The 57,671-nt window shown below is 52.9% G+C and carries 44 protein-coding genes (2 of these 44 running past the window's edge); 43 read left to right on the top strand and 1 reads right to left on the bottom strand.

The window, feature by feature from the left end:
* The 36 genes from ACFSX3_RS29385 to ACFSX3_RS29560 form a co-directional block, all read left to right on the top strand.
* Window positions 1-243 carry the 3' end of an ABC transporter substrate-binding protein gene (locus ACFSX3_RS29385; RefSeq protein WP_379313610.1) on the top strand. 1,080 nt of this gene lie to the left of the window's left edge, so the window shows 243 of its 1,323 coding nt (coding positions 1,081-1,323); its start codon lies off the left edge, out of view; the stop codon is at window positions 241-243.
* Between the two features lie 38 nt (window positions 244-281).
* Window positions 282-1,163: a carbohydrate ABC transporter permease gene (locus ACFSX3_RS29390; RefSeq protein WP_209990673.1), complete on the top strand. Its 882-nt coding sequence runs from the start codon at window positions 282-284 to the stop codon at window positions 1,161-1,163.
* Window positions 1,160-1,981 (top strand): carbohydrate ABC transporter permease, encoded by an 822-nt coding sequence (locus ACFSX3_RS29395; RefSeq protein ID WP_379256582.1) that lies wholly within the window; start codon window positions 1,160-1,162, stop codon window positions 1,979-1,981. The genes ACFSX3_RS29390 and ACFSX3_RS29395 overlap by 4 nt, the downstream gene beginning before the upstream one ends.
* A gap of 18 nt (window positions 1,982-1,999) precedes the next feature.
* Window positions 2,000-3,736 (top strand): beta-N-acetylhexosaminidase family protein, encoded by a 1,737-nt coding sequence (locus tag ACFSX3_RS29400; protein ID WP_209990676.1) that lies wholly within the window; start codon window positions 2,000-2,002, stop codon window positions 3,734-3,736.
* Entirely contained in the window at window positions 3,729-5,258 is a 1,530-nt protein-coding gene (locus ACFSX3_RS29405; protein ID WP_209990679.1) for a DUF4127 family protein, read from the top strand. The genes ACFSX3_RS29400 and ACFSX3_RS29405 overlap by 8 nt, the downstream gene beginning before the upstream one ends.
* Before the next feature lie 133 nt (window positions 5,259-5,391).
* Entirely contained in the window at window positions 5,392-6,099 is a 708-nt protein-coding gene (locus ACFSX3_RS29410) for an N-acetylmannosamine-6-phosphate 2-epimerase (RefSeq protein ID WP_209990841.1), read from the top strand.
* Entirely contained in the window at window positions 6,086-6,919 is an 834-nt protein-coding gene (locus tag ACFSX3_RS29415; RefSeq protein WP_209990682.1) for a MurR/RpiR family transcriptional regulator, read from the top strand. Before ACFSX3_RS29410 ends, ACFSX3_RS29415 begins: the two co-directional genes overlap by 14 nt.
* 787 nt (window positions 6,920-7,706) lie before the next feature.
* Window positions 7,707-8,624: an ROK family protein gene (locus ACFSX3_RS29420; RefSeq protein WP_209990685.1), complete on the top strand. Its 918-nt coding sequence runs from the start codon at window positions 7,707-7,709 to the stop codon at window positions 8,622-8,624.
* 27 nt (window positions 8,625-8,651) lie between these two features.
* Entirely contained in the window at window positions 8,652-10,238 is a 1,587-nt protein-coding gene (locus tag ACFSX3_RS29425; protein ID WP_209990687.1) for an FAD-dependent oxidoreductase, read from the top strand.
* A 427-nt stretch (window positions 10,239-10,665) separates the two neighbouring features.
* Window positions 10,666-12,213, top strand: coding sequence for a stalk domain-containing protein (locus ACFSX3_RS29430; protein ID WP_209990690.1), 1,548 nt, complete (start codon window positions 10,666-10,668; stop codon window positions 12,211-12,213).
* Between the two features lie 189 nt (window positions 12,214-12,402).
* Entirely contained in the window at window positions 12,403-13,935 is a 1,533-nt protein-coding gene (locus ACFSX3_RS29435) for a methyl-accepting chemotaxis protein (RefSeq protein WP_209990693.1), read from the top strand.
* 197 nt (window positions 13,936-14,132) lie between these two features.
* Window positions 14,133-15,917 carry an ABC transporter ATP-binding protein gene (locus ACFSX3_RS29440; protein ID WP_379313614.1) on the top strand — a complete coding sequence of 595 codons (1,785 nt, stop codon included), beginning with the start codon at window positions 14,133-14,135 and terminating at the stop codon, window positions 15,915-15,917.
* 23 nt (window positions 15,918-15,940) lie between these two features.
* A complete protein-coding gene (locus ACFSX3_RS29445; RefSeq protein WP_209990700.1) occupies window positions 15,941-17,716 on the top strand; it encodes an ABC transporter ATP-binding protein in 1,776 nt (591 codons plus the stop codon).
* Between the two features lie 73 nt (window positions 17,717-17,789).
* On the top strand, window positions 17,790-18,287 hold the full coding sequence (locus tag ACFSX3_RS29450; RefSeq protein WP_209990703.1) for a DinB family protein: 498 nt from the start codon (window positions 17,790-17,792) through the stop codon (window positions 18,285-18,287).
* A 160-nt stretch (window positions 18,288-18,447) separates the two neighbouring features.
* A complete protein-coding gene (locus tag ACFSX3_RS29455) occupies window positions 18,448-19,125 on the top strand; it encodes an MBL fold metallo-hydrolase (RefSeq protein WP_209990706.1) in 678 nt (225 codons plus the stop codon).
* Window positions 19,126-19,152: 27 nt separating this feature from the next.
* On the top strand, window positions 19,153-20,118 hold the full coding sequence (locus tag ACFSX3_RS29460) for an acyltransferase domain-containing protein (RefSeq protein ID WP_209990709.1): 966 nt from the start codon (window positions 19,153-19,155) through the stop codon (window positions 20,116-20,118).
* A 111-nt stretch (window positions 20,119-20,229) separates the two neighbouring features.
* On the top strand, window positions 20,230-22,083 hold the full coding sequence (locus tag ACFSX3_RS29465; RefSeq protein ID WP_379256572.1) for a cache domain-containing sensor histidine kinase: 1,854 nt from the start codon (window positions 20,230-20,232) through the stop codon (window positions 22,081-22,083).
* The gene (locus ACFSX3_RS29470) at window positions 22,080-22,925 is read left to right on the top strand and encodes a response regulator transcription factor (RefSeq protein WP_209990715.1); all 846 of its coding nucleotides are present in this window, start codon (window positions 22,080-22,082) and stop codon (window positions 22,923-22,925) included. Before ACFSX3_RS29465 ends, ACFSX3_RS29470 begins: the two co-directional genes overlap by 4 nt.
* 239 nt (window positions 22,926-23,164) lie before the next feature.
* Window positions 23,165-24,460, top strand: coding sequence for an ABC transporter substrate-binding protein (locus ACFSX3_RS29475; protein ID WP_209990719.1), 1,296 nt, complete (start codon window positions 23,165-23,167; stop codon window positions 24,458-24,460).
* Window positions 24,461-24,545: 85 nt separating this feature from the next.
* Complete coding sequence (locus ACFSX3_RS29480) at window positions 24,546-25,430, top strand: carbohydrate ABC transporter permease (RefSeq protein ID WP_209990722.1); 885 nt, start codon at window positions 24,546-24,548, stop codon at window positions 25,428-25,430.
* A gap of 12 nt (window positions 25,431-25,442) precedes the next feature.
* Window positions 25,443-26,270, top strand: a complete 828-nt coding sequence (locus tag ACFSX3_RS29485) for a carbohydrate ABC transporter permease (protein ID WP_209990724.1) — start codon at window positions 25,443-25,445, stop codon at window positions 26,268-26,270.
* A 24-nt stretch (window positions 26,271-26,294) separates the two neighbouring features.
* Window positions 26,295-27,905 carry a bifunctional metallophosphatase/5'-nucleotidase gene (locus tag ACFSX3_RS29490; protein WP_209990843.1) on the top strand — a complete coding sequence of 537 codons (1,611 nt, stop codon included), beginning with the start codon at window positions 26,295-26,297 and terminating at the stop codon, window positions 27,903-27,905.
* A gap of 162 nt (window positions 27,906-28,067) precedes the next feature.
* Complete coding sequence (locus ACFSX3_RS29495) at window positions 28,068-28,523, top strand: GntR family transcriptional regulator (protein WP_339225041.1); 456 nt, start codon at window positions 28,068-28,070, stop codon at window positions 28,521-28,523.
* Complete coding sequence (locus tag ACFSX3_RS29500; RefSeq protein ID WP_209990727.1) at window positions 28,516-29,205, top strand: ATP-binding cassette domain-containing protein; 690 nt, start codon at window positions 28,516-28,518, stop codon at window positions 29,203-29,205. The genes ACFSX3_RS29495 and ACFSX3_RS29500 overlap by 8 nt, the downstream gene beginning before the upstream one ends.
* On the top strand, window positions 29,202-30,011 hold the full coding sequence (locus ACFSX3_RS29505) for a hypothetical protein (protein WP_209990730.1): 810 nt from the start codon (window positions 29,202-29,204) through the stop codon (window positions 30,009-30,011). Before ACFSX3_RS29500 ends, ACFSX3_RS29505 begins: the two co-directional genes overlap by 4 nt.
* Window positions 30,012-30,025: 14 nt before the next feature.
* Window positions 30,026-31,288 (top strand): hypothetical protein, encoded by a 1,263-nt coding sequence (locus ACFSX3_RS29510; protein WP_209990733.1) that lies wholly within the window; start codon window positions 30,026-30,028, stop codon window positions 31,286-31,288.
* A gap of 118 nt (window positions 31,289-31,406) precedes the next feature.
* The gene (locus tag ACFSX3_RS29515) at window positions 31,407-32,396 is read left to right on the top strand and encodes an alpha/beta hydrolase (protein WP_209990736.1); all 990 of its coding nucleotides are present in this window, start codon (window positions 31,407-31,409) and stop codon (window positions 32,394-32,396) included.
* A gap of 183 nt (window positions 32,397-32,579) precedes the next feature.
* Complete coding sequence (locus ACFSX3_RS29520) at window positions 32,580-33,824, top strand: MFS transporter (RefSeq protein ID WP_209990738.1); 1,245 nt, start codon at window positions 32,580-32,582, stop codon at window positions 33,822-33,824.
* A 37-nt stretch (window positions 33,825-33,861) separates the two neighbouring features.
* Window positions 33,862-34,548 (top strand): response regulator transcription factor, encoded by a 687-nt coding sequence (locus ACFSX3_RS29525; protein ID WP_209990741.1) that lies wholly within the window; start codon window positions 33,862-33,864, stop codon window positions 34,546-34,548.
* The gene (locus ACFSX3_RS29530; protein WP_209990746.1) at window positions 34,535-35,524 is read left to right on the top strand and encodes a sensor histidine kinase; all 990 of its coding nucleotides are present in this window, start codon (window positions 34,535-34,537) and stop codon (window positions 35,522-35,524) included. Before ACFSX3_RS29525 ends, ACFSX3_RS29530 begins: the two co-directional genes overlap by 14 nt.
* Before the next feature lie 82 nt (window positions 35,525-35,606).
* Window positions 35,607-36,290, top strand: a complete 684-nt coding sequence (locus ACFSX3_RS29535; protein ID WP_209990748.1) for an ABC transporter ATP-binding protein — start codon at window positions 35,607-35,609, stop codon at window positions 36,288-36,290.
* Complete coding sequence (locus tag ACFSX3_RS29540) at window positions 36,287-38,929, top strand: ABC transporter permease (protein WP_209990750.1); 2,643 nt, start codon at window positions 36,287-36,289, stop codon at window positions 38,927-38,929. The genes ACFSX3_RS29535 and ACFSX3_RS29540 overlap by 4 nt, the downstream gene beginning before the upstream one ends.
* Window positions 38,930-39,118: 189 nt before the next feature.
* Complete coding sequence (locus ACFSX3_RS29545) at window positions 39,119-40,780, top strand: hypothetical protein (protein ID WP_209990753.1); 1,662 nt, start codon at window positions 39,119-39,121, stop codon at window positions 40,778-40,780.
* 72 nt (window positions 40,781-40,852) lie between these two features.
* Window positions 40,853-41,737 carry a CPBP family glutamic-type intramembrane protease gene (locus ACFSX3_RS29550; RefSeq protein ID WP_209990755.1) on the top strand — a complete coding sequence of 295 codons (885 nt, stop codon included), beginning with the start codon at window positions 40,853-40,855 and terminating at the stop codon, window positions 41,735-41,737.
* 339 nt (window positions 41,738-42,076) lie between these two features.
* A complete protein-coding gene (locus ACFSX3_RS29555; protein WP_209990756.1) occupies window positions 42,077-42,832 on the top strand; it encodes a MerR family transcriptional regulator in 756 nt (251 codons plus the stop codon).
* A gap of 84 nt (window positions 42,833-42,916) precedes the next feature.
* Entirely contained in the window at window positions 42,917-44,443 is a 1,527-nt protein-coding gene (locus tag ACFSX3_RS29560) for a right-handed parallel beta-helix repeat-containing protein (RefSeq protein ID WP_209990758.1), read from the top strand.
* A gap of 4 nt (window positions 44,444-44,447) precedes the next feature.
* Here the strand turns inward: ACFSX3_RS29560 and ACFSX3_RS29565 are convergent, their stop codons facing one another.
* Window positions 44,448-46,715 carry a helix-turn-helix transcriptional regulator gene (locus tag ACFSX3_RS29565; RefSeq protein ID WP_209990760.1) on the bottom strand — a complete coding sequence of 756 codons (2,268 nt, stop codon included), beginning with the start codon at window positions 46,713-46,715 and terminating at the stop codon, window positions 44,448-44,450.
* A gap of 257 nt (window positions 46,716-46,972) precedes the next feature.
* On the opposite strand from ACFSX3_RS29565, the gene ACFSX3_RS29570 reads away from it, so the two are divergent.
* The 7 genes from ACFSX3_RS29570 to ACFSX3_RS29600 all read left to right on the top strand — a co-directional run.
* A complete protein-coding gene (locus tag ACFSX3_RS29570) occupies window positions 46,973-47,941 on the top strand; it encodes an ABC transporter permease (RefSeq protein ID WP_209990762.1) in 969 nt (322 codons plus the stop codon).
* Between the two features lie 15 nt (window positions 47,942-47,956).
* On the top strand, window positions 47,957-48,826 hold the full coding sequence (locus ACFSX3_RS29575; RefSeq protein WP_173137343.1) for a carbohydrate ABC transporter permease: 870 nt from the start codon (window positions 47,957-47,959) through the stop codon (window positions 48,824-48,826).
* Window positions 48,827-48,866: 40 nt separating this feature from the next.
* A complete protein-coding gene (locus ACFSX3_RS29580; protein WP_209990764.1) occupies window positions 48,867-50,432 on the top strand; it encodes an extracellular solute-binding protein in 1,566 nt (521 codons plus the stop codon).
* A gap of 74 nt (window positions 50,433-50,506) precedes the next feature.
* A complete protein-coding gene (locus ACFSX3_RS29585) occupies window positions 50,507-53,560 on the top strand; it encodes a CBM96 family carbohydrate-binding protein (RefSeq protein WP_209990766.1) in 3,054 nt (1,017 codons plus the stop codon).
* A 49-nt stretch (window positions 53,561-53,609) separates the two neighbouring features.
* Window positions 53,610-54,386, top strand: coding sequence for a glucosamine-6-phosphate deaminase (locus ACFSX3_RS29590; protein ID WP_209990768.1), 777 nt, complete (start codon window positions 53,610-53,612; stop codon window positions 54,384-54,386).
* Entirely contained in the window at window positions 54,383-55,549 is a 1,167-nt protein-coding gene (locus tag ACFSX3_RS29595) for an N-acetylglucosamine-6-phosphate deacetylase (protein WP_209990770.1), read from the top strand. Before ACFSX3_RS29590 ends, ACFSX3_RS29595 begins: the two co-directional genes overlap by 4 nt.
* Before the next feature lie 410 nt (window positions 55,550-55,959).
* A protein-coding gene (locus ACFSX3_RS29600; protein ID WP_209990772.1) for a DUF4838 domain-containing protein crosses the window boundary here: on the top strand, window positions 55,960-57,671 show its 5' portion. Its footprint extends 178 nt past the window's final position; the window shows 1,712 of its 1,890 coding nt (coding positions 1-1,712); it begins with the start codon at window positions 55,960-55,962; the stop codon falls past the right edge of the window.

Raw genomic sequence — 57,671 nt, forward strand, 5'->3', positions numbered from 1 at the left:
GCTTCGATTCAGGACCCGTTCTTCACCGACTCTGACGGCTCACTCGAAGCCGAAGCCAAGGTAGCCTCCTCGCAAAGTCTCGATAAGGCTACCGATTATATGGTCGGCGTCCCAAGCGCCGCAGATATCAACTCTGCGCTGGCGCGGGGGCTGCAGGAGATTCTGATGAACGGCGCAGATATCAAGGAGACACTGAACAAGGTAGAGAAGGAAGTCAATAATATTATCAGTCAGGGTTCCTAAGCTGCAGAAGCATAGCTGATGAGGGGGAGGTGTAGCGGGTGTACAAGGGGTTTCGGTCTGAATCTTTTACCGCATGGGCGTTTATGGCGCCTGGGCTGCTGTTTTTGGCGGTATTTACCTTTTGGCCGATTATTTACGGCATACCGCTCTCGTTGACAGATTATTCTGTCATTACCGAGACGAAGTATGTAGGTCTGGACAACTTCACCCGGGCCTTCCAGGATCATAATTTCCTGATTTCACTGTGGAATTCACTGGTCTATGTGCTGATTGTGCCGGTGATCCAGATCATTTCAATCTTAATGGCTATTCTGGTCAACAGCCGGATTCCTGGAGTCAAAATGTTCCGGGCCGCCTACTATATACCGGTCGTGACCTCGATGGTTGCGGTGGCGCTGATCTGGAGCTGGCTGCTCGGCAATAACGGAGTTGTCAATTACCTGCTGCTGAAGGCAGGGATTATCAGCGAACAGGTCTCCTGGCTGTCCACGAGCAGCACGGCGCTGTATGTTCTAATGTTCATTACGATGTGGAAGGGCCTCGGCTATTACATGATGCTCTATCTGGCCGGGCTTCAGGGCATTCCGGCAGATCTCTACGAGGCTGCAAGGGTGGACGGGGCAGGGCCGCTACGGCTGATTGTACATGTGACGCTGCCGCTGCTGCGCCCGCATATTCTGTTCTGCACGCTGATCTCGGTGATGGGCGCGATCCGGGTGTTCGATGAGGTCTACATTCTGACCAAGGGCGGACCGGGGACGTCTACATTAACTTCAAGCGTCTATATTTTTCAAAAAGGGCTGGAGCAGTTCAACTTCGGCTATGCTTCGGCGCTCGGGCTGATCGTCAGTCTGATGGTGGGAGCGCTTAGTGTACTCGTATTCAGATTGAACCGGAAAGGCGGGGTGAATTCCTATTGATACCGCGTAGCTTGCGTGTTCTAATCACTTATCTGCTGCTGATCCTGCTTGCCCTGTTCATGATGGGGCCGTTCCTGTGGCTGCTCAGTGTCTCGCTGATGCCGGGGCGCAACGTGTTTGCGAACCCGCCGGCTATTCTGCCCACCTTCATTGCGTTCGATAACTATGTGCAGGTGTGGAACTTCATGAATTTTCCGCGTTACATTCTGAATACGGTCATCATTACGCTGCTGGGAGTCGTGTTCAACATTATTCTATCCTGTCTGACGGCTTATCCGCTGGCGGCCTTCCGGTTCAAGGGCCGGAACCTGGTCTTCACGCTGCTGATCTCGACCATGATTATTCCGTCGGCCACCGCTATGATTGTACATTATCTGACGATTCAGGCTTTTCAGCTGGGCAATACGTTCTTCGGTGTTGTTCTTCCGGCAGCGGTGTCCGTGTTCAATATTTTCCTGATGCGGCAGACGTTCCTGGGTATTCCGGCAGATATCCGGGATTCGGGTAAAATGGACGGAGCCTCCGAGCTGCGCATCTTCATTCAACTGGTCATGCCGCTCGTCAAGCCGGGGATTGCGGTGATTGGATTGCTGGAGGTCATGGCGTTCTGGAATAACTTCCTGTGGCCGATTGTCGTCCTGGATGACCCGGAGAAGTATCCGCTCGCCGCAGCTCTGACGTATCTGAACGGGCAATTCTCCTATAACTTCGGCTGGATTGCCGCCGGAACCATGATCTCGGTGCTGCCGATCATCCTCGTGTTCCTGTTCACGCAGAAGTATTATATGGAAGGGATTGCCGGCGCGATAAAAGGCTAACGAAGGAGGCATAACTCAATGGGGATTTCGTTACGGGACTGCCAATATCTGTTCCGCGACTATTATACGCAAGGGAAAGAGCTGGTGGTTGAGGGTTCGCAGCTTTGCTGTGAGCTGGCTTCACGTTATGCGATGAATCAGGATGTAAACGGGCTACTTGCTGAAGGCGGAGACATCGTAATTCTGGAACCGGCCGGACCGGGCGTAGCCACCTCCGATAAGGGGAATGCGCAGCTGATGCTGGAGTATGACGCCGGGCTTGCTGCGGACGGATACCGGCTGGTAATTGGAGAGGATGCTAAGCTTGTTGTCGCTGCGTCTAACCGGCGGGGGCTGAAGTACGGGCTGGATGCGCTGAAGCAACTGCTTACTGTGGAGGAGGATTGCTGCCGCCTGCCGGTGGTTACGGTGGAGGATGAGCCTTCTTTTCCGGTACGGGGCATTATTGAAGGGTTCTATGGCGTGCCATGGAGCTTCGCGGACCGGATGGATTCGGTCAGTTATATGAGCGGGCACCGGATGAACGCCTTCATGTACGCGCCGAAGGATGATCTCTATCACCGGAAGCTATGGCGTGAGCCGTACCCGGACGATGTGTTCACCAGGATTCATGATCTTAAGCTGGAATGCGACAAGCATCTGGTGGATTTCTACTATTGTATTAGCCCGGGCAATGATCTGGAATTCCGCAGCCAAGGCGACTTCGCGAAGCTGGAGGAGAAGCTTGCGGCAATGATCGCGATTGGAGTGCGGCATTTCGCACTGCTGATGGATGACATAGATTATGTGCTCCAAGGCGACAACAAGCAGTTCCTGGAGCGCTCCGGGACCGCCCATGCCTATGTGACGAACCGGGTCTATGATTACTTAGCCGGATGTCTGCCGCACTTCACCCTGGCGATGTGTCCATCGGAATACTGGTCGTATTGGAACACGGAGTACAAGAAGGATATCCGCGAGCAGCTTCATCCCGCTGTAAAAGTGTTTTGGACCGGCTATTTCGTCTTCGCCCCGGAGATTGGCCGGGGGCATGCGGAGGATAATTACAGTTTTTACGGGCATGAGCTGTGGCTGTGGGACAATATTCCGGTGAATGACTGCGATAAGGACCGGCTGTTCCTTGATCCGGTGCGCGGGCGCAGCTCCCGGCTCGGCAATTACGGGCATACAGCAGTCGTTGCCAATCCGATGAATCAGTGGGAATGCTCCAAGATCACGCTTAACACGATGGCCCATTATATGTGGAACAGCGAGCGTTACATGCCGGAGCTGTCCTGGGAGCTGTCCGTGCGTGAATTCGCCGGGGAGCTGGCGGAGGACATGATGTTCTTCTGCCGCCAAAATCTGAATAGCCGCCTGTATTCCGGCGGCTACCCGGAGCTGGACGATGCGCTGGCGGAACGCGATCTGGAGCGGCTGGACGCTTATTTCAGCCGGCTGGAGCAGGCTGCCGTACGGCTTGGCGGGTTAGACAATGCCAAATTTATCGAAGAAGCAGGGCCGTGGCTGCGCCGGGCCATCGGAGATGCTGTGCTGTGGCGGGCTGTGCGCAGACAGCTGGAGAATACGCCTGGGCCGCTGGCTGGGAAAGATGTGCTTAAGTGCCTGGAGCGCTGCCGCAGTTATGGTGTACGGCTCGGCAGTGATCCGGCCGTGCGTGCGGCTGAGGCGCTGGGGATCGAGCTGCCGGAGATGGAGGCGGAGATCAAGGCAGAGAAGAAGGCGGAGACAAAGGAGGAGGACCAGCATGTCTAAGCACCATAAGCTGATTCTGGTTCCGCTCGATGAGCGGCCCTGCAATTATGAATTCCCTTATCTGCTGGCTCAGGGAACAGATTATACGGTAGAACGTCCGCCCGCCGGGATTATGGGCCTGAAGAAGCGCCCGGGTGATGTTGAACAGCTATGGTCCTGGTTCGAGGCTGCCTGCGAAGGGGCGGACGGTGCAGTGGTTGCGTTAGATACACTGCTCTACGGCGGCATCATTCCCTCGCGGCTGCACCAGCTGGAGCTTGAAGTGCTGGCTGCGCGCCTGGAGCGGCTGCGGAAGATCCGGCAGCGTTACCCGCAGCTGAAGCTTTATGCGTTCCAGCTGATAATGCGCTGTCCGCAGTACTCACTATCTGACGAGGAGCCGGATTATTATGCGGACTGGGGCCGGGAGATCTTCCGTAAGGGCTTCATCGGCCACCGGCTGGAGCTGGGCATTGCTACGGATGAGGAGATCCGTGAGCTGGCCGATATTGATCTCCGGCTCCCGGCAGAGGTGCTGCAGGATTATCTTGGCCGTAGAGCAATTAATATTGAAGCGAATAAGCAGGCGCTGGAGCTGGTCCGTGACGGGGTGATTGACTTCATGATTGTTCCGCAGGATGATTCGGCGCCGTATGGGCATACCGCCAAGGACCAGGAGAAGGTGCGGGCGCGGATCACTGCGCTTGATCTGGAGCTTAAGGTCTATATGTATCCGGGAGCCGATGAAGTGGGCTGCACATTGCTTGCCCGGATGATGAACAAATCCGAAGGACGTATCCCTTTGATATACCCGCGTTTGTCCGCTGTGCAGGGGGCGTTTGTGACGCCGCTGTTCGAGGACCGCTTTTTCTACGAGACGCTGAAGTATCAGATCCTGGCCGCCGGGGGTCTGATCGCATCCAGCGCTGCCGAAGCGGACCTGGTCCTGCTGGTCAGCACACCGGGGGAGACGATGGAGGAGGCGGTGTCGCAGAAGCATGCTTTTCACAGTTATGACGTATACCGGAACCTGATGGAGCTGGTGGAGTACGGGGACTACCTGCTTCGTGACCGTAAGGTACCTGTGGCTGTAGCAGATGTCGGCTATGCCAATGGTGGAGACCAGAAGCTGGTTAAGATGCTGCGGCAGAAGAACCTCCTGTTCGATCTGGCCGGATATGCCGCCTGGAATACCAGCTCCAATTCGCTTGGAACGGTAATCTCGCAGGCGATGATCTATCCGATCTACGGACGTACACAAGGGCATCTGGATTTCCTGGCGCTCCGCTATGCCGAGGATGTATGCTATTGTTCAGTAGTGCGCGGAGAGCTTAGTGAGGGACCCGTGCAGGAGATGGGCTATGGCAAATACGAACTTGACGGACCGCGCGGCCGCGTAGCTGCCCGTGTACAGGAACGGCTGAGTGAGGAGCTGACTGTACGGATTGACAGTCCATCGGGGAGCGTTAAGATTACCGATTGCTATATGCCATGGAACCGGATGTTCGAGGTGGGCTTAACAGTAGAGTATGTGCCCTCGTGAGGGCGGGCGGATGATATAAATTGAACTTGAAACAGACAGGGAAGAGTGACGGAGGGGATTTTGGAGCTGTAGAAGCGATAGAAGCGGTAGCAAGTTCAATTTATATATAATATAAGGAGAGAGGGTGGGGACCCTGAGCAAAAATATACTGGAAAGCCTGCATCTGGGGCTGATTGTCTCCTGCCAGGCTTTGCCGGATGAACCGCTGCACGGGCCGGAGATCATGGCCCGGATGGCCGTGGCGGCAGCGGAAGGCGGAGCCATCGCCATCCGGGCCAACGGGGCGGCAGATGTGCGGGCGATCAAGCAGGCAGTTGCGCTCCCGGTGATCGGCATCGTAAAGCGCAATTACCCGGATTCGGACGTCTATATTACCCCTACGCTTAGAGAGATTGAGGAGCTGCTGGGCGCGGGGGCGGATATTATCGCTTTTGACGGGACCCGGCAGACCCGGCCGGAGAATTGTACGCTGGAGCAGATCATAGACCTGCTGAAGGCAAGCCCGGCTGCTTCCATGGCCGATATCTCCACACTGGAGGAAGCGTTATACGCCGAGTCGCTTGGGGTCAGCTGTGTCTCGACCACCTTGTCGGGATATACACCGTATTCCCGCCAGCAGGAAGGGCCGAATCTGGAGTTGCTGGAGCAGGCTGCACAGCGGCTGAAGATTCCGGTCATTGCCGAAGGCCGGATCAGCCAGCCTGCCCAAGTGGAGGCAGCGCTCGACCTGGGGGCCTTCGCGGTGGTGGTAGGCTCCGCAATTACCCGGCCGCAGCTGATCACCCGGCCGTTCGCAGCAGCGGCGAGAAAAGTGAGGATGAACCGTAATGGAAATGAATGACCGGATCAACACTTATTACCCGTCCATGACTAAGTCAGAGCAAAAGGTAGCCCGGTGTGTGCTTGAGCATCCGGACAATCTGATCTATTTGTCTGTGACCGAGCTGGCCGATTTTGCCGGAACGGGCGAGACCACGGTGATGCGCTTCTGCCGCAAAATCGGCTTCAAGGGCTATCAGGATTTCAAGCTGATGCTGGCCCAGGGCCTGCCGAAGCGGCAGACTCTGGCGGACGGCGAGCAGGGGGCAGGTGGAGGGGATTACGCCGACCACCTGTATGCCTTAATGGTTGGTGTATTGCAATCCAGCCTAGGCATGCTGGACCGGGCGCAGCTGCAGCAGGCGGTAGACGCTCTGGATCAGGCCCGGTATGTCCAGTTCTTCGGGGTAGGCTCTTCCGGGATCACGGCACTGGACGCCAAGAACCGCTTCCTGCGGATCGGGCGGCGTGTCGAAGCCAATTCCGACAGCCATATTCAGTCGATGATGGCGGTGACGATGGGGGCGGGCGATGTGGCATTTGGCATCAGTGTATCAGGCAGCACACTGGATACGAATGACATGCTGATGAAGGCCAAGCAGAACGGGGCCAAAGTCATTGCCATGACTAACTATGCCAAGTCCCCGATTGCTTCCATTGCCGACATTGTGCTGCTGACAGCCGGGAAGGAATCCCCGCTGGAAGGCGGCTCCGTAGGGGCTAAGGTCTCCCAGCTGTTCATTATCGACCTGCTCTGCCAGGGGCTGGAGCAGCTCCATGCCGAAGAGACCAAGCGGATGAAGGAGCTCACCGCGCGGGCGGTCATTGACCGGATTTATTAGGATTCGGGGAATGAAGCGGTAGGGAGAAATGAAACGACTGGGAGAAATGAAGGGATAGTGAATTATGCATTACATTCCGGTTAAGGGAACAGCGTGGGTGATATAGGGGGCGTTGAGTTCGTCTGTCGAGGTAGGGGTATGAGAAAGAGGCGTGCAGGCGGAAAACCGAACACATTGGAGCCTGGGGCGGCGTGTTGGTCGAATGTAATCGAAAAACCGATTACAATGCGCTCGCGAGAGGGCAGATGGCCAGATGTAATCGAAAAACCGATTACAATCGCTGGTTAGAGGGCGGACGGCCAAATGTGGGCGGAAAACCGATTACAATGCGCTCGCGAGAGGGCAGATAGCCAGATGTAATCGAAAAACCGATTACAATGCGCTCGCGAGAGGGCAGATGGCTGGATGTAATCGGAAAACCGATTACAATGCGCTGGTTAGAGGACAGATGGCCAGATGTAATCGAAAAACCGATTACAATGCGCTTGCGAGAGGACAGATGGCCAGATGTAATCGAAAAACCGATTACATTGCGCTCGCGAGAGGGCAGATGGCCAGATGTAATCGGAAAACCGATTACAATGCGCTGGTTAGAGGGCGGACGGCCAAATGTGGGCGGAAAACCGATTACAAGTGTATTGTTACTCAGGGATCATGCTCTATGCCGCCAGAAAGCAGGCGAATGGAGATATATGAGCTGAAACTTAAGCCCTAAAACGGTACCTTTCCTACAAGGATGGCAGCGCCGTTTCCGTGTGGTACAGACGCAGTAGTGGAGGTGGTGCGAATGCGGCAAGTCATAGGTGTGGATATCGGAGGGACAGGCATCAAGGGGCTTGTGACCGATGAAGCGGGAACGATTCTGGCGGAAGCCCGGCGCGACACGGAGGCCCGGCTGGGCCGGGAGGTTATTCTCGGCCAGCTCCACAGCCTGGTGGAGGAACTGCTGGCTGGCCATCCTGCGGTGGAAGCGCTGGGGATTGGCTCGGCGGGCAGGGTGAATGCGGATACGGGCGAGGTGGTCTACGCCACCGATAATCTGCCCGGCTGGCAGGGGATGCAGCTTACGAAGTGGGCAGAGACTGCCTTCGGGCTGCCTGCGGCGGCCGATAACGATGCCAACGCTGCGCTGTTGGGCGAGGCCTGGCTGGGCGCGGGACGCGGCAGGGTGAGCCTGGTCATGCTGACCCTGGGCACCGGGGTCGGCGGGGCTAATCTGGCGGAAGGCCGGCTGCTGCGCGGAGCCGCCTGGAGCGGTGGCGACTGGGGGCACAGCGTGCTGGTGCCGGGAGGTCGCCCTTGTAATTGCGGCAAGCGCGGCTGCGCGGAGCAATATGTGTCCGGCCAGGCGCTGCTGCGGCTGGCACTGGAGGAGACCGGCCGGGCGTTTACGCACGGGCGTGAGATTATGGCGGCGGCGGAGCAGGGCGACGCGGCAGCGCTGGCGGTGCTGGAGCGCTTCACAGCGGATCTTGCGCTGGTGACAGCTAACATCGGGGCGGCGGTAGACCCCGAGCTGATTATTATCGGCGGCGGGGTCATTCAGAGCCGCGCGGTCTGGTGGCCGCTGCTGGCCGGGCAGGCGGGTGGCAGTTTGGCCGCCCGAATCGTGCCAGCGGAGCTGGGCAACCGGGCAGGCTGCTTCGGCGCGGCCCGACTGGCTCTGGAACGGCTGTGCCGGGACGAAGGCGAAAGACAGATCTAACTGCTGCGGCAGGGAGGAGATGGAGAAATGGCTGGCGAACAGGTGAAGCGTTCGGATGTAGTAATTATCGGCGGCGGCCTTGGAGGAACGGCGGCGGCACTGGCCGCAGCCAAGGCAGGGCTGCGGGTGCTTGTAACAGAGGAGACGGACTGGCTGGGAGGGCAATTGACTTCCCAGGCCGTGCCGCCGGATGAGCACCGCTGGATTGAGCAATCGGGCAGTACCGCGTCTTACCGGGAGTTCCGCAGCAGAGTCAGGGAATATTACAGGCGGAATTATCCGCTTACGGAAGCTGCCAGGAGCAATCCTATACTGAATCCCGGCAACGGATGGGTCAGCCGATTGGCACATGAGCCCAAGGTGGCACTGGCTGTTCTGCAGGAGATGCTGGCCCCGTATGTGAACACCGGACGGATTGAGGTACTCTATCATACAGTGCCGGTCGCGGCCGATACTGAAGGGGATTATGTTACCGGAGTGACGGTCCGGCAAGGACCGGATGGTGACCTGATCAGGCTGCGGGGAGCCTACTATCTGGATGCCACAGAGTGCGGCGATCTGCTTCCGCTGGCCGGAGTGGAGCATGTCAGCGGCGCTGAAGCCCGCAGCGAGACGGGGGAGCCGCACGCCCTGGAGGCCCAGGACCCGCTCGACATGCAGTCGATTACCCACGTGGCGGCGGTGGACTATGTGTCGGGTGGAGACTATACGATTCCGCGTCCAAGAGATTATGATTACTGGCGCGAATATGTCCCCTCGTTCTCGCAGTATCCGATCTTAAGCTGGTTCGCTTCAGATGCAGACGATACGACCAAGCTGAAGCAGTTCACAATGTTCCCGAATGAGCAGGGGATTGTATCCCTGTGGGATTACCGGCGGATCGTAGACCCGGCCATCTGGACGGAGCCGCTGAATGACGGCGAAGTCACTCTGCTGAACTGGGCACTGAACGATTACTATGCCGGGTCAATCATCGGCGTATCGCCGGAGGAACGGGAGCGGCATCTAGAGGGAGCACGGCAGCTCACCCTCTCGCTCGTGTATTGGCTCCAGACCGAAGCGCCCCGCCTGGACGGCGGGAAGGGCTACCCGGGTGTACGGCTGCGCGGAGATGTGCTCGGCACGGAGGACGGACTTGCCAAAGCCCCTTATATCCGTGAATCCCGGCGTATTCGCGGTCTATACACAATAGCCGAGCAGGATGTGAGCAAGGAGCTGTGCGGGGCGGCGGGACCGCGCCGTTATGAGGACAGCGTGGGGGTAGGCAGCTATCACCTGGATCTTCACCCTACAACGGTGAGCCAGAGAACCTTCTACATCCCGAACCATCCTTATGAGATTCCTCTCGGATCATTGATCCCGGTACGGGTCAAGAACCTGCTCCCGGCTTGCAAGAACATATCCATGACCCAGATTGCGAACGGCTGCTACCGCCTGCATCCCACAGAATGGAATATCGGCGAAGCGGCGGGCACCCTTGCGGCCTATGCCATCAGGCAGCAGGTCGAACCATCGGCAGTCAGAGAGTCGGCGGCGCATCTTGAGGCGTATCAGCAGCAATTGACTGCACTCGGAGTCCAGCTGCACTGGACCCCGGAGGAGCTGGAGGCTTAAGCGCACCTTCTCCGGCCATCAGTATAGCTCAAACGTCTATAATCTCATATCCAAGGTAAGGCACCCCTCAGCGTGGTGCCTTTTTTGGTATTTTCTTTTTAGTAGATGTTACCTGGCAGCAAGTAGGTGGATAAACGTATCTTGTTCAGTTGGTTTTGGCAGAAACGGAGGAAGCAAGTGGAAATTGTACAACTAAATTGCTTCAGTCTCGCTTCTCAGTAGAAAATATGAAAAATTAAGTGCCCTTTTTCCAACTGCTATCCTACTATGGCCTAATCGTCCATCAGCAAGTGTAGAAAATCCAACTGTTTCCTCTTGCAAAGAATACTTTGTAGAGTAATCCCGTAAGCTTCTTTAAAGGTAATAGTAGACAAATGTCGAATCAAGTCACAATGACATTTCAAGGAGTGAATTTATTTTGTGTAAGATGATCAAACTTGTATCCACCACTGTACTCGCTTTTCTGCTATGCTTCGTTTCTATTCCATCCGTATTCGCAGAAGCCGCTCTCATCTCAGACAAGAACCTGGAACAGGCGATTCGCGTCGAGCTGAAGAAGCCGGCCGCTCCCCTTACCAAAGAAGATCTGCAGACCCTAACATCCCTCTATCCTAGTGATCCTGAGCAGAAAATTAACAGTCTTAGCGGACTTGAGCACGCTGTTAATATAAAAAGCTTAATGCTCCCAGGGCTGGGCATCACCAACATTGAGCCCCTTCAAAATCTACACAAAATCACCTTCCTGGCTCTGAACGACAATCAGATCACTGGGCTGGAGCCGCTGCAAGCACTATCCCAACTGAAGCAGCTTAATCTTGATTCGAACAACATAGAGAAGCTTGATGCACTAGCAGGATTAACCCATCTAACAGATCTGTTAATCGGTAATAATCAGCTTAAGGATCTGACGCCCGTTCAATCATTGGTCAAGCTGAACTGGTTAATCATAAATGATAACCAAATCCAGTCCCTTGAACCGCTAAGAAATCACCCGGAGCTGGAGCATGTCTACCTTGAGAATAATCTGGTCGAGGATATTAGCGTCTTAACCACTCTTCCGAAGCTTAAGGAGGTTTCAATCAGCAATAATCCTCTGAATGCAGGTGCACAGAAAATTCTGACCGAGCTCGCTGCCAAAGGCGTCGAAGTGCTTGATGAAGAGACCAAAGAATCTGCACCACCTTCAAATCCTGACGAAATCATGGTGCAGTTAAATGGTGAGCGTATTACATTCCAAGCTCCACCCATCCGGCAAAATGGATCGGTAATGGTTCCGTTCCGCGCTATTTTTGAAGCATTGGGACTGAAGGTTGAATGGGATTCCAAAACGCAAACAATCAAAGGAAGCAAACCGGGTACGCTGATCAAGCTTAAGCTGGGTTCAACTACTGCTGAGATTAATGGCAATCAGAAAAAACTGACCGTGGCCCCTTCTAACATCAAGGGAAGCACCTACGTTCCATTGCGTTTCATCGGCGAAGCCGTGGATGCGAAGGTGAACTGGCTCGCGGAGATTCAAACCGCCACAATATCTACGAAGCAGCCTTTTACAACCAAGGATAAAAAAATCCAAGTCACAGGCTACAGTGATTGGAGTGACGTAACTTCTTCTGTAGAGAATGCAGTAGATCACCAGTTGTTCTTAATCTCACCCGAGAAGAGTATGCTGGTTATTAGCCATTATAGTAAGAGTGAGTTAGATATGAACTTTGAACAATATATTAGCTTTGTCAAAAAAGATATAACGGACAAGAATGCATCGAAAATCACGGAACAGTCCGTAAAGGCAGGCAAAATCAATGCGAAGCAGTTGACCTATACTTTGAGCGATACAGATGAAAAGCTCGTTTTTCAAATGATTCTATTCGAGAAAAACAATGAAATCTATACCCTGCTGTCAGCTTCGCCAGTGAAGATTAGCAAGCAAGCCAAAGCTGAATTCAATGAAATATTGAAAAGCATACAAGTGAACTAACTTGACGGGAAACCGGTAAACGTTAGTCAAATAACAGCGGCAGTCTGAGACTTTTGTCAAGTCTTATTCTGCCGCTGTTTTATATTAAATTTTAAATATAAATTTATATATAAAAGTTCAAGCCTGTTATATACTCAATCTAGCTTTCCAAAACAGCGCACACCATGAGATGAGGAGAACTGAGAGAACATGCTAATTCTGAACAGATTCAAAGGAATCACCCCCGCAGGTGCGCCGCCCCAAACAGACCATCAGCTGACCGACCTATTACGAAACTATGTAGAGCGGGCTGAACGTAAGGAAGAAGAGCAAACCGATACATATTCTGCCGCAGTCCCTGATGAACTGCAAGCATTGTTAACGCGACTAACATCCGTGATACATAAACGTGAGGATTACTATAAGGTCAGATTAAATATGATCACTGAAGCGATTGAGATTTCCCTGTGGGAAATGGATGTGTACGAGGGAGATCCGGTGAATCCGCTCAATGAGTTCAGGTGGACGGATGAGCTGCGCCGGATGATTGGCTATACGGATGAGCATGATTTCCCCAATGTGCTGGAGAGCTGGTCCAATTGCCTTCATCCCGAGGATAAAGAGGGCGTGCTGCAGCTGTTCGCAGATCATATGCTGGACCGGACGGGCACGATCAAATACGACATTGAATACCGGCTCAAGACGAAAGCGGGCGAGTACAAATGGTTCCAGGCGACGGGCACAACCGTACGTGCAGCTGACGGATCACCTATTATGGTAGCCGGGGCCTTGCTGGATATTCATGATAAAAAAATCAAGCAGGACCAGCTGGGCGCACTAGTTGTCCGCTATGATCTGGTGAACCGCGCCCTGGTGGAAGCACCTTGGGATATGGTGGTTATCGCAGGCGATCCGGTCAACCCGGATAATGAGTTCTGGTGGTCGGAGCAATTCCGCCGAACGATTGGTTTTGAAGGCGAACATGATTTCCCGAACCTGTTAAGCAGCTGGAGCAACCAGCTACACCCGGACGATCTTCAGCCCACGCTGGATGCCTTCGCCAATCATTTAAATGATTACACGGGGCAAACGGACTATAAAGTGAACTACCGGTTGCGCTCCAAAAATGGCGAGTATCGCTGGTACTATGCAGGCGGTGAAACGATCCGGGACGAGCAGGGCATCCCTCTGCGGGTAGCAGGAACGATTCGTGATATTACACAGGAAATCAATAAAGAGGATACAATCAGACGGGTAAACCTGCAGATGGAAGGCTTGCTGACTGCGATTAACGAGATTGTTCACGGGATTGTATCGGTAACAGAGCAGGCCCAGGATATCGCCGAAGTCCAGGAGCAATCCTACAAAGCGGCAGTCGATGTGAAAGAAAAAACGAATGAAACCAAAGAAATCACCAAATTCATCAGCGAGGTCTCGAATCAGACCAGTCTGCTCGGGCTGAATGCTTCCATTGAAGCTGCTCATGCGGGGGAGTATGGCCGGGGCTTCTCTATTGTGGCAAGTGAGGTGCGCAAGCTCGCAGACCACAGCAAGATGGCTTCGAACAATATTGAGAAAACCACGCAGGAGATGAATGACCGCATCGACCATATTATCAGCACCATTAACGGCATGTCTAGTTTGACCGAAGCACAGGCTGCACTGACGCAAGAGGTTAATGCTTCTGTAGAGGAAGTAAGCAGGATGTCGGAGGAGCTGTTAAATATTCTGCGTACTTTATAAGGGCTAACTGGAATGGAACACTATTGCTGAGATCAAAAAGCGGAACGGAGCTTCAAGCGTTTCGCTTTTTTGTGTTGCAAATTTCTGAACGTGCTAATCGAAAGCCTATAATCTGTAAGGTTGTTGAAAAAAACCAAAGGAATACAATAACAATATAAGATTACAGTTTAGTCTGAAGTGGAACCGGAGGGACTTCCTTGGAATTGCTTAAAAGCTATGTAGAGATGTTGAAGTTAACCTATAAATCTATACCACTTTGGTCGTCCTATACAATCTTCAATAATATATTTGGTGTACTCTGTAACTTTTTGAGTTCGGTTATTCTAATCCAGGTCGTATTGAACGGTATAGGCACGAATAAATCTTTTATGGAGATTATAATCCCTGTTGTCTTCATTCAAGTCGTTGTCACGCTTGGGGGAATAAGTACATCCTTGTATTACAGCAAAATAGATCCCGTTGCCCGGCAGATTCTTCACAAAAAAATTGTTGCACAGTTAATACATACGATAATGCACACAGATACTAAAAACTTGGACAACGCAGCTTATCTCAACGATTTCTCCTTTGCCATCAACCAGGTTGAGAAGAGAACGACGGGAAGCATATTGTTAATCTCCAATTTGTTATCCAATGTAGTGGGGATCATCGCAACCGTTTCAGTCATTGGAGTTATGCATGTTGAACTGGTAGCTATAGTAATTATAACGGTCTGTGCTGCCTTTATAATCAATACTACATTAATAAAGACGCAATACCAGTTCGACCAGGACATCCTCTCGCCCAATAGAAAGAAGAAATACGTTGAAAGAACCTTTTATATGAAAAGGTATGCGTTAGAGCTAAGGTTGTATCCCATACAGAAGATCTTATTGAATTTGTACGATAATGCTGTAAAGGATATCTTACACTCCACGAAAAAATATGGCTGGAAAACAGGCGCTCTGCAATTCTTGAGAGCTTTTAATCATGAGGTCATCTTATATTGGGGAACCATGGCAGTTCTTCTATTCTCATTAAGCCACAGTGAAAGCGGGACCCCGGCTGCTAATATAATTCCTATAACAATTGCAGTATATAGTTTTTCGGGCTATTTATTCGGCTTGACCGAAGTCATTACTTCACTGAAAGAATATCAGCTGTATTCAGACAAGTTATTTCTCTTTTTGCAACCGGATAAGTCTTTGGAGAGTCGAAAAGGATTACCTGTTCCATTAAACACCGGCAATACCATCGCTTTTGAAAATGTAAGCTTTGGATATGCAGCAAATGACAAACAGGTGTTAGAGAAGGTTAACCTTCGTTTTAATCCAGGGGAAAAGATAGCATTGGTCGGAGTCAACGGTTCAGGGAAAAGCACCATCATCAAGTTATTGCTCGGTCTGTATGACCATTACTCGGGTGAGATCACCATCAACGGGGAATCCATTTTGAAGCATGATATACAGCAGTATCGTAAGCAGTTCTCAGTAGTGCAGCAGGATTTCCAATATTATGCATGCACAGTAGCAGAAAATCTACTAATGGACAAAGCGAATATATCTGCAGAGGCTGTGTCCGAGCAAATCGGGAAAGCCCTTCAGGAGGTTGAGTTGAACCTGGATCGTACGCCAGAGGAACTATTGAATACCTACATCACCTCTGAATTTAGTACCGATGGACTCAGCTTATCCAAAGGGCAATATCAAAAAATGGCTATAGCCCGTATCTTTGTCAGTAAAAGAAATTTTATTATCCTTGATGAGCCGACCAGTTCGTTAGACCCTGTAGCCGAATATCAATTATTCAATCACATTTTAGAACATTTCCATGATAAGACGATTGTAATTATTTCCCATCGGTTAACAGCCGCAAAATCAGCGGATAAGATCTATTTGATTGATGGAGGGACTGTTAAGGAAAGTGGCACACATGAACAGCTCATGAGTCAGGAAGGGAAGTATTCAGAACTCTACAGACTTCAAGCAGAAAAGTACCTGTAATACAGGGCTGGAGGTGAAATAGAATGAGCAAGAAATTTTCTCTTAGCAATAGCATATTTTACCTGAAATCAATTTTCGTATATGACTGGATCAGAATACCGGGCCTAATTCTTACCGCATTATTTGTCGCTTTCGACACTTGGTTCATTAAGGTGTATGCCATCAAAGTAATCTTAGATGCTTTAATGAATAATTATGACTTCAGACGAATTATAATTATGATTTCTATTATAGTTGGCTTCAAAACCATTAAACTTGTTTACGATTCTGCTTGGGAATATTACATAAAACGTTCTGACCCTATCATCATTTCCGGTTTTCAACATGTTGCTTTTAAGAAGGCTAATGAGGTAGATATCAATTGCTATGATGATACGGATTACTACAATCAGTATATCTATTCTGTAGAAGAAACATCCACAAGGCCGATTCTATTCTTGAATAGTTTGTTTCAGCTATGCCAGACTCTTTTCTCCATTACGTTAGCCGGATTTTTCATACTGATTAGTGATCCGCTAATATTGATTTTTGTTGTTGTTCCTATTCTTGGGGATTCGTTAGTCAGAACAAGAATGATCAAGGCCCGAATGGAGCGAACCCATGCCATCATCCCCGAAAAAAGAAAAATGGATTATGTGGTCCGGACCAGTTATCTTCGTGAGAATGCCCTGGATATTCGTATCACCAATATTCATCTAGTACTTAAAGACCTGTTTCTAGATGGTGTTGAAAATATGATTGAACTCTATAAGAAATTCAGTAACCGGTTTACGAAATTGTACTTAGTTAGTGATGCCTTTACTCATATTAATAACTCTCTAATCTTGTTGTATCTCATTTATAAAATCGTAGTTACGCAGACACTAACCGCAGGGGATTTTATCGCGATTAAAGAAGCTGTGGCGCTTATGAGCAGCAACCTCGGCAAGATTATAGAGAGAATTCAGGCATTTCAGGAGCACAACACATACATTGAACGTTTTCGTACCTTTTGCAACTATAGAAACAAGTTAACAGATGGGGATTCTGGAATTCCGCAAACCAATTTATCACCTTATCTTCTCCAATTGACTAACGTGACGTTTAGCTATAATAATCAGTCCGATGTTCTGAAAAATATAAATTTTTCCATTAAAGCTGGGGAAAAAATTGCTATTGTCGGTAAGAATGGTGCAGGGAAAAGCACATTAATCAAGCTTATGATGCGCTTATACGACGCCACCAAAGGTTCAATAGAATTTAAAGGGGCGGATATTAGAACATTCAATAAACAAGAATACCTGTCTCAGTTCGATACCGTGTTTCAGGATCATAATAGCTATGCTTGTTCATTGATTGAGAATATTCTGGTTGAGTCTAACCCTACAGCAGAAGAGATTGACAAAGTGATGGATATATTGGACAACATAGATTTTTCTTTATTTCCAGAGGATAAGAGCAAGATAGAGATTGAGTTAACCAAAGAATTCTCAGAGGAGGGGGTCATTCTATCTGGCGGTCAAAATCAAAAGGTGGCGTTGGCCCGCGCACTGTACAGAGTTCATTCCATATTGATACTCGATGAACCCTCAAGCGCATTAGATTCCATATCAGAACATAAGTGGATGCGATTAATGGAAAAGGTGGAAATGAACCATACGGTCATTCTAATCTCGCACCGGCTGTCCTCCGTAAGAGATTCAGATTGTATCTATTATATGGAAGATGGCCGAATTATTGAATCTGGCCCTCACGATGAACTGATGGATCTTCAGGGATATTACTTCCAGATGTTCAAAGTACAGGCGGATGCTTATTGACAAATCATCAGAATCCGGCTATATTTGGTTTCGGTAAATTATATTTTGCGCAATTAATAGGAGGAGAATACAGATGTCCGAATCCAATCATGCTTTTGGTCAAGCGCTGGTGAAATCTCTGGTGGGAGAGCGCGGGCATATTCCGATAGCCCGGGCCTTGCCGGATCTGACGCTGGAGCTTGCAAGTTATACTATAGAGGGAATTCCCTACTCCATTTATCAGTTGGTGAAGCATATGGGCTACTGGCAGGACTTCATGCTGACCCACCTGGAGGGCGGCCAGCCTCAGCGGCCTACAAGCATACAGGAGAGCTGGCCTGCGGAGAAGGCCCCTGCAGAGGAGTCCCAGCTTCAGGAGGCCATCGCGCATCTGCTGCAAGGTGTCGATAAGGCGGTTGCTATCGCTCAGAGCGCCAAGCTTGACGAGCCATTGGCCCATTTTCCCGGGGAGACCAAGGGTGGGCTTCTGCGCAATATCGCCTCCCATAACTCCTACCATCTGGGAGAGATTGTTCTGCTCCGCCGTCTGCAAGGTGCGTGGCCTCCGCCAGGGGGCGGTTATCCTGCTTAAAGAGAATAATCCTGGAAAAGTCTGCAATGTTAGATTGCAGGCTTTTTGCTATAGAAGCAATAACATTCATTGACAGTTCGTGAAAAAGTAGATGATAATTTAGTAGATTCATCCTATAAATAATGGAAATTAGATCTATCAAATCTTCAAGGAGGCGGGCATGGAAGCAACCTATGATCTGTTTACGATTAAAACGCATTGCATGAATTTCCTGAACTACGCTTATCTCGGTATTGACAAGACTTCCCGCAAAGCTTTTGTAGTTGATCCATCCTGGGATGTATCGCAGATGATCCGTATTCTGGATTCGCATGAGGCCACAGTCACGGCTGTTCTGCTGACCCACTCTCATTTTGATCATACCAATATGGTGAAGAAGCTTGAACTGCTCTACCGTCCTACTGTCTACATCTCCAAAACCGAGGCAGATTACTATAAATACCGCTGCAACCGGCTCCGAACCGTCGAGGACATGGACCTCATTCGTATCGGTGATTCACGGATTACCTGTCTTGTGACGCCCGGCCATACGCAGGGAAGTGTCTGTTACTGGGGGCAAGACCATCTGTTCTCCGGGGATACGGTATTTATTGAAGGCTGCGGCTTATGTGACAGTAGCGGAGGTTCGGCAGAGGATATGTTCCACAGCATCCACCGGCTCATCCGGCTGATTCCTCCCAGCACCCGGGTATACCCGGGACATTCCTTCGGCGATCTGCCAGGCAAAGAGATGAGCTATCTCTACAAAAATAATCTGTATTTCCAGATTGATGATATCAATCATTTTGTGAAATTCAGGAACCGTAAGAATAATGCCAGACTGCTTGATTTCAAATAAGCCGCTCTACAATCAGGGGGTACGGAAATGCACAGCGAAATCGTATTTATGTTCTCCGGGCAAGGCTCGCAATATAATAAAATGGGGCTTGAATTGTTCGGGAAGCAGCCGGTATTCCGGCAATCGATGGAACGCCTGGACCGGATTGTTCATCAGCTGACCGGCAAGAGCGTGATCGAAGAGCTGTATCAGAACTCACGAGGTAAGGGCGCCAGCTTCGAAAATATTGTCTATTCCCATCCTGCAATCTTCATGGTGCAATACGCGCTGGCGGAGACTCTGGAAGCTGTGGGAATAACTCCACGTTACACGCTGGGAGTCAGTCTCGGGGAGTATGTTGCACTGGCGGTGGCTAAGGTGCTGACGCCTGAACAGGTGCTGGAGCTGATTGTGACGCAAGTACGGCTGCTAGAGGATACCTGCGACAACGGCGCGATGATTGCCGTTCTGGATCATGTTCAGCTCTATCACGCGAACGCCGAGCTGAACACCCGCTCCGAGCTGATCGCTGTGAATTTCGACAAGCACTTCACCATCGCCTGCAGAAGCGGGCATACCGGCGAGATCCAGCAGTTCCTCAGAGAACAGGGTGTGGCCAGTCTGAAGCTGCCTGTGAACTACGCCTTTCATTCCGCATTCATCGATGAACTGGAGAAGCCTTACCGTACATATATGCAAAAGATCGATTACAAGACGCCTGCTCCGGGAGTGACACTGGTATCGGCCATGACCGGGGGGAATGTGCAGACGGTGGATGAATCCTTCCTGTGGGATGTGGTGAGGAAGCCGATGAATTTCCGCACAGCCCTGGAGAGTATGACTGCCGGCGGGCCGCGGCGGCTGCTCGATCTGAGCCCGTCGGGTACCCTGGAGAACTTCAGCAAGTATATTCTCGGCAAGCCGCTGGCCCATAAGGTCGGCTCAGTGATTACGCCCATGGCCAGCGAGCTGAAGAAGCTGAATGAGATTGTGAATGATACCTTAGAAGTCTGATTACCCGCAATTTCCACAAGCAGCGGTTTCTCTAAGTTATAGAGCGCCGCTGCTTTTCTGTTGTTGTAATTTGTGTATAATACATGTACAACCATACATGTAACGGAGGGAATGATGAAGCGGTTCATGCCATATCCATCCCTCTTGAAGAGGTTACGGGCGCATCTGCCCTTTCTGTTCAGCGGAAGTATGCCGCTGCGGCGGAAGATTCTGCTAAGCAACCTCCTGATAGTCTTGCTGGCACTGGTGATTTTCATGGTCAGCATTCAGCGCATTGTCTTCAATCAGACCCTGGAACGGACCACAGCAAGCTCACAGCAGGAAGTGAGACTGGTCAAGCAGTCGATGGAGACGGTGTTCCAGTCGGTCCAGAATTTCACCAAGTTCGTGCTGATTAACCAGGACACGCAGAAGCTGCTCAGCAGAGATACTGGTGCCGGCAATGATGCTGCTGCACTGAAGTCGATCTACAATACACTGGCTGCAATGCTAGTGACTGAGCCGAATATTGATTCCGTTATTATTGAATCCTTGAGCGGCGACCTCTATTACACCTCCAACCTGACCGGCGTGACCCGGGAGAGTCTGGGGATCTATCCCAAAGCGGAGATCGATGCAGCCAGAGGCGGGGCGGTCTGGGCGGATTCGCTTACGCCTACTTTTCTGTCCGGGATGAAGCATAAGAATATGATCAGTGTGGGCAGGGTCATTAAGAGCATGGAGAAGGGGACCCCGCTTGGCTATATCTATGTCAACATTGACGAGCGGACGCTTGCCCGCCTCTATCATAATGAACAGAACCCGGAGAGCGCTACGCTGGTCATTAACCGGTATGGAAGAATCATCTCTGCGAATGAAACCACAAGGGTGAACCAGCCGGTCCCGGAGGAATCCCTCACGAATTGGGTCAAGTCAGTCTCTCAAGGGACCCGGACCCAGAGGATCGCCGGAGACCGTTATTTAGTATCCATGCAGAGTCTTGCTCCCTATGACTGGAAGGTAGTCCAGCTGGTGACGATATCGGAGCTAACCTACGGGTACTGGAAAATCGCCCTGCTGCTGGCCGGGTTTGGCCTGATCAGCATCCTGTCGGCCGTGCTTCTGTCTATTCTGTTCGCCCGCCGGCTGACCCGGCCGCTCAGCCAGCTTAGTGAGGTGATTGTCGAAGTGGGCAGCGGGAATCTGGAACGGCGCGCCGCCGCCGATTCTGAGGACGAGGTCGGGCGGCTCGGAGCTACCTTCAATGAAATGGTCGAGCGCATCCAGGGCTTGATGGTTCAGGTGGAAACGGAAGAGAAGACTAAGCGGATGCTGGAGCTGAGGCTGCTCTACTCACAGATCAAGCCGCATTTCCTGTACAATACACTGGACACGATCCGGGCGATGGCTGTGATGTCAGGGGCGAAGGACATCAGCAAGATGCTGAAGGCGCTGGGTGAGTTCTACAGGATATCGCTTAGCAACGGACAGGAGCTGATTACGGTGGCCCAGGAGCAGAAGCATCTGGAGAGCTACCTGTATATTCAGCAGATCCGCTTCCCTAAGCTGAACTACCGGATATCGTTCGGGCCGGGACTGGAAGCCTGCCTGGTGCCGACCATGCTGCTTCAGCCGCTGGTCGAGAATGCGATCCACCATGGCATTAGAGGGATGGCGGACGGCGGCTGGTGTGAAATTACCTGCGAAGCGGAAAGCACGGACGGACAGAGTCTGCTCTGCTTCACCGTCCGCGACAACGGCAAAGGCATGAGCGAAGAGCAGCAGCGGCTGATCTGGTCCGGGCATGATAACGCGGAGAGGTACAGCTTCGGACTCCGAAATATTCAGGACCGCATCCGCCTTCGGTTCGGAGGGGCTTATGGAATCCTACTAACCTCTGAGCCGGGACAGGGCGTAGAAGTGAAGCTGCGCTTGCCGCTGCTTAAGCAGACGAACGAACAGGAAGAGGGGACAGTCAGACTATGAACACAGCACCGGTAGCCCGCGTCCTGATTGTGGATGACGAATATTATTTCAGGCAGCTGCTGATCCGTCTGGTGGACTGGGAAGCCGCCGGGTTCGAGGTGGCCGCAGAAGCCGATGACGGCTCAGCCGCATTGCAGATCATCGGGGAGCAGCCAATCGATCTCATCATTACGGATATTGAGATGCCGAATATGAACGGGCTTGAATTCATTGGGGAAGTCCGTAAGCTGAATTCGGCGGCCAAGCTGATTTTCATCACCAGCTACGATAACTTCTCTTATGCCCAGCAGGCCATATCGCTTGGAGCGGACCATTATCTGCTGAAGCCCGTCGATGAGGATGCTGTCGAACAGGCCCTCCGAACGATCCGGACGCAGCTGACAGAGAAGTGGGAGGCAGAGCGCTACATCAACCGGCTCAGAATAAAGGCCGGAGATGTGCAGGAGCCGCAGGCAGGAGATGCCCCTGCGCAGAAGCGGCAGAGCAGCGGCACTGCCTTGATCGGCAAGACCATTGCCTATGTAACGGCGCATTATGCCGAGGATACGTTGTCACTCCAAAGTACGGCCAGCGCCCTGTTTGTGAACCCGAGCTATTTAAGCCATGCGTTCAAGAAGGAGACCGGCGAGTCTTTTGTGGAATATGTGACGAACGTCCGTCTTGGCGAGGCTATGAAGCTGCTCAGCCAAGGGGCTTCCGAGGAGGAAGCTCCGGCTCCCAAGATTGCGACGATTGCCCGGCAGGTGGGCTATAAGGACCCGTTTTATTTCAGCAAATGCTTCAAGAAACGTTACGGAATGACCCCGAATACCGTCTACAGCGGTACCTATTCGGATACATAAAGAGCAGCTATACGCAGAGTCCGGTGTTTTGCAGCCGGGCTTTTTCGCTGATTAAAGTTAACCCTGTGTAAAGCTGCCGTAAACATGAGAACGTTCCGTAAATTGAGTGTAAAGTAATCTAACATACCTAAAAATTTTACTGTTAGAACCAATATATCTCCATTCGTACACGGCGGTTCACTTGTTAAGATGATACCTGTAAGTCGAATCCGTAAATATTGAAAGGTGGTCCAACACAAATGTTCGGAAAAAAGCTTGGGGTAGTTGCAGCATCCATCGCGCTTAGCAGTGTAGTGCTTAGTGCTTGCGGAGGAGCCAATGGTAACGAAGGGGCAACTCAGAATCAGGATGCGAAAGCGGCGGAAGGCAAGGAATCTGTCTCCTTATGGATGTTCGATGCAGATCCGATGTATCAGGCTGCTGCCGAGGCTACCGCAGCGGAAGTCGGCGTGGATTTGAATTATGAGTACATACAAGACGAGACCTACAAGACCAAAATCAGTGTTGCGCTGGCTGCCAATGAGCTTCCGGATGTCTTCCAGCAGCATGCCGGGAAGTCCTACCGGACACCTGTGCTGCAATCAAAAACAGTTGCCCCGCTGAACGATACCCTGGATTCCACAGGACTTGGCGCGAAATTTCTGGACAACCAGCTGGTGAAGGAGGAAGACGGCAATATCTATTCCGTTCCTTCCAATATCAGTACAACCCTGGTCTTCTACTATAACAAAAAGCTGATGAACGATCTCGGCGCTACGCCTCCGGCAACCTGGGACGATCTTCAGGCGCTTGTAACTAAGGCCGATGATAAAGGGATCATCCCTATCGCTCTTGGCGGCAAAGAAAGATGGCAGGGCGATCTGCTGTACAACCTGTTAGTAGCGCGTCAGGACGTTAACGCCTTCGACCAAGCGATTAAAGGCGATGCCAAGTTTACCGATGCTCCATTTGTAGATGCAGCGAAGCAGGTAACCACCCTGGTAAGCAGCAATGCCTTCCAGAAGGGCTTCCTCGGCTCGGCTTACCTGGATGCCCAGGAGCTGTTCAAGAATGATAAGGCTCTGATCTGGATTGACGGCAGCTTCAACTTCGGCGCGTTGTCGAAGGCTATGGGCGATAATCTCGGATATATCGCATTCCCGAAGACAGGGGCAGAAGATGTACACAGTGCAACGATCGGCTTCCAGAACTCGGCGGCGCCTTACTCCCTATTCGTGAACAACAGCTCCAAGCACCTGGACAAAGCCAAGGAATTCGCCATTAAGCTGTCCCTTAAGCTCAATGATGATTTCGTACGCAAAGGCCTGCCGGGATATGCGGCTAGCGAAGTGAAGTCGGAGTCGCAGAATGAGCAGCTCTCCTCCTATGCTTCCGATATCAGCAAAACAACCAAAACCCAGGCGATGTGGTTCGGCCTGCTGTCGGCAGATACAGGTCAGGAATACCGCGATATGACGCAGCAGCTCTATGGCGGCAATCTGACGCCTGAGGAATACACGGCCCAGCTGGAAACGTTGCTCCGTTCGGCAGAGTAAGACAGGTTTTACAAATATAATAGGGGAAAGGCGATGCAGTCTCATGGACCGCATCGCTTTTCTGCACTCTGATAGGTGGATAGTGATGGAAAGAGCGCTCTCGGATAAGAAATTAATCGCTTTGTTTCTAGTGCCCGGTTTAACTATATTTCTGGTCTTCTATTTCGTACCGATCCTCATGACGGCGTATTACAGCTTCCAGAAGTGGGACGGAATTAACCCTATGGCCTTCGTGGGCCTGGACAATTACACCAAGATGTTCACCGCAGATAAAAGCTTTTGGAAGGCGGTATGGAACAGCGTGGCCTTCCTGCTGACAGGCGTGTTCGTACAGCTTCCGCTTTCGTTCGGCCTGGCGCTGCTGGTCTCCCGCAAAATGAAGGGACGCAAATGGTTCCGCAATATTTACTTTTTCCCGGTGGTCATGTCAACGACGATGGTCAGTCTGCTGTGGGTCAAAATCTACGATCCGAACATCGGGATGCTGAACACGCTGCTGGAAGCTGTTCACCTTGGCAGCTGGGCGCAAGCCTGGCTTGGAGATACCAAGACGGCACTCTTGTCAGTCCTGATCGTAACAACCTGGCATTATGTAGGCTATAACATGTTGATCCTGTTCGCCGGGATTCAAGGCATCTCGGAGCAGTATTATGAGGCCGCGAAGCTGGACGGAGCCGTCGGCTGGAAGGCTGTCCGTTATATCACGCTTCCGTTATTGTCTGATGTGCTGCGGATCTGTGTCGTACTGAACGTGATTTACGCGCTCAAGACCTTTGAAAGTGTGTATGTTATGACCAATGGCGGACCACTGCATTCCACGACCATGATTGCCCTGAAAATGTTCCAGGAAGCGTTCCTGAAGCAGAACTTCGGCTACGGCAGCGCGCTTGCGGTGTTCATGGTGCTGGAGTGCCTGATCATCGCCTGGGTGCTGAATAAAGTGCTGACCCGTGAAAAAATTGAATATTAAGGAGGACCGGACATGCTGAAGACTACCAAAAACACAGGCCTCTATCTACTGATGAGCCTCATTGCCGTCCTCCAGTTGTTCCCGCTCTACTGGCTTGTGGTAAGTGCATTCAAGGATAATTCGGAGATTATCGGCGGAGTGGTGTGGGCGCTTCCCACCGAATGGCGGTTTAGCAATTTTTCGGAGGCCTGGGTTAGCGCCAAGGTGAATCAATACTTTTTCAACAGTGTGTCTGTCACGCTGATTACCCTCTTTTTTGTGCTGCTGTTTGCTTCTATGATGGCTTACGCGCTGACACGGATGAGATTCAAATATAACGGACTGATTCTGTTTATTCTGCTCATGGGCGTTATGGTGCCCATTCATGCTACGTTGATCCCGCTGTTCATGATCCTGAAGAATCTCGGCATTCTCAGCTCACGGCTGTCGATTATCCTGCCATACATCGCCGTAAATCTGCCGATTGGCGTCTATATGCTGTCGGCGTTCCTGCGGAGCATGCCGAAGGAGCTGGAGGAGGCTGCGTTCATCGACGGCTGCGGGGTGGTGAAGTCCTTCTTCAAGGTCGTGCTGCCGCTGCTGAAGCCGCCGCTTGCCTCGGTTGCCATCTTCGTGTTCCTCGCGGTATGGAATGAGCTGCTGATGGCGGCAACCTTCATCCAGAAGGAATCGCTGCGGACGCTGCCGCTCGGGCTGATGAACTTCAGCGGCCAATATAGCATTAGCTGGGGACCGCTGGCTGCAGCAATGGTAATCTCTACGCTGCCGATTCTGCTCGCTTATGTGCTGTTCAGCGACCAGATGGAGAAGAGCTTCACCGCAGGCGCAATTCTGAAATGAAGAGACGGAAGAAGGGTGAACGAGATGTTGGAACCGGCAGCAAGCCGTAACCTGCGCAAGATCGTGATTATCGCTACCTCGGATGTTCACGGCAATCTGTGGGGCTACCGTTACGAAGACGGACTTGATACAGTAAATGACGGGCTCGCCAGAGTAGCCGCTTATGTCCGGGAGCTTAGAGAGAGCGGGACAGAGGTTCTGCTTATTGATAACGGTGACGTCTTCCAGGGGAATATGCTGACTGACGATGTCTACAATAAGCGGCCGGATGACAGGCATCCGGTCGCGGCAGCGCTTAATGCCATGGGCTATGCCGCGCTGACCTTGGGCAACCATGAGTTTAACTTCGGCCTTGCCCTGATTGAGCGAATCAAGCAGGAGCTGAGCTTTCCGGTGCTCGCTGCGAATGTCTGGGATACGGAAGGCAGACCGTTTGCACAGCCGTATGTGATCCATGAGCAGCACGGCATCCGGATTGCGGTCATCGGACTGACGAATCCCAACGTTCCGCGCTGGGATGGAAGCAAGGTTGAGGGCCTGAGGTTCGGCCATATGGCCGAAACCGCGCAGCCGATTGCCGCAGCCCTCCGCGCGGAAGGAAAGGCGGACCTGATTGTGATCAGCGCCCATGCGGGCATGGTCGCAGAATTCGATGAAGAGGGCGGCTCGGATGCCGCCGGACAGATTGCGGAGCTTGTTCCTGAAGCAGATGCACTGTTGGTTGGTCATATGCATATTACTGTGAACCAGCGAATTGGGAGTACTGTTATTGGAGGCCCACGGGACAGGGGGCGGGAAGTTGTACGCTTCGACCTGACGCTGGAGCTGGACGGCGGTCAGCCCAAGGTCGTGAACCGCGAGGTCACAGTGGTAGATATGAGCGGCTGGAAGCCGGACCCGGAAGTCCGCAGTCTGGTTGCAGAGGCACATGAAGAGACGCTCCGGTTCATCGCCGAAGGCGGCGGAGGCCCTTCCATAGAAGGGGAGGGCGGCATTCTAGGCTATGCAGCTGCCGACTTCCAGCCTCCTGAAGAGACTTCCGGCCTGCCGGCGGGACGAGTGCAGGATACAGCGGTCATTACCTTGATCCAGCGGGCCATGCTGGAGGCCAGCGGAGCGGATGTTGCCGCTACAAGCCTGTTCAACGACAAGGCGGATCTGAAGCAGGGACCGCTGACGTATGCTGACGTCTACCGCATTTATCCTTTTGACAATGTATTGTATGTCGTTACGGTCACCGGCAAAGAGCTGAAGGCTTATATGGAAGCTTCGGCTGCCCATTTCCGGCAGTGGCAGCCGGGAGACACGAATATTGCCGCTGATCCCGAGGTGCCGAGCTACCTCTACGATATGTTCGCCGGGGTCAATTATCAGATCGATATCTCGCAGCCGGTAGGCCAGCGGATCATCCACCTGGGATACCGGGGCAGACCGCTTGCCGACACGTACGAGTTGCAGCTTGCCGTCAACAACTACCGTTACAGTAGCCTGTTGAAGGCCTCGGGACTGATCAGAGCCGTCAAGCACTGGGAGTCGGACTGCAGCGTCCGCGATATGCTGGTCAGCTACATCCGGGAGCGCCAGACGATCATGCCTGAGGTCGATCATAACTGGTCTATTGTGGGAATGGATTGAAATAGAAGCAGGCCCCTCATTGATTCAATGAGGGGTCTATTTGTGTTTACCCCAGCTCAGTAATTAACCAACTATTGACAATCTGATGTATTAACTGCATAATACACCGTGTAGTGTATGAACCACTTAATACACACACTTGCAGTATAAGGGGTGTCAATATTGAACACAGTCAACGATTGGTCCGGCATCTCCTTCAATAGCCGTGATCCTGTTTATTCTCAAGTCGTTCGCCTTTTCAAAGAGAAGATCGTAACCGGCGTTATTCAGTCCGGGCAAACCATACCGTCCAGAAGAGAGCTGGCAGCACTGTTAAAGATCAACCCGAATACGGCTCAGCGGGCCTATAAAGAAATGGAGGATCAGCGATTGATTATAACTGAGGGGAACTCCCCAAGCCGCGTCACTCTGGAACTGGATGTATTAAGGCAAATCCGTGCGGAGCTGCTCGGTACAGCCGTTGAGGCCTTCGTGGCTTCCATTCGCAACATCGATGTTCCTCTTGACGAGCTGTTGAATGTAGTTCAACAGAAATATACCGAGGCACAAACAGAAATCAGCCAGAATCCCCCGGGAGACTCCGTTGATGATGGAAGAGGAGGAACGAATCTTGATTGAACTTATGCATGTTAGCCAACGATACAGAACCAGGGAGGTCCTTAAGGATGTCACATTCACTGCCGAGAAGGGACAGATCACTTGTCTGATCGGAGTTAATGGAGCAGGTAAATCCACTGTACTCAAAACGGTAATGGGACTTACACCGATTCAGGGGGGAAGCATTCAGATTGATGGCAAGCCGATTAGCCCGAATACTTATGAACAGATATCCTATATCCCGGACCATTTGGCTATTCCAGCTTCCATGAAGCTCTCTGATGCACTTCAGTTCATGGAAGACTTCTATAACAGCTGGAACAGGGGGAGGGCAGACGAACTTATGCGTTTCTTCGATCTTGATGGCAAGGAACGGGCGGGGCGCTTGTCGAAGGGGAATGCCGCGAAGTTCAATCTGGTGCTCGGCTTGGCTCAGAATTCCGATTATGTGATTATGGACGAGCCCTTTGCCGGGATTGACTTGTTCATCCGGGAGAGGATCGCAGAGGTGTTCTCCAGTGAGCTGGTCGGCAACCGCGGTGTACTCCTGACGACACACGAAGTAAGAGAGATCGAGCATCTGATCGACAAAGCCGTGTTACTGCGTGATGGAACTGTAGCCCGTAGTATTGAATGCGAACAAGTCCGAATGGAGGAGAACAAATCTGTCGTTGATATCATGAAGGAGGTGCTTCTCCCTTGAATCGATATCTTAAGCTTGTCCATCTGGAAGTTCACCGCTTCAGGTATGCTATCTTCAGCCTGATGTTCCTGACGGCTACTATTCAAATGATCGGACTGGTGCACACTACCCGGCTAAGAGTTGCGGGGCGGAGAGAGGCAGCCCTCCTGGGAGATCATCCGCGTAACTTTTCATTTGCCGATATCATCGGAGATTCGCAGTTCTTGTTCACGATACCTATTTTGATCAGCATAATCGTATTGGGGTTGTATGTCTTTGGGATTTGGTACCGTGACTGGACTGGCAGAGATAAGTTTGCCTACCGGTTATTCACCCTTCCGGCGGCAAGACGCCACGTATACATGGCCAAAGCCAGTGCAATCTTCATATTCGTCTTTGCTATGGTTTCATTCCAATTGTTGCTGCTGCTGCTCGAACGCCAGTTATTCGACTGGATGGTTCCGTCCGAATATCGGATGCCCTCGCTGCTGGCCGAAGCTGTCGCTTCTAATCTGGTGTTTGTGCGATACTTGTTGCCGCCAGACGGATTAATGTTTGCCGTCTATTACGGAACCGGGATTCTGGCTGTCTTTGTGATCTTTACGGCAATATTGCTTGAGCGAAGCTACCATCTGGCCGGTATAATCTATGCAATCTTGTATGCTGCTTCATGCGCGGCGGTAATCGGATTCGCTTTCTCCCTACATCCGTATGTGTATTTCTATCCCCGGGAGATAACAGTCATCCGTTTGTGCATTTATATTGTTGTCATGAGCCTTACACTCACGCTTGGCTTCAGGCTCGTCTCGAAGAAGATCACCGTTTAGGGAGTGAATGACTAGTGAAACGTTACACGATTACGGGCGCGCTTGTTCTGTTAATAGTGGCTTCGCTTGGAACTTATTATGCTTATGGGGCAGAGTTGCGCCTGCCGGAATATCAGTTGCAGACACTGGAGGGGGATTCGGCCGAAGCGGCCCCTGTGAATCTGCTTGGGAGCTATGTGGGCGGGAAAGGCTCTTATGTCATTGAAGTGTCCGCATCGGGCAGCAAGAGAATTGAGCAAACATTCAAGAATCAATGGATGACAAACAAAGGACCTTCAGATGCGCAGGCTTATTCCGAGTTCAATGCGCTGTATGAGGAGTATTCAGAATTTATGAGGGGGAAGAAGGGGACGAGCGGCTATTACCGAGATCAAGACGCGCTCATTTTTGCCAAGTCGGCTTCTATCGGTTCAACTAACTTGAAACAGGAGGGCAAGATTCGCTGGAGCATCGATGTGCTGGATCTGGCCACGCGAAAGCAAGTCCATTATACGGATGAGCAACCCTATTCCGCACAATACGCCAACGTGGTAGACGTACAGAAGGCAGGGTCAGAAATTCATGTACTTACTAACGTTAACAAGGTGAACCAAGATCATGAGATAATCGATAACGTGTATAATGCTCAGACGGGTTCACCGATCCGCAGTGTCAAACTGCCCTTAGGCAAATCTTCCGAAAAGGATCGTGAGCTGCAAATACAGATCATCACGGAAGAAAAGCCGACAGTTGCCAACAGCAGGGTGCTGTTTCTGGTGAAAGAGCGCAGCAAGATCTGGACTGATGGTACACCAGCGGCAACAGACAACACTTCTGTTGTGTTCTCTGAAAGACTTTTTGAATACCAATATGCTTCTGGAGAAGTGAACGAAATGCCGCTAGCTGCCAAGAGAGAAGAAGAACGAGCGCCGGGGCCTTGGACCCATTATATCCTAGAGGGAGATACGCTCACTACACTTCACATAGCAGAGGAGGCGGTGACACTCAACCGCTATGACCTGTCAACCAAGATCGCTCACCCCCAAGTGACTATACATGCGAGCCAACTCGGCAAGGGGAAAATCAGTCAAGCCCAGGCGGCGAACGGCCGGGTGTATCTGATGCTGCAAACCGGGAGCGATGTTATCAGGAACTACAGCATGCCAATTACAGCGGTAGCTGACATAACTGACGGCCATATTCTCTACAAAGGTACACCAGCGCTGGTCAAAGCCAATGGGAGACCCGTTAACCAGTTGGATGACGTGATCTTATTGAATATAAGCATTACGCGATAAGTATCCCCCTGTTCATACTCCGTTCATATTCCCGTCACAATGAGGACATCTTAAGCAGGTACACTCTAACTATATCGCTAAGGCGAACCTATAGATAGAAGGACAGGAGAAGATGGACATGGCAGGAACCGCTGAAATAACTAGACCTGAAAAGGGACGCAAGAAACGGAGATTATGGTTGAAAATATTAGGTGGCATTATCGGAGTGCTTGTGCTGTTCATAGGCATCACCTTTATCGTTAATGTAATCAGCACAGGGATAGAGAAGAAGAAGATCGAATCGTACGGGCAGTACGTTAATGTAGAAGGCAAAAAGATGAATGTGCTGATTCAAGGCAGCGGGGAACAGACCATGGTTCTTCTCCCAGGGCAAGGAACCGCTTCGCCTGTGCTTGATTTCAAGCCGCTGATAGATCAATTGACGCCTTCGTACAAAGTCGTAGCCATCGAGCCTTTCGGCTATGGCCTGAGCGATGGGACGGATAAAGAAAGAACGACAGAGAACATCATCAGTGAAATTCATGAAGCTGTGCAGCAGCTCGGTCTGAAGCGTTACATTCTGATGGGTCATTCCATTACAGGACTCTATGCTGTATCATATGTAAATGCTTATCCGGATGAAGTTCAAGCCTTCGTAGGGATAGACAGCAGTGTACCCAATCAGCCAGGCATGGATGTCAAATTGCCGCTGAAAGCGATGAAGTTTGCTAAAGATTCAGGTGTGATGCGGCTGCTAACGAAGTTGGGCGGAGATTCGTTTAAATCGCTTGACTATGATGAACAAACCAAAGAACAGATGAAATTCATCTCTGCTGTGCACGGCAATAATCCAACGCTGATGAATGAGCTAAGCCACCTTGGCTCCAATTTCAAAAATGCCGAAAAGCTGACATACCCGCATGATTTGCCGGTCCTGCTCTTCGCTGTATCAAATAACGAGCACAACAAGCAGTGGATTCCGCTGCATGAGGAGCAGGCGAAGCAGTCATCCCAGGGTAAATTGATCCCGATGGTAGGCTCCCATTACCTGCACCATACGAAGTACAAAGAAATCGCCGAGGAATTCAAGGAATACATGAAGACCGTTCAATTGAAGCAAGCGAAGTAAGTAGAACAAAATAGTCGAATTACAGCTGCGGTGCCGAACTTGGTGTCGCAGTTTTTCTGTAAGTTAAGCATGAATAATATAACCTTTATAGTTTTGGATCGGGTCCGTATAATAAGGAAGGGAAGGAGAACCTTTCCAACACATTAAACGCAGTATATTTAAGCTAAATAGGGGGTTAAACGATTGAATCAGCATGACCAAAGTGCAAATCCACCAAGCCTGTTCCGTAATCGCTTTCTGCAGACGATTTTATTATCCAGTGTGCTGCTGCAGATCGGGATCTGGGTGCGTAATTTCGCCATTCTGCTCTATGTTGCGGAGCGGACCAACAATGATCCCTACGCCATTTCGCTGATCAGCGTAGCGGAGTTCGCGCCTATATTTGTATTTTCCTTCATTGGAGGGACCTTTGCCGACCGGTGGCGGCCGAAGTTGACGATGATCTGGTGTGATTCCCTGTCTGCGGTATCGGTGTTCGCCGTTCTGCTCAGCATTCACTTCGGTTCGTGGGAATCCGTGTATCTGGTCGCATTCATCTCGGCCATTCTGTCGCAGTTCTCTCAGCCTTCTAGTATGCGGTTATTCAAGTTCCATGTACCGGAAGAACAATTACAGCAAGGGATGGCGCTCTTCCAATCGCTGATGGCCATCTTCATGGTTCTCGGACCGATGTTAGGCACTTTCGTATACAGCACCTTCGGCCTTGAGATCTCCATCGCTGTAATGGGCGTTGCTTTTCTGCTGTCGGCGCTCGTGCTTATTCGTCTGCCGGAGGATCATATGGAAGCCGGGACAGTTGCGGCGAAAGGGCAATTCCGTAAGGACTTCACCGAAGGCTTCCGGTATGTCTGGCAGAGCCAGGTGCTGCGGATGCTCGGACTTGCGTTTGTACTGGCGGGACTTGCCGTGGGCGCAGCCCAGGCACTGAATCTGTTCATCGTTACAGAGCGGCTTGGCCGAAACAAGGAGTTCCTGCAATACATGCTTATGGTCAACGGTGCAGCCATGTTGATTGGGGGAGGGCTCGTGGCCGCCTTCGCCAAAAAAGTTCCGCCCCAGCTGCTGCTCGCTATGGGGATGCTGGCAGGTGCCGTATGTACCACCATTGTCGGGTTCTCGACAAGTATTCCGCTCACGCTGACCATCCAGTTCCTGAACGGTCTAATGTTCCCTTGCATTCATATCGGGATCAGTACCATGATTCTGAGATGGTCTAATAGCTCGATTGTCGGCCGGGTTAACGGAGTGCTGAATCCGATGTTCGTCGGTATGATGGTGGTATCCATGTCGTTCGCCGGTGCGCTGAAGAGCGCCTTGCCGCTCAGTACCATCTACAGCGGCGCTGGACTCCTATTCCTCCTGGGTGCACTCATGATGTTGCCGATCATGAAGCATAAGGCGCCGGATCAAGCACAGGCTACGCAATAAATAAGAAACAGATCGAACAAAATGGAGGCCCTGAAGAATGCCACAAATATTACTGGTTGAGGATGATCAGGCCATTGCCAGAAACCTCATGCTGCTGCTCCGCTCGGAAGGCTTCACAGTCACTCACGCCGCTACGCGGAGTGAGGCTGTGGCTGTGCTTGGCGGAAATCCCTTTGACCTGGCGCTAATCGATATTGCTTTGCCTGACGGGAACGGCTTTACGGTGTACACGGAGATCAAGGCCACAAGGGAGGTGCCCGTCATCTTCCTGACGGCCTCCGGGGATGAGGCAAGTGTGGTTACCGGGCTGAACATGGGGGCGGACGACTATATTACCAAGCCGTTTCGCCCGCGTGAACTGATTGCGCGGATTGGAACGGCGTTGCGGAAGAGCGGACGGACCGGGTCTGCTTTTGACATCGGCGGGCTTCACGTGGATACGGCAAGCGGTGTTGTAACCCGGCATGGCAAGGAGGTCTACCTCTCAGCTCTGGAATACCGCCTGTTGCTGGTGTTTGTGAACAACCCCGGGAATATTATTACGCGAAGCAGGCTGCTCGACGAACTATGGGACGCAGCAGGCGAATTTGTTAATGACAACACGCTGACTGTGTATATCAAGCGCTTGCGTGAGAAGATCGAGCGTGATCCGGCAAGTCCGCAGATCATTCTGACGGTCCGGGGAACAGGATACCGGCTGGGGTGCAGCGATGCTGCGGAATAAAGAGATCCGGCAGTTCACCCTGCTCTACACCATCATGTCCGCTGCTGCGATTACCATCGGTTTCACCTTACATACGGCAGCGGGACTCCTTGCCACTGGTTGTGCTGTTGCCTTCGGCACAGCATTTTTGCTGTTCACCAAGGCACGGTACAAGAGCATTGCGCGCATCTCCAGCCAGATTGACCGGGTGCTGCATAATGCGGATCATCTATTCATCGCTGATGCGGAAGAAGGCGAGTTATCCATCTTACATAGCGAGATTACCAAAATGACGCAGCGCATCCGGGATCAGAACCGCGAGCTAATCAAGGAAAAGGGCCATCTTGCCGATTCTCTGGCTGACATCGCCCACCAGCTCCGCACCCCGCTTACCTCGGTGAACCTGATTATGACGCTGCTTGCGAATAGTCCTGCGGAAGGGGAGCGGAAAGCTTTTATACGGGAGACTGAGGAGCTGCTGATGCAGATGGATCGGCTGATTACCTCCCTGCTTAAGTTATCCCGTCTGGATGCGGGCATTGTTGTATTTCAAAGCGGGCCTATCGCCGTTAACGACCTGCTCCGCACCGCTGTTCGTCCGTTCCTGATCCAGATGGAGCTGCGCAATGTAGACTTGAGGATAAATTGCCCCTCAGGAGTAGTAATCCAAGGCGATTCGGCCTGGCTCCCGGAAGCGATCCAGAATATCCTCAAGAATTGCCTGGAAAGTGCAGGGGAGAACGGGAAGATAGAGCTGATCTGCACAGACAATCCGCTGTACACCGAGCTTACGGTGCATGACAACGGCCCGGGCTTCAGCAAGGAAGAAATCCCCCGGCTGTTCGACCGGTACTATCGCGGCAGCAACCCTAACCATGCCGGCTACGGAATCGGCCTCGCGCTCTGCAAGCTGATTATTACCCAGCAGGGAGGGAGCATCACCGCACACAATCACCCGCAGGGCGGTGCGCTTTTCAGGCTTCGTTTCCCTAAGTGACGGATCTCTCACCTGAAAGTCACAGAGATGTAAGCTTGCGGCTCTATGATAGGAACAGATCAGGTGAAGGGAGATTTGCAGCATGGAGTTTTTGAGAATTGACAAGCTGAGCAAGGTCTACGGGAAGGGAGATAATCGGGTCACGGCGCTGGACGAGGTGTCGCTGACGATTGAGAAGGGGGAGTTCACGGCAATCATCGGCTCCTCCGGCTCCGGCAAATCCACCTTGCTTCACATCATCGGCGGTGTCGATGTGCCGACAAGCGGCAACGTCTATTTGGACGGACAGGATGTATATGCGCAGAGCAATGACAAGCTGGCGATCTTCCGCAGGCGGCAGGTCGGGCTGATCTACCAGTTCCACAATCTGATTCCCACGCTGGATGTGGTGGAGAATATCACCTTGCCGATTCTGATGGACAAACGCAAGGTCAACGAGGAGCGGCTGAACGATTTGCTTGAGCTGCTGGGGCTGACGGACCGGAGAACGCATCTGCCGAATCAGCTCTCGGGCGGACAGCAGCAGCGGGTATCCATCGGACGCGCGCTGATGAATGCCCCGGCGGTCATGCTGGCGGATGAACCCACCGGCAGTCTGGATAGCCGGAATGGACATGAGATTATCAATCTGCTGAAATTAAGCAATCAGAAGTATAGACAGACCCTGCTCATCGTTACGCATGACGAGAATATTGCCCTCCAGGCAGACCGCATTATCGGCATCTCTGACGGCAAGGTTGTGCGGGACGAACGGGTACGGCCATGAATATTTTCAACAAGGTTACCCTCCAGAGCCTCAAAAAAAGCCAAACGCGGACCATTGTAACGATTATCGGAGTAATCCTATCCACCGCTATGATCACTGCTGTCTCCACCTTCGCTGTGTCCTTGCAGAGTTATATGATCCAGGGTTCCATCGCCAAATACGGCGGTTGGCACATCGGGTTCCCGGCTGTGGATGCTTCCTTCGTGCAGGAACGGGCCCACGATCAGGCCGTATCCCGTACGGCATCCTTTGAGAATATCGGCTACGCGGCACTTAGTGGCGGTAAGAACCCGGATAAACCTTATCTGTTCATTGCAGGCTTTAATGAAGACAAAGCTTCCCCGGACACCTTGCCTGTCACTCTGGTCTCCGGCAGAATGCCGGATAACAGCGGGGAAATTCTAGTCCCGTCACATCTGGCGGCGAACGGCGGGATCAAGCTCGCAGAGGGCGACACGCTCACACTGGTTGTCGGGGACCGGATGAACGGCAACCAGCGGCTGAACCAGCATGATGCTTTTTTTGCGGGGAATCAGCCTGAGAAGGGCGCAGAAGCTTTGGTGCCCCGGGCAGAGCGGACCTACAAGGTTACCGGAATCTACGCAAGACCTGCTTTTGAGGAATCCGCCGCTCCAGGCTATACCCTGATTACCAGAACCGATCCATCAGAGAGGGCGGACAGCTTCAGCTTGTATGTTACTCTGAAGCACCCGCGTGAAGCGAAGGCTTACGCAAGCAGCACCGCCGCAGGCCAATCTTACGTCTACAACGATAATGTGCTGCGCTTCATGGGCGTCTCAAGCGATGGGGTGCTCACCGCTCTGCTGTACACGGTCGGGGGGATTGTAGCTTTTATCATCGTAACCGGTTCGATCTTCATGATCTACAACGCCTTCACCATCTCCTTGAATGAGCGCACACGCCAATTCGGCATTCTCTCATCGGTGGGAGCCACAGCGAAGCAGCTGCGTAACTCTGTGCTGTTCGAAGGTCTGTGTATTGGTGCGGCGGGAATACCGGTTGGCATTATCTTGGGAATAGGCAGCATGGGACTCGTGTTAACGGTCGTATCCAGGAACTTCGGGAATATTCTCTATTCCGGCGTACCGCTAAGCTTGAAGGTGTCCGTTCCGGCCATTGCGTGTGCGGCAGCGCTAAGTATGGTTACGATTCTGATCTCGGCATACATTCCGGCCAGGAAGGCGGCAGGCACTCCCGTGATGGAGAGTATCCGCCAGACGAACGAGGTCAAGATTGAAGCCAAGGCCGTGAAGACGTCCGGGTGGGCGCAGCATATCTACGGTCTCGAAGGCACCCTTGCACTTAAGAATTTCAAAAGAAACAAGAAACGCTACCGCAGCATTGTGCTGTCGCTCATGTTAAGCGTCGTGCTGTTTATATCGGCCAGCGCTTTTGTCACAGATATGAAGCAAATGTCGGAGCAGGCAGTTGCGTTCACCACCTATGATATTGGCTTCGCCACACCATCTATGAAAGACAGTGATATGCTGGCGCTCTACGACAAGCTAAGAACCGCAGACGGGATCTACGACAGCTCTTACCAGACACTCATGAAAGTGACCGGGACAGTCCAGGCAAGCGAGCTCTCGGATGCAGGAAATGATGGAAAAGCAGGAAATGCAGGGAAAACAGGTGCTCCTTCGCCGGGCCGGTCGGATGAGCAGGTAACACTGCCCGTCGATCTGCAGTTTCTGGATGACAAGGCCTATCTGAAGATTCTTGAAGGGTTGGGCTTGTCCGCAGAGGAATATACAGGCTCCAATGCCAAGTTCATCGCCGTTGCCAAATCGGTGAGCCCTGCCGATGATAAACGGTTGAAGGAGGTTGACGAGTTCCGTAATTTGTTCAAGAGTTCATCCTCTACCCTGACCATCGGCCCCGAACCGGAGAGTGGGCAAAAGATAGGGCAGGGACATGACGTAAGGGTTACCTTCGTAGATACCGTGCCGCCGGATACCCTCCCGGTTATGGGAAGCTCCGGCTCCAGTGAACCGTTCTTCTTCCGGGTGATCGCACCTTATTCACTCATCGGCAAGTTTGAGACGGCGGACAGTCCGCCGGCAGTGAAGGGCCTGACCTTTCACTCCAAGCATCCGGCACAGTCGGTAGCGGAGATGGAGAAGACCATTCAGGCTGCACAAATTACGGATGAATATAAGCTGTACAATGTGTATGCGATGATGGATGAGAGCCGCAATACGATATTCATCATCAACGTGTTCGCTTATACCTTCATTATTATGATTTCACTAATTGCAATTGCTAATGTATTCAACACGATCTCGACGAACATCAAGCTGCGCCGCCGGGAGCTGGCGATGCTCCGCTCTGTCGGGATGTCCGACCGCAGTTTCCAGCGGATGATGAATTTCGAGTGTGCCTTTTATGGCATGCGCGCGCTCTTGTTCGGACTTCCCATCGGGCTGGCCTGCTCCTGGCTAATCTACCGGGGCATGCTCATCGGCGGCGCGGACCAGATTGCCTATATCTTCCCCTGGGCCAGCATCGGCATCAGCGTAATCAGCGTGCTCCTGATCGTATTCGTCACCATGCTGTATTCGGTCAGCACAATCAAGCGGGAGAATATCATTGATGCGCTGCGGGATGATATGACTTGATGGAGTGTCAAAGACACAAGCTCCTTACGATAACAGAAACATGAGTCCCTTAAAAGTCGCTATTTAGCGGCTTTTATTGTTATACAAGGCATTAAACCTGTAGTCCAAGCATCGGATAGACCACACTCATGTGCAACTTCATCCCATTTATGACGTCAAATAAGATAGGGTAAAAAAGGAGGGTGCAACTTGAGAAAGCAACATCTTCTGGTCCTTGCAACAGTCCTTTCAGCGATTCTGACGGGATGTACGGGCGGAGACAACAAGGACCAAGCTTTGAATGATCCGGACTCTGTTCATTCCATTGCCGGCCAGAAGGACGACGTCCGATCGCTGGCCATAACAGACCATAACTTCCAGGCGATCCAGCAAATCACGTTTACAAAAACAATCAACAAAAGCTCAGATAATCCTGAAATTCCGGTTGAATATGCAGAGCATGGAACCATAGAAATGATCGTCCGTGCTATCAGAAACGCTGTACAATTACCAGGGATTCTTAATACTGCTGCAGCTGACTATGATATGATTCTGGCTTCAGAACAGGAACAATATGCACTCCAGCTATGGATTAACGAGAGCAGCGAGCAAGCGATGATTATGGACAAGCGTGACACACATACCGGCTTTACGCTTACCAAGGAATCCACTGCCGAGCTGAAGAAGCTGATGTTCACCGAATCAGGCTTCAAAACGCTGAAATTCAATGCAGAGCGGAGCACTACTGGAGATCTTGTGGCTAAGCCGATAGGTCTACCGGAAAATAACTATTCGCTAAGCGGCGGCCCTACAGTTGAGATGAAGGGGGGTATGTATCATACCGTGCAGCTCTTTTACGGGGATCATAACGCTATCAACGCTTTGGTAGCCCATGATTCTTCTACGGATAAGGTGAATGTAGTATGGAGCGATGAACTGCACTCTTCAAATAATGGGTGGAACAATGCTTTTATGAGCAGTTATAATCTGCTGATTCCTTGGGATGAAGAGCATTTGTTATTCCTGGAATCGGAGCTGACCGAGGAAGCGGGGCAATATCACTTGTCTGCTTACAATATAGTTACGGGGGCCACCGAACGGCTCCGGGAAGACTTTTGGCCGCTTACACAAGAATACGATTACATCTACAAGTACCAGTGGAACGCCGATAAGCAGCAGTTGTTCCTGCAGAGTTACCTCGGAAATGTATGGATATTTGATCTGAAGACAGGAGAGGATGATATCCATCTGTTAAAATACCCTGTCATTCCTCATTCGACGACGGGAGCGCCCTCTCTCTTCCTTTCCCCAACCTTTGAGAGGTTTGTGCATGATGATGAGAGCGGACAATTGACATTCTTCAATAACAAAGGTGTTCCGCTCCATGCTGTAGCGCTGAGAGCAGATCAATATGTGCCGTCCGAGAAAATAAAGTGGAACCCGGCGGGAACCATTGCCTGGATGGATCAAGCCGCGAATGAGCATAACCGGGTCCTTGATATCGATATTGATTATTTGAAGATAGCTCCTCAGGAAATTCGATTTTTTGATCCGGACGGTCTCCCCATTGCATCCGTTCAGGCAGAGGAAGGAAGAGAGGCGGCGGTAGAGGTTGCAGGCTGGAAGGATGCTAATATTGCCGTGATGAAATCCTACACTCTAGAGCCTGCGTCCACGGACTATGCAGTGCCACAGGCGAAGGATGTTTATTATTTCCTTTATGATGTGAAGAACAACAAGAAAGGAAGCTTTTCTTCTGAGTCCTTGCCGCCTAATACAACTATTAGAGTGGACCGTCAAGAGGGCGATAACGGGAATAAGGAGAATATTATTGTAAGCCGCAAGGAGATAACCTATAAAGCGAGGAAGTAATCGTTTCTGCTAATCCAGGGTTGACCCTGACGTATACTGGAGGGTTTACAATGGAAGCAGGAGGGATCACAAATGAACAAAACAACATTGCCATCATCGAACATCATAAGCTGTACACCTGCCCGCAGCTGGCTGGCAATTACAGCGCTTGGGTGGCTCGCCATGACGCTGGGACTATTCACGGCTACGGTTGCCGGGAACACCGTCCGGGCCTCCGGCGCAACGGATAACGAAATTGCCGTTGTCCAGGCTTTGACTGCGGCGCTGCTTATTGTGCCCGCGGTCTGTCTCATCCAGCGCCGGTTCCGCCTGACCGCCAGGCTGCTGCCGTTGACACCAGCCGCATTCCTGCATATGCTGGGTGGTGCAGCATCGGCCTTGCTGATGGGGGGACTGGGCTTCATAATTACGGGTGCGCTGGGCTGGACCACCATTATAGCCTGGCATTTCTCTGCGGAGCTGCTGCTGGCTGTAGCCTTCAACACATGTATTGCCTTTCTGTACGAGGCGTTGCCGGAGGAATTGTCAATGAGAGGAATAGTATACAGCGGCCTGCGGCTGCGCCTGCCTGCCTTCGCAGCTTACGGCGCTCAGGTGCTGCTGTTTGTGCTGGTGCCGGTCACTGTGAACCAGCTGCAAGCCTGGAGCGGGCTCGACCGCGGAAGCAGCATTAACGCAGAGTATGTGATTATGCTGTTATGCTATGGCACCATGCTTCAGCTATGGCGCAGCTTGACCGGATCACTGTGGGCTTCCATCGGCTTTCATGTGGCTTATCTGGAAATTGCGCGGTTCGTTATCCTGCAGCAGGACCGGCGCTTGCTGACATACAGCGAGCTGGAGGCTGGGACCGGTCCCGTTGTGATCCAGTTTGGTGTAATCATTATCGGCAGCGCAGGGCTGCTGGCACTGCTTAATCTGTGGCGCCGCCGGCGCCTGCGGTCAGCATCTCAGTAATAAACCATTATCCGGCCATGCCAGTGCCGGATGATTTACTGTGTCCAACCTTCTATATAAGAGGCACTAAAGAAATTAAACAAAAAAGCAAAAGAAGCGGAGGGGAAATTTGGAACTGTAGGAGCGTCAGCGATCGCCCGAAAGCTTTCCGCAGGAAAGCTACCTCGTAAGCATAAGCTGTCACCGGATTTCCACCGCGATTAGCGGTTTAAAATCAAGAAATCTGGGGACAACAGCGGCCGGAAGTCCAAATGTTCACCGCAGTGACGATGGAGCTTCAAGTTCAACTCTTAATTGCATATTATATAGCCAATAATATATCTATTTGGAGGAAAGCCGATGTATACCGTAGGGCAGCTGTCCAAGCTAACCGGTGTGTCTGTCCGCACCCTGCATTATTATGAGAAGCTGGGCCTGCTGGAGCCGGACAGGAATACCGGGAACCAGTACCGCTCTTATAGCGAGAATGAGATTCTACGGCTGCAGAAGATTGCTGTGCTGAAGCAAATGCATTTCAAGCTGAGTGAAATTAAAGTGATTCTCGACAACGGTGAGGTTGCACACCATGATACTGCTGTCTGGAGCCGAGCACTTACGCAGCAGATGGTCTTCGTGAAGCAGGAGCAGGAGAAGCTGCAGGCGGTAGAGCATCTGCTGTTCTCTACCTTGTACGCTATGCGGGCAACCGAACAAGTGAATATTGAGGAGATGCTCGGATTTATCCGTGAGCTTGAACAGCCCCCGCAGGGTCCGCAGCTGCGGCAGCAGGCCTTCACCCCGGAAGAGCTGGAGGTGCTGCCGATTAACGATGTAAGCAATCCGCTCGCTATGGGGTGGTCCGATATTCTCAGGCGTGTCTCCGGACTGCTGGCAGAACCGCCCGATTCTGAAGCGTCGCAGCAACTTGCGGCCTCTATTATAGAATACGCCGATAAGATGTTTGACGGTAATGAGCAGCTGATTCAGAAATATTGGGAGTACATTACACCGCAGGAAGGACAAGCTGCACGGGTGTACGGGATGACAGACGAGGTCATGCAATATATAGATGCAATCATCCGCATTTATTTGGGTGAGGATGATCCCCGGGCTTAATCTGTCGCCCAATCAAGGCAGCAATGGAACGAAGCAGATAGTATAAGGTTCTATAAATAAGCTGAGAAGAGAGAGAGTGCATAAATGCTAAGAATTTTCCGGAGATCGGCTATTGTGCTTGGTTTGATCGTACTGTCGGGATGTTCCGGCGCCTCGGACACGCCATTGTCCGATCAGCCCCCGCCTGAAGCTAAGCGGGAACATACGCAATGTACAGCTCCGGCCCCGAAGTCCAGTGCACCGCCGCAGCCAAATAAGACCAACACGTACTATGTGGCTGTCGATGGAGCTGATAGTAATCAAGGGACCATAGATTCTCCCTGGAAGACGCTTCAGCATGCTGCGGACCTCGCAGAGCCGGGAACCCGTGTCTATATTCGCGGAGGCGTGTACCATCAGAAGCTGCAGATCTCCAAGGGAGGCTCGAAGGATGCCGGTCCTGTCATATTCGCCGGTTATCCGAATGAGAGGGCGGTTCTTGACGGCGAAGGCCTGCCGGTTGACGGGCTGGAGGGGATGGTCGAGATCCATCAGGCCAGCTATGTAACGATTCAGCAACTGGAAATCCGCAATTACAAGACAGCATCCCGTGGCGACATTCCCGCAGGTATCTATATTCACGGTTCAGGGATGGACCTCTCTGTGCTCAATAACCGCATTCATTCCATAGCCAATACGGCCACGCCTGAAGGGGACGGGCTTACCGGGAGGGATGCCCATGGGATTGCCGTGTACGGAACCGAAGCGAAGGAAGCGCTGCAAGGACTGATTATTGATGGCAATGAAGTGTACGATTTGGTGCTTGGCTCAAGTGAGGCGCTGGTTGTGAACGGCAATGTGGATACTTTTGAGATTACGAACAATATCGTTCATGACAGTGACAACATCGGGATCGACCTGATCGGATATGAGGGAACGGTGGGAGACGAGCGGGTCGATCAGGCGCGTAACGGAACGGTCACAGGAAATGTAGTCTACGGGATTTCGTCCAATCTTAATCCGTCTTACGGGAACCCAGTACCGAATGACAGCCATGCGGCAGGCGGAATCTACATCGACGGAGGAAGGTCCATCCGGGTGGAGCAGAACCGCTTATATGACAATGACATAGGCCTTGAGCTTGCTTCCGAACATGAGGGAAGGCTAACCAGTGATATTACGGTCAAAAACAATCTGATCTACCGCAACCGGCTGACCGGCATTGCCATGGGCGGTTATGACGAGGAGCGTGGAGGTACCAGCGATAGTATCATCGAGTCTAATACGCTCTACAAGAACGACCTGCTGGGCGACGGTAACGGCCAATTGTATCTGCAAGCTAACTTAAGGGGTAATGTCATTACCCGCAATATTATCGTAGCAGGTGATTCCGGCGTTATGATCAGCAACGAATATACAAGCAACAGCAATAATACGCTGGACGGCAACCTTTATTATGCAGCAGCAGGTGCAGATCAGGCCTTTTGGGTATGGAAAAAGAAGGAATACCCCGGCTTCGCCTTCTATCAGCGCGGCACGGGGAACGATTCCAGCTCGCAGTTTGCCGATCCGCAGTTCAGGGACACCGCCCGTGATGATTTCCGGCTGAAGCCGGGGTTCCCCGTCCGATAAACGCCTAACTGTGATTCTCCCAGGCATCCCGCTTGCGGTATTCACCCGGCGTTAAGCCGGAGCTGCGCTTGAACGTGCGGATGAACGAGTTCACATTCTGGTAGCCGACCTGAAGTGCGATATCCTGGATGCGCAGGTCGATGTTCGTCAGCAGCTCCTTGGCCCGTTCGATCCGCAGCGTGTTCAGATATTCGCTGAAGTTGATCCCGGTTTTCTCTTTGAAGATGCTCGACAAATACCCCGGAGTCAGATTCAGCTTGTCGGCTACAATGTTCAGATTAATATCCTCCCCGTAATGCTTGTCCAGATACTCTAGTACGAAGCTGATAACCGGATCACGAATCTCCGAGCCATTGCGGATGGCCGCAAGCACCGGAGTGAGCAGTTGGCTCAGCCATTCGCGGTATTGAACGGTGGAATAGAAGGCGGCGAACGGCTCACCGGAGAGCGCAGAGAGAAGCCCCGCTTCAAGCTCCGGCAGATTCTGCTTCATGACTGTTTTGCCTGTCTGCTCTACAACCCCGCGGGCAAATGTCCGGAAATCCTCAGCGGTGGCATCCTTATTCCGAAGCTGCTCCAGTTGACGCTCCACCCAGCCGAAGACTGCTTCTTCGCTGCCGGATTGCAGCAGGTTATGCAGCTCATCCCCGTACGTTACCTTCCTATGGAACGCTTTGGCTGACGAGGCCCGCGGCTCCACAATAATCTGGGTCTCCCGATTTAATCTGCGTTCCTTCAGCAGTACCGTCAGGTTATGGTAAGCATCTGTAAACGGGGTTTCCCCGGAGTATACCGGACTGACTGCAATGGTGAGGTAAAGGGAAGGCTCCTCCGCCAGCAGCTCCTGCAAGGTGCCCAGCACCTGAAGAATGCCGCTCTGCGGACCGGGATCGAAGAGCAGCAGCAAGAGCAGATCCTGCTCCGGCTGCAAAGCAACGTTCTCGGATTCCTCCCCGGTGAACAGGCGCTGAATCAGCTGCCATAATGCCAGTGTATGCTTCTCCGGCTCCTCCGGGAGGCGGGTGAAGCTGAGCTTGAACAGGATGGAGGCATACGGCCGTTCGGAATGCAGCGCATCCTCCAGCTCGCTCAGGCTTGCGTTCAGCGGAATGTTTTTCACCTTATGGGTATACGCATACTGGCGGACCAGCGAATTCTTGTGCGCAAGATCGTTCTGGATGAACCGGTTGTTCTCCATGATCGAGCTCAGGCGGTCGCCGATAATGGCGAACTCCTTGACGCTGCTCACCTTGCCGGGGGCGCTGCCCGATTTGCGGTCGAACGCGGCGATCAGGCGCTGGAGCGGCTGGTTCAGCCGGTAGCTGAACAGGAGGGAGAACAGAAGGCTGACCAGCACCGCAGCAGCGAGCAGAACGGCGAGCAGCAGTCGCATGCCGCGCAGCCCGCTCGCAATGGCGGCAACCTCGGTGACCCGGACGTAGGTGAAGCCGGTCTGCGCCCCTTTTTGATAGAAATAATAGTTGTCCCCGATCCGCTCATGTGAGCTTGTATTACCCGCATACTTCAGAGCCGGCAGTTTCGTCTCCGCTGTGGTGAAGAGCAGACGGTCCTGCGCATCCATTATATAGAAGGGATTCTTGCCGGCATCCCCATAAGCCTTCTCCAGCCGCTGCGGATTCAGCATCACCAGGCCGTATACCTCTTCGTAAGGAATCGCTTTGATCAGCACCGGCATCAGCCGTCCGAGCGGGCGCGTGGAGCTCATCGTTGTCTCTGTGAAGGAGGCGGCAGGCATGACCTTCAGATACTGGTTGTCCATGGTCTGGCCGCGCCAGAAGTCCGCCGTATATTCCTGACTGGAATAATATTTGCCGAACATGTCGCTGGTGCTGCTAAGCCCTTCTTTTTCGAGCACATAATCCTCCGTCTTGAAATACAGAATGAAATTCTCAATATGCAAAAAAGGATTGCCGTACAGCGTCATCAGATCCGACTTCACCTCGTTCACAACATCGTAACGCCGGTTCTCGTTCAGATGGCTGAGAATGCCCAGATTGGCGGTCCACGTATCCGACTGGGTGAGTGCCAGAATCATATTCTGGGTCAGCCGGAAGTGATTCTCATACCCCTCCACCGTCTGCTTGAGCGCCTGTTCATTCTGCCGGACGACCTCCTGATAGACCTTGCCGCTCAAATATAGATGTGAGAACAGATTGAAGGAAGCCAGCAGCAGGATGATGCTCAGGAAGCTGAGCATTAGCTTGACGAACAAGCCGCTAAGGGCAAATTGGCTGGTCAGCAGTCTCTTCATAGGTAGTCCCCCTTCTGGTGCAGCCGCTTTATACATAGTTTTATCCTATCATAGCGGCATAAAGCTGACACGCACAATATGCACTTTTAACGATTTATACGCAGGTATCGGGAAATATGCAGATAAGGCGAAAAGTTATATAACATGCTGATAGCGCTTACCAAACCATTGCGGCTATACTTCGGAGACAAACCCGGGAATCACCGGGGAAGTAAGCTGACATCCAAGCCATCATTAAGAACGTGAGGGGAATGCCTATGGCTCAACCAAGTGCAGTACAAGACAACTTGCGAAAGGAACTGAAGAATCCCTACCGGCGGCAGGGGCGGCTGCTGCGGACCTGGCACCATAACAAAGCGCTATGGCTGCTGTTCCTGCCGTGCCTGCTGTATTATCTGATTTTCCGGTATGCGCCGATGTTTGGCCTCGTCATTACATTTAAGGATTATAATCTGTTCAAAGGGATCTGGGCCAGCGACTGGGTGGGGCTGAAATACTACCGGATGTTTGTGGAGAATCCCGACTTTTGGCCGCTGATGAAGAACACCTTACTGCTGGGCCTGTACAAGCTTGTATTCGGGTTCCCGGCTCCCATCATCCTGGCTATTCTGCTGAACGAGGTGCGCAAGGCAACATTCAAAAAGTTCGTACAGACCGTCAGCTATCTGCCGCATTTCATCTCCAATGTCATTGTGGCGAGCATGGTCATTATGTTCCTGTCGCCGACCGGAGGCCTGATTAACAATCTGCTGGGCACGTTCGGGATTGGACCGGTTAACTTCATGAATGAGCCCGGGTTATTCCGGGGGATCTATGTCCTGTCGGAGATCTGGCAGCATATCGGCTGGGAGACCATCATCTATCTGGCGGCACTGACGGCGATTGACCCGCAGCTCTATGAAGCGGCAGATATGGACGGAGCCAGCCGGATGCGCAAAATATGGCATGTCACGCTGCCTGGCATCTCACCGGCGATTGTCATCACCCTGATTCTGAATATCGGCAAGGTACTGGAGATCGGCTTCGAGAAGGTCTTCCTCATGCAGAATCCGGCGATCTACGATACGGCAGATATCATCAGTACCTATGTCTACCGGGTCGGGATGGAGCAGGGGAATTTCAGCTACGGTGCCTCCATTGACCTGTTCATGGGCATTATCAGCCTGATCTTCATCTATAGTGCCAATTACATCAGCCGCCGTGTCAGCGAGACAAGTCTATGGTAGAAAAGAGGTGTGGTGATGAGATCACCGAAGTTTTCCTGGTTTAACGTGGTCAGCACAGTCTTCCTGCTGGGGGTTGTAGTGATTACGCTCTATCCGTTTCTGCACATGCTTGCGGTATCCCTGAGCAGTGATGTCAATGTCATCAAGAACAACATCTCGTTCTGGCCCAAGGGCTTCAATGTGAATATGTACGAGCTGGTGCTTGGAGACCCGAAGATCTGGACGGCCTATAAAAATACGCTGATCTACACCGTGCTCGGCACCCTGATCTCGCTGGTAGTTACTTCCACAGGAGCCTATGCGCTCTCCCGCCGGGATATGGCGCTGCGGGGAACCTTCACCCTGCTGATCGTCATCACGATGTTCTTCAGCGGTGGAATGATTCCGACCTTCCTCGTCGTCCGCTCCCTGGACATGGTGGATACCGTATGGGGCATGGTGCTGCCGGGCGCGGTCAGTACCTGGAATCTGATTCTGATGCGGACCTTCTTCTCCGGCATTCCCAAGGAGCTGGAGGAATCCGGCCGCATCGACGGGTTGAATGATATCGGCATATTCATGCGGATCATTGTTCCGCTGTCGAAGGCTTCCTTCGCCACGATTGCTTTGTTTTACGCCGTGGGCATGTGGAATAACTTCATCTATCCGCTCCTGTATCTGCGCACCCCGGACCTGTTCCCGCTTCAGGTACTGCTCCGCAATCTGGTGTTGGCCGGAAGCGCAAGCTCGGGGGATGTGACCGGGATCGGGGGAGACAATCAGGTCGTTGAAGAGTCGCTCAAATATGCCACGATCATGGTCTCTACGCTGCCGATTCTCACGGTATATCCGTTTGTTCAGAAGTATTTTGTCAAAGGCGCCATGATTGGCGCGGTGAAAGGCTGATCAGCCTGCGCCATAATTACAATTAAGGGAGAGATGATGAATGAACAAATGGAAGTCTGTAATGCTGCCCCTCGTAACTGCCGCCATGCTGGTGACGGGCTGTAGCGGAGGCAATAACACTAGCGCTCCGCCTGCTGCTACTGGTACATCCGGCGGAGATGCCGCTGCCACTGCCGGGGCGAAGCAGGAGCACACCTTCACCGCACTGCTGGACAACAACGCCACCTTCCCTTATTCCAAGGATTGGCCGGTCTGGGGCTGGATCAAGGACAAGACAGGCGTAACTCTGGAGGTGCAGACGCCTTCCGGGAAGCTGGCCGAAGCGCTGAACCTGGCGGTGGCCTCCAATGTCCTGCCGGACCTGATGTATATGCCCAACCGCAAGGAATCGAACAAGTTCGGGCAGCAGGGTGCACTCGTCGATCTGATGGAATACATGGATAAGCTGCCGAATTTGACCGCATGGATGAAGCAATATCCGGAGGAGGCGAAGGCGGCGCTCTCGGCTGACGGCAAAATGTATATGTTCCCGAACCAGGGCTTCGGGGAGACGAACCGCATGATCTGGATGTACCGCCAGGATGTTTTTGAGAAGGAAGGCATCAAGGCTCCGGCCACCTATGAAGAGCTGCATACAGCCCTCAAGACGCTCAAGGCGAAATACCCGGACAGTTATCCGCTATCGGTCCGTTACGGCCAGATCCCCGATGAGATGAATATGAGCATGACCGTTAACTATGAGACAGGGGAAGGGGCGTACTATGATTTTGACAAAAAGGAATGGCGTTATGGTCCGACGGAGGAGAGCTACAAGGAGATGGTCGGCAGATGGAAGCAGTTCTATGATGAAGGGCTGATTCCGCCGGACTTCCTCTCCTTACAAACCAAGCAGTGGCAGGATATGGTCTCCACCGGCAAGTCGTTCGTGACAGTTGATTACATCAGCCGGGTGGACTTCTTCAATAATGCGATGCGCAAGGAGAATCCTGAGTTCAATATGCAGTTCATGGCTCCTCCTGCCGGGCTTCCCGGCGGTAAACAGCTGAATCCTTACTTCCATTATATGGAGGGCGGACTAACGGTCGCTTCCACCTCCAAGAATATCGAAGACATCATGAGTTACATGGACTTTTTCTATTCGGAAGACGGGCGGACGCTCAGCAGCTGGGGCGTGGAAGGCGAGACGTATGTGAAGGAAGGCTACGCGATCAAGTTCAAGCCGGAATTCACCGATGTCATTGAGATGCGGAAGCAGACGGGGCTGCAGACCAGCGGAACCTATACCTGGATTGACTTCGACGCCCATCTGTCCCTGTTCTCGGAGGACCTGAAGCACGCCTATGAAGAAGCCGTCAACTATGATCCGGCCAATATGCAGCCGCGTCCGGCCTTCACGGAGAAGGAGAATGAAGTCATCTCGATCACCGGGCAGGCGATCAAGAAGCACCGCGATGAGAGCTTCGCGAAGTTCGTCACCGGCTCCCGCAAGCTGGCGGACTGGGATAAATATGTGGAGGAAATGAACAATCTGGGCGTAGACAAGCTGCTGGAGACGTATAAGGAAGCGTATGACCGCGTGCAGAATATTCAATTAGGCAGTAAATAATTGCAGGGCAGAACCGCAGAAGCACAGGCAAGGCATTCAGGGTAATCGCTTGACCATTAAAGGAGGCGCCGCTTATGAAGCAATGGCTGCAAGGCTTTGGCAAACGGTATGGATGGATATGGTCTGTGATGTTGCTGGTTGTAATCTTGGGAACGGCGGTTCCGGGCACTGCCCGGGCCGCAGGCACCATTACGCTGCACGAACCGCCCGGAGGATATGTATCCTCCGGCGGGCTGGTGGAAGTCAACGGAACCTATACTGGACTGTACGATGTCCGGTTGTATGTAGACGGAACAGCCCAATTCGAGGTGCTGCTGGACGACCCGGACGGAGATGACAGCGGCACCTGGTCTTACACGCTGGACACTGCCCGTTACAACGGTTCAGTGGAGCTGGTGGCACGCGGGCTGGATACCACCACCCGCTACGGGGTGTGGAGTCCGTCCGTCACCCTTGAGATGAACAACCCCGCAGGTGTTGCGCCAGTGGTGACGATTACGGGTCCGGACGAAGGCGTGTCCTTAAGCGGACAGGTGAATATCACCGTCCAGGCGCAATCATCCTTGCCGGTTTCGGGCGTGCAGGTCCGGGTGAACCGGGGACCGTGGCAGCAGGCCGCTTATAACGGCACGGAATATGTATATGTCTGGAATACGGCGGGCATCGGTGACCGCACGATCAGCCTTGAGGCCCGGGCCACGAATGCGCCCGGACGTTACGGCTACAGCCCGACGTTTTATGCGCAGGTCGGTGCGGGCACGCATGAGCCGGCGGTTCCTCTGCCCGATCAGGACCGGGCGATGTGGATCTGGGAGCCGGAAAGCTATAAGCTGCTGCTGAATCCGGGTTCGCGGGAGGTGCTGGAGTCCTTCGTTACGGACACCGCTACCTTCGGATCAGAGCCGGTGACGACGCTGTATCTGGCTGTGGGCAACTACGCGGGCTACCGGGCGCTGGAGGAGCAGGAGGATGAGCTGCGCTCCTTCATGCGCTGGGCGCATGAGCGGAACTTAAGCGTCCATGCCCTTGTCGCGGGCGGAACCTCCCCGGCTTATATGGGCGCTTATGAGCGCTACCATAGTCATGCTGTCCGGGAGATCGAACAGATTATCAACTACAATCTTGCGGTGGATGCGGATGAGAAATTCGATGGAATCAATGTAGACATCGAGCCGTATATTTCCCCGGATTTCAAAAACCCAACCAAATTCCTGCAGGAGGAGTACCTGGACGGCCTGCAGAAGATGATTGACCGCCGCGATACAGCGGGCATCCGGCTGCCCTTCGGCCCGGCTGTGCCCAAGTGGTACGATTCCTCGGAGCAGGGGGCTAATATCCTGTGGAACGGCACGACAAAATGGCTGTCTGAGCATATCCAGGATATCTCCGACTACATCTCGATCATGGATTACCGGGATACTGCGGACGGAACCGCAGGCATCATTGCCGGGGCTGCCGGTGAGCTGGCCTATGCCGAGACCATCGGCAAGCCGAACTCGGTAGTCATCGGAGTGGAGACGCTGGATATTGCAAACAGCGGCGACCCGGAGACGATTACCTTCCAGGAGGAAGGCCGCACCGATATGGAGACCGAGCTTGACAAGGTCTATGCCGCTTCCGGGCTAAGCAGCTCCTTCGGCGGAATTGCTGTCCATCACTATGATTCCTACCGGGCACTGCCTTCATATTGGGGACCGGGAGGCGTATTCTGGACGGCGCCGGAAGACCATGAAGCACCGTCTGCACCTGCGGGCACACCGTCCGCTGTTGCGAGTGACTATCAGAGTATAAGGCTGAATTACGGGATGGCCACCGACAATTCGGAGGTAGACCGCTATATCGTCTACCGCAGCACGGTGCCCGGCTTCACGCCTACCGCTGCGGACATTGCCGGACTGGCCCGGGGCCTGAATTACCAGGACAAGGGACTGCTCCCCGAGACGACTTATTATTACCGTATAGCCGCCCGTGATCTGACGGGCAATATCGGACCGCACTCCAGTGAAGTATCTGCGGTCACTGGCAGCACGGCGCTTAAGCCGATGATTGTGACGGATATGCAGCTTTCCTACACTGGAACTGCTGCGGCAGCTTCTATGAAGGTGCTTGACTATGCGACAGGGGCGGTCCTCACAGGGGCAGCGATAGAAGGGCGATTCACCTATTCGGCAGGCCGCTATGCAGCGGCTGTTACAGGGGCAGATGGACGGGCAGCCTTCACTTCAGAGGCGATTGCCCAAGGCCGCCAGGCCGGATTCGAGCCGCGAAGAGTACAGGCAGCCGGTTATTATTATGCCAGCGCCCATGACCTTCCGCACACCACCGCATTGCTGCCGCATGGCGGGCTTAGCGGATTAACGTTATCGGCAGGAGTGTGGGACAAACCTTTCTCTGCGGGTGACAAGGCTTATACGGTAACTGTCAACAGCAATGTAAGTTCGCTGCAGGTCACCCCGGTTACCGTCAAGGCGTCGGATGCATTGCGGGTTAACGGACTGCCCGTGGCATCGGGAACAGCCGCATCCGTTACGATCGGTTCAGAGCCTGCTGATGTCTCGGTTCTGGTGTATCACGAAGATGGAACCGCAGATCTCTATCTGCTGAATATCGAGAGAAGTGCTCCGGCAGATCCGGTGATCCCGGTGACCATGGATTCCTATGTCCATGAACATCAGCCCTCGACTAATTTCGGGCAGGAGCCTGTGCTGGAGATCGCCGATCTGCCGAACGCACAGGGTGGAGGAGACCGTACCGCCTTCATGAAGGCGGAGCTGAATCTCTCTGGGACGGCGGTGCAGTCCGTAACCCTGAATGTGTATGTCACTGTTCCCCCGGCTTCCCCGGTTACACTTGCACTAAAAGGGTACACCGGTGCGCAGTGGACCGAGAGCGGCATCACCTGGAATAACCGCCCTGTCACCGGCGGAACGAATCTCGGAACAGTCCGGGTCACCGGGGGCGGGTGGTACAGCGCGGATGTGACCGCTTATGTTGTCGCGGCAGCGGCGGCTGGACTTACGCCGACCTTTCAGTGGAGCGACCCCAACACTTCCGGCATTGTTGTATCGCTGGCCAGTTCAAAAAATTCGGATAACAAGCCATATCTGCTGGTGAACAGCGGGATCTAATAGAGAAGGGGCGGTCACTTCCGCCCCTATAAGGAGGAGAGGGTTCATCATGGAAGAGACGTTGATTCCGGCGGCAGGGCATCTAGTGGAGCGTATGCGCGTTCTGGTCTATAACCAGCGCAGCCAGATGGGAGCAGCAGCTGCAGGAGCGGTCGGGCAGAGCATCAGAGACTTGCAGGGGAAGTCCCAGGCTCCGGTCCGCATTGTATTTGCCGCAGCTCCGTCACAGAATGAGTTGTATGAGGGGCTGGTGCGGGAGCAGGGGATTGACTGGTCCCGGGTGCACGCTTTTCATATGGATGAATATATCGGTCTTCCGTCAGAGGCTCCCCAGCGATTCGGGAACTACTTGCAGGAACGGTTGTTCAGCAGGGTGAATCCCGGACGAATCGAGCTGCTGGGCCGGACAGGAAGTATTGATGAGGAGTGCCGGAGATATGCGGCGCTGCTGAATGAAGCCCCTATTGATATCGTCTGTCTGGGGATCGGAGAGAACGGGCATATTGCGTTCAATGATCCGCCTGTAGCCGATTTTGCCGATCCGTTTCTTGTGAAAGCAGTCGAATTAGACGAAGGCTGCCGGACGCAGCAGGTGAATGACGGCTGCTTCGCCAGCCTGGACGATGTACCTACCCATGCGCTTACACTGACCGTGCCCGCCTTGATGGCAGGTCACCATCTGTTCGCCATTGTTCCCGGCAAAGCCAAGCGGGCTGCGCTGCAGGCTGCGCTTCATGGCCCGCTCAGCACTGCGTGCCCGGCGAGCCTACTGCGGACCCATCCCGCCATTACACTGTTTACCGACCGGGATGCCTTCGGCTCATGAACGGTGTGATCTCGGGAAGACATTACAGAACCGGCCTGCCGCTCGAGGTCCACGTTAACGGTGGCGTCATTGAAGCGGTTCATACCCTGGCCGAGAGTCCGCATATGGCCGATTGGCCCTGGCTTGCGCCGGGGCTGGTTGATTTGCAGGTGAACGGCGGTTGGGGGCTTGACTTCAATACGCTGCCGCTTGCACCGGAGACCGTGGCGGGACTCTCGCGCCGCCTGCTGGCCCGGGGCGTCACCTCATATTGCCCGACCCTGATTACGAATGGGCCGGACCAGCTTGCCCAGGCAGCATCCGCGATTGCTGAAGCCGTGCGGACCCGGCCGGATATCGCCGGGCTGATCGCAGGCATCCATCTGGAGGGGCCCTTCCTGTCCCCTGAGGACGGTCCGCGCGGGGCGCATCCCCTGGAGCATATCTGCCCGCCCGATTGGGAAGCCTTCTGCCGCTGGCAGGAAGCGGCGGAGGGACTGATCAGGATCATCACCGTGTCGCCCGAATGGCCGGGAGCTGCAGCCTTCATCTCCAGATGCACCGCTTCCGGCGTCCGGGTCTCCATCGGACACACGGCCGCCTCAACGGAGCAGATCCGGCAAGCAGTGGCCGCAAGCGCGGTGATGTCTACTCATCTGGGCAACGGTACACATCTTACACTTCCGCGCCACCCCCATTATCTGTGGGAGCAGCTGGCTGCCGATGAGCTGTATGGCTGCATGATTGCCGACGGCTGCCATCTGCCGGATGCGCTGCTGAAGGTGATTCTGCGGGTGAAGCAGAGCCGGGCGATTCTGGTCAGCGATGCCGTCTCGCTGAGCGGCATGGCGCCGGGTGCCTACCGGCTGCATATCGGCGGCGACGTGGTGCTGACGCCGGAAGGGCGGCTGCATCTGGCGGGCCATCCGCGGCTGCTGGCCGGATCGGCCATGATGCTGCCGGACCAGGTGGCCTACCTGGCCCGGGCCGGGCTGGTGCCGCTGGAGGACGCGCTCGACTGCGCCTCACTTCACCCGGCCCGGCTGCTGGGGCTTCCGCAGGCTGCCGGGCTTACCGCAGGTAGTCCAGCGGATCTGATCGGCTTCCGCAAGGACAGCGGCGGAGATCTGGATATCCAGGTGGTATGGAAGAATGGCCGGATTATAGCGGCCGGTAAGGATTAGGAGGGCATCAGATTTAAAGAACTGATGCCATTTCATTAACGCGATAGGGCAGAACGTTGCATTCGTCGCGAACAATCACCGACCACTTTCGGACCGGGGGCGGCACGTTAGCCAAATGTAGTCGAAAAACCGACCACATTGCGACCGGGGACGGCACGTGAGCCAAATGTAATCGAAAAACCGACCACAATCGCACTGTGAGCGGCGCATAGGCCAATTGTAATCGAAAAACCAACCACAATTGGACCGGAGGCGGCACGTGAGCCAAATGTAGTTGAAAAACCGACCACATTGCGACCGGGGACGGCACGTGAGCCGATTGTAATCGGAAAACCGATTACAATCGGACCAGAGGCGGCGCGTAGACCAATGTAGTTGAAAACCTGACGTTGTAAGAGGAGGAGAGTGCGATGCTAAGCTTGATACCCGAGCCGAAGCAGGTGAGAATTACAGACAAGAGGCCATGGCGGGCAGGCGGGGAAGTCCGTCTGCAACTGGCTATGGAAGTGGAAGACCCCCGGCTGGTGCTTCATTGCCGGCGGGCTTTTCCCGGCCGGGAAGTCACCACGACCGCCCCCCGAGCAGGTGAGGGATACTCGCTGCTGATTGAGGAGATTGTGAGAATCGAGGGAACGGAGGGGACTGAGAGCACTTCAGCGCAGGCATCGTCTGGAGAAGCCGTTCTGTATAACGGCAAGGGTTCGACTTCTAAGCCTACTAAGGCCGACCTGTCCGTGCTGAAGGGCCGGGCGGAAGGCTACATTCTGGAGATTAGCGCAAGCGGAGCCGTAATCCGCGCACTGGACGCCCCCGGACTCTATTACGGCTTGCAGACACTGCTGCAATTGCAGAGCCTGCACGGCGGTGGCGAGATTCCCGCGGTGTCCATTACCGATTGGCCCGATACGGAGCTGCGAGTGATGAATTTCGATCTGCGCCAGACCTTCTCGAAGCCGGAGCGGCTGATCGATTATCTGGCTGAATTCTCCCGTTACAAGACGAACGCTGTGCTCATTGAATACGAGGACAAGTTCCCGTTCAGCACGCACCGGGAATTCGTCCATCCGCAGCACGCGCTTAGCCGGGAAGAGCTGGAGGCGCTTCAGGCTGCTGCCCATGAGCATTATATCGAGATTATTCCGCTGCAGCAGAGCTTCGGCCATCTGGAGTATGTGCTGCGCCATGATGCCTGGAAGCATCTGCGGGAGACCGAGGAATCTACCGGCGAAATCTGCCCGTCCCATCCGCAGACGTATGAACTGATTACCGGCATGCTGGCGGAGATGATGGATGCCCATCCCGGATCACGTTATATCCATCTCGGCTGTGACGAGGTGTATAGCCTGTGTGAATGTGAAGCGTGCCGGAAGGAATTCGGCGGCGTACGGGAACGGGCCTTCATCTCCTTCCTGAACCGCCTGATTGAATTCACGGCCAGCCGGGGAAGGCAGCCAATCTTTTGGCATGACATGCTGGACAAATGCCCGCCCGAAGAGCTGGCGAAGCTTGATCCGCGCAGCGCAGCGATGATCTGGATCTATAACGGGCGCAACATACAAGCTGAGGTCACCTCCTTGACCCATAAGTTCAGGGCGCTCGGCATTGAGGTGATGGGTGCACCGGCAGTCCGCAGCTTCGACTGGGCGGAGCATCAGAACTACCCGGTCATTGATAACAGGACCGACAATCTGCTCCAGTGGGCAAAGACCGCAGAGCAGCTGGATATCCGCTGTATGGTCGCTACGAACTGGACCGGGCCGTTCAGCCTTGGCGTTCCTTATGGCGTATTCGAGACGACCTGGTATCCGATGCTGCTTCATGCCGATCTCGCCTGGAACCGGCGGGCAGATGCCGATACCTTCATCGACCGCTTCCTGGAGCTGTTCCATGGTATAACTCCAGAGACGGGTCATGCGCGGCTGGGAAATTACCAATTAGAGGATTACTACGATATCATCTGGAAGATAAGGGAGCATGTGCAGAGGAATAAGGATTACGCCGAGCTAATCGCAATTATGCATGATTTCGAGGTAGCAACGGACCGCTCCAGGGCGATTCACAAGTATGCCTACCGCTGGGAGCTGTACCCGGGCGACAGCGCGGAATGGCGCTCGCTGCTGAA

Origin of the sequence: Paenibacillus rhizoplanae (genome assembly GCF_042684125.1) — a bacterium.
GTDB classification, from domain to species: Bacteria; Bacillota; Bacilli; order Paenibacillales; family Paenibacillaceae; genus Paenibacillus_AQ; species Paenibacillus_AQ rhizoplanae.

Coding starts and splice junctions, on each gene's coding strand:
- ACFSX3_RS29400 (WP_209990676.1), top strand. CDS start 2,000: ATGGGGATTTCGTTACGGGACTGCCAATATCTGTTCCGCGACTATTAT.
- ACFSX3_RS29405 (WP_209990679.1), top strand. CDS start 3,729: ATGTCTAAGCACCATAAGCTGATTCTGGTTCCGCTCGATGAGCGGCCC.
- ACFSX3_RS29415 (WP_209990682.1), top strand. CDS start 6,086: ATGGAAATGAATGACCGGATCAACACTTATTACCCGTCCATGACTAAG.
- ACFSX3_RS29420 (WP_209990685.1), top strand. CDS start 7,707: ATGCGGCAAGTCATAGGTGTGGATATCGGAGGGACAGGCATCAAGGGG.
- ACFSX3_RS29425 (WP_209990687.1), top strand. CDS start 8,652: ATGGCTGGCGAACAGGTGAAGCGTTCGGATGTAGTAATTATCGGCGGC.
- ACFSX3_RS29430 (WP_209990690.1), top strand. CDS start 10,666: ATGATCAAACTTGTATCCACCACTGTACTCGCTTTTCTGCTATGCTTC.
- ACFSX3_RS29435 (WP_209990693.1), top strand. CDS start 12,403: ATGCTAATTCTGAACAGATTCAAAGGAATCACCCCCGCAGGTGCGCCG.
- ACFSX3_RS29445 (WP_209990700.1), top strand. CDS start 15,941: ATGAGCAAGAAATTTTCTCTTAGCAATAGCATATTTTACCTGAAATCA.
- ACFSX3_RS29450 (WP_209990703.1), top strand. CDS start 17,790: ATGTCCGAATCCAATCATGCTTTTGGTCAAGCGCTGGTGAAATCTCTG.
- ACFSX3_RS29455 (WP_209990706.1), top strand. CDS start 18,448: ATGGAAGCAACCTATGATCTGTTTACGATTAAAACGCATTGCATGAAT.
- ACFSX3_RS29460 (WP_209990709.1), top strand. CDS start 19,153: ATGCACAGCGAAATCGTATTTATGTTCTCCGGGCAAGGCTCGCAATAT.
- ACFSX3_RS29465 (WP_379256572.1), top strand. CDS start 20,230: ATGATGAAGCGGTTCATGCCATATCCATCCCTCTTGAAGAGGTTACGG.
- ACFSX3_RS29470 (WP_209990715.1), top strand. CDS start 22,080: ATGAACACAGCACCGGTAGCCCGCGTCCTGATTGTGGATGACGAATAT.
- ACFSX3_RS29475 (WP_209990719.1), top strand. CDS start 23,165: ATGTTCGGAAAAAAGCTTGGGGTAGTTGCAGCATCCATCGCGCTTAGC.
- ACFSX3_RS29480 (WP_209990722.1), top strand. CDS start 24,546: ATGGAAAGAGCGCTCTCGGATAAGAAATTAATCGCTTTGTTTCTAGTG.
- ACFSX3_RS29485 (WP_209990724.1), top strand. CDS start 25,443: ATGCTGAAGACTACCAAAAACACAGGCCTCTATCTACTGATGAGCCTC.
- ACFSX3_RS29490 (WP_209990843.1), top strand. CDS start 26,295: ATGTTGGAACCGGCAGCAAGCCGTAACCTGCGCAAGATCGTGATTATC.
- ACFSX3_RS29515 (WP_209990736.1), top strand. CDS start 31,407: ATGGCAGGAACCGCTGAAATAACTAGACCTGAAAAGGGACGCAAGAAA.
- ACFSX3_RS29525 (WP_209990741.1), top strand. CDS start 33,862: ATGCCACAAATATTACTGGTTGAGGATGATCAGGCCATTGCCAGAAAC.
- ACFSX3_RS29530 (WP_209990746.1), top strand. CDS start 34,535: ATGCTGCGGAATAAAGAGATCCGGCAGTTCACCCTGCTCTACACCATC.
- ACFSX3_RS29535 (WP_209990748.1), top strand. CDS start 35,607: ATGGAGTTTTTGAGAATTGACAAGCTGAGCAAGGTCTACGGGAAGGGA.
- ACFSX3_RS29540 (WP_209990750.1), top strand. CDS start 36,287: ATGAATATTTTCAACAAGGTTACCCTCCAGAGCCTCAAAAAAAGCCAA.
- ACFSX3_RS29550 (WP_209990755.1), top strand. CDS start 40,853: ATGAACAAAACAACATTGCCATCATCGAACATCATAAGCTGTACACCT.
- ACFSX3_RS29555 (WP_209990756.1), top strand. CDS start 42,077: ATGTATACCGTAGGGCAGCTGTCCAAGCTAACCGGTGTGTCTGTCCGC.
- ACFSX3_RS29560 (WP_209990758.1), top strand. CDS start 42,917: ATGCTAAGAATTTTCCGGAGATCGGCTATTGTGCTTGGTTTGATCGTA.
- ACFSX3_RS29565 (WP_209990760.1), bottom strand. CDS start 46,715: ATGAAGAGACTGCTGACCAGCCAATTTGCCCTTAGCGGCTTGTTCGTC.
- ACFSX3_RS29570 (WP_209990762.1), top strand. CDS start 46,973: ATGGCTCAACCAAGTGCAGTACAAGACAACTTGCGAAAGGAACTGAAG.
- ACFSX3_RS29575 (WP_173137343.1), top strand. CDS start 47,957: ATGAGATCACCGAAGTTTTCCTGGTTTAACGTGGTCAGCACAGTCTTC.
- ACFSX3_RS29580 (WP_209990764.1), top strand. CDS start 48,867: ATGAACAAATGGAAGTCTGTAATGCTGCCCCTCGTAACTGCCGCCATG.
- ACFSX3_RS29585 (WP_209990766.1), top strand. CDS start 50,507: ATGAAGCAATGGCTGCAAGGCTTTGGCAAACGGTATGGATGGATATGG.
- ACFSX3_RS29590 (WP_209990768.1), top strand. CDS start 53,610: ATGGAAGAGACGTTGATTCCGGCGGCAGGGCATCTAGTGGAGCGTATG.
- ACFSX3_RS29595 (WP_209990770.1), top strand. CDS start 54,383: ATGAACGGTGTGATCTCGGGAAGACATTACAGAACCGGCCTGCCGCTC.